Origin of the sequence: Nocardia sp. NPDC056611 (assembly GCF_042792755.1) — a bacterium.
Classification (GTDB): domain Bacteria; phylum Actinomycetota; class Actinomycetes; order Mycobacteriales; family Mycobacteriaceae; genus Nocardia.
In genome coordinates this window covers 1580386-1638056 of record NZ_JBHTVV010000002.1, presented here as the reverse complement: position 1 = coordinate 1638056, position 57671 = coordinate 1580386, and the positions used below count along the sequence as shown (strand labels likewise).

General features: G+C 70.1%; 49 protein-coding genes and 1 pseudogene (2 of these 50 only partly in view). 28 read left to right on the top strand and 22 right to left on the bottom strand.

What is annotated here, in order from left to right; all coding sequences use genetic code 11:
* The 6 genes from ACFRAQ_RS16195 to ACFRAQ_RS16170 all read left to right on the top strand — a co-directional run.
* A protein-coding gene (locus ACFRAQ_RS16195; protein ID WP_357085757.1) for an FxsA family protein crosses the window boundary here: on the top strand, positions 1 to 158 show its 3' portion. The gene continues 337 nt to the left of window position 1, outside the view; the window shows 158 of its 495 coding nt (coding positions 338-495); its start codon lies off the left edge, out of view; it ends in the stop codon at positions 156 to 158.
* A 146-nt stretch (positions 159 to 304) separates the two neighbouring features.
* Positions 305 to 1900, top strand: coding sequence for an amidohydrolase (locus ACFRAQ_RS16190; protein ID WP_379099976.1), 1596 nt, complete (start codon positions 305 to 307; stop codon positions 1898 to 1900).
* Positions 1901 to 2273: 373 nt separating this feature from the next.
* Entirely contained in the window at positions 2274 to 3926 is a 1653-nt protein-coding gene (gene lnt / locus ACFRAQ_RS16185) for an apolipoprotein N-acyltransferase (protein WP_379099974.1), read from the top strand.
* Between the two features lie 410 nt (positions 3927 to 4336).
* On the top strand, positions 4337 to 18034 hold the full coding sequence (locus ACFRAQ_RS16180) for an amino acid adenylation domain-containing protein (RefSeq protein WP_379099972.1): 13698 nt from the start codon (positions 4337 to 4339) through the stop codon (positions 18032 to 18034).
* Positions 18031 to 19023, top strand: a complete 993-nt coding sequence (locus ACFRAQ_RS16175) for an ATP-binding cassette domain-containing protein (RefSeq protein WP_379099970.1) — start codon at positions 18031 to 18033, stop codon at positions 19021 to 19023. The genes ACFRAQ_RS16180 and ACFRAQ_RS16175 overlap by 4 nt, the downstream gene beginning before the upstream one ends.
* Complete coding sequence (locus tag ACFRAQ_RS16170) at positions 19020 to 19916, top strand: ABC transporter permease (RefSeq protein WP_379099968.1); 897 nt, start codon at positions 19020 to 19022, stop codon at positions 19914 to 19916. Before ACFRAQ_RS16175 ends, ACFRAQ_RS16170 begins: the two co-directional genes overlap by 4 nt.
* Here the strand turns inward: ACFRAQ_RS16170 and ACFRAQ_RS16165 are convergent.
* Positions 19910 to 20329, bottom strand: a complete 420-nt coding sequence (locus ACFRAQ_RS16165) for an ester cyclase (protein ID WP_379099966.1) — start codon at positions 20327 to 20329, stop codon at positions 19910 to 19912. The two genes, ACFRAQ_RS16170 and ACFRAQ_RS16165, sit on opposite strands and share 7 nt — an antisense overlap.
* Before the next feature lie 128 nt (positions 20330 to 20457).
* Between ACFRAQ_RS16165 and ACFRAQ_RS16160 the strand changes: the two genes are divergently transcribed.
* Positions 20458 to 21546: a response regulator transcription factor gene (locus ACFRAQ_RS16160; RefSeq protein WP_379099964.1), complete on the top strand. Its 1089-nt coding sequence runs from the start codon at positions 20458 to 20460 to the stop codon at positions 21544 to 21546.
* A gap of 68 nt (positions 21547 to 21614) precedes the next feature.
* Here ACFRAQ_RS16160 and ACFRAQ_RS16155 read toward each other — a convergent pair whose 3' ends face one another.
* Positions 21615 to 21950, bottom strand: a complete 336-nt coding sequence (locus ACFRAQ_RS16155; RefSeq protein ID WP_213555785.1) for an RNA polymerase-binding protein RbpA — start codon at positions 21948 to 21950, stop codon at positions 21615 to 21617.
* A 196-nt stretch (positions 21951 to 22146) separates the two neighbouring features.
* Between ACFRAQ_RS16155 and ACFRAQ_RS16150 the strand changes: the two genes are divergently transcribed.
* Complete coding sequence (locus ACFRAQ_RS16150) at positions 22147 to 22473, top strand: hypothetical protein (RefSeq protein ID WP_033086730.1); 327 nt, start codon at positions 22147 to 22149, stop codon at positions 22471 to 22473.
* Here the strand turns inward: ACFRAQ_RS16150 and ACFRAQ_RS16145 are convergent.
* Together ACFRAQ_RS16145 and ACFRAQ_RS16140 are read right to left on the bottom strand one after the other, a co-directional pair.
* The gene (locus tag ACFRAQ_RS16145; protein ID WP_379099962.1) at positions 22424 to 23467 is read right to left on the bottom strand and encodes a hypothetical protein; all 1044 of its coding nucleotides are present in this window, start codon (positions 23465 to 23467) and stop codon (positions 22424 to 22426) included. The genes ACFRAQ_RS16150 and ACFRAQ_RS16145 overlap by 50 nt on opposite strands.
* A gap of 194 nt (positions 23468 to 23661) precedes the next feature.
* Positions 23662 to 24369 carry a M23 family metallopeptidase gene (locus ACFRAQ_RS16140; RefSeq protein WP_379099960.1) on the bottom strand — a complete coding sequence of 236 codons (708 nt, stop codon included), beginning with the start codon at positions 24367 to 24369 and terminating at the stop codon, positions 23662 to 23664.
* 182 nt (positions 24370 to 24551) lie between these two features.
* Between ACFRAQ_RS16140 and ACFRAQ_RS16135 the strand changes: the two genes are divergently transcribed.
* Positions 24552 to 24878, top strand: a complete 327-nt coding sequence (locus tag ACFRAQ_RS16135) for an ArsR/SmtB family transcription factor (RefSeq protein WP_379099958.1) — start codon at positions 24552 to 24554, stop codon at positions 24876 to 24878.
* Between the two features lie 113 nt (positions 24879 to 24991).
* Positions 24992 to 25903 (top strand): DMT family transporter, encoded by a 912-nt coding sequence (locus tag ACFRAQ_RS16130; RefSeq protein ID WP_379099956.1) that lies wholly within the window; start codon positions 24992 to 24994, stop codon positions 25901 to 25903.
* Here ACFRAQ_RS16130 and ACFRAQ_RS16125 read toward each other — a convergent pair.
* Positions 25900 to 26889 (bottom strand): glycosyltransferase family 9 protein, encoded by a 990-nt coding sequence (locus tag ACFRAQ_RS16125; RefSeq protein ID WP_379099953.1) that lies wholly within the window; start codon positions 26887 to 26889, stop codon positions 25900 to 25902. The genes ACFRAQ_RS16130 and ACFRAQ_RS16125 overlap by 4 nt on opposite strands.
* Positions 26890 to 27095: 206 nt before the next feature.
* Here ACFRAQ_RS16125 and ACFRAQ_RS16120 point away from each other — a divergent pair, with 206 nt between their 5' ends.
* Positions 27096 to 27446 carry a hypothetical protein gene (locus tag ACFRAQ_RS16120; RefSeq protein ID WP_213555781.1) on the top strand — a complete coding sequence of 117 codons (351 nt, stop codon included), beginning with the start codon at positions 27096 to 27098 and terminating at the stop codon, positions 27444 to 27446.
* Between the two features lie 96 nt (positions 27447 to 27542).
* On the opposite strand, the gene ACFRAQ_RS16115 is transcribed toward ACFRAQ_RS16120, so the two are convergent.
* Complete coding sequence (locus tag ACFRAQ_RS16115) at positions 27543 to 28229, bottom strand: SGNH/GDSL hydrolase family protein (RefSeq protein WP_379099948.1); 687 nt, start codon at positions 28227 to 28229, stop codon at positions 27543 to 27545.
* Positions 28226 to 29668: an MFS transporter gene (locus tag ACFRAQ_RS16110; protein WP_379099946.1), complete on the bottom strand. Its 1443-nt coding sequence runs from the start codon at positions 29666 to 29668 to the stop codon at positions 28226 to 28228. Before ACFRAQ_RS16110 ends, ACFRAQ_RS16115 begins: the two co-directional genes overlap by 4 nt.
* Positions 29669 to 29786: 118 nt before the next feature.
* On the opposite strand from ACFRAQ_RS16110, the gene ACFRAQ_RS16105 reads away from it, so the two are divergent.
* Positions 29787 to 30422 (top strand): TetR/AcrR family transcriptional regulator, encoded by a 636-nt coding sequence (locus tag ACFRAQ_RS16105; protein ID WP_379099943.1) that lies wholly within the window; start codon positions 29787 to 29789, stop codon positions 30420 to 30422.
* A 147-nt stretch (positions 30423 to 30569) separates the two neighbouring features.
* Here ACFRAQ_RS16105 and ACFRAQ_RS16100 read toward each other — a convergent pair whose 3' ends face one another.
* The 4 genes from ACFRAQ_RS16100 to ACFRAQ_RS16085 form a co-directional block, all read right to left on the bottom strand.
* The gene (locus ACFRAQ_RS16100) at positions 30570 to 30905 is read right to left on the bottom strand and encodes a YnfA family protein (protein WP_379099940.1); all 336 of its coding nucleotides are present in this window, start codon (positions 30903 to 30905) and stop codon (positions 30570 to 30572) included.
* 67 nt (positions 30906 to 30972) lie between these two features.
* Positions 30973 to 32202 (bottom strand): Dyp-type peroxidase, encoded by a 1230-nt coding sequence (locus ACFRAQ_RS16095; protein WP_379099937.1) that lies wholly within the window; start codon positions 32200 to 32202, stop codon positions 30973 to 30975.
* Entirely contained in the window at positions 32195 to 32764 is a 570-nt protein-coding gene (locus ACFRAQ_RS16090) for a copper chaperone PCu(A)C (protein WP_379099935.1), read from the bottom strand. Before ACFRAQ_RS16090 ends, ACFRAQ_RS16095 begins: the two co-directional genes overlap by 8 nt.
* 376 nt (positions 32765 to 33140) lie before the next feature.
* Positions 33141 to 33692, bottom strand: a complete 552-nt coding sequence (locus ACFRAQ_RS16085; protein WP_379099932.1) for a hypothetical protein — start codon at positions 33690 to 33692, stop codon at positions 33141 to 33143.
* A 119-nt stretch (positions 33693 to 33811) separates the two neighbouring features.
* On the opposite strand from ACFRAQ_RS16085, the gene ACFRAQ_RS16080 reads away from it, so the two are divergent.
* From ACFRAQ_RS16080 to ACFRAQ_RS16070, 3 genes are all read left to right on the top strand, one after another.
* Positions 33812 to 34489, top strand: a complete 678-nt coding sequence (locus tag ACFRAQ_RS16080) for a response regulator (RefSeq protein WP_379099929.1) — start codon at positions 33812 to 33814, stop codon at positions 34487 to 34489.
* A 116-nt stretch (positions 34490 to 34605) separates the two neighbouring features.
* Complete coding sequence (locus ACFRAQ_RS16075) at positions 34606 to 35535, top strand: ATP-binding protein (protein WP_379100288.1); 930 nt, start codon at positions 34606 to 34608, stop codon at positions 35533 to 35535.
* Between the two features lie 486 nt (positions 35536 to 36021).
* Positions 36022 to 37839 (top strand): DUF4153 domain-containing protein, encoded by a 1818-nt coding sequence (locus ACFRAQ_RS16070; protein WP_379099926.1) that lies wholly within the window; start codon positions 36022 to 36024, stop codon positions 37837 to 37839.
* Here the strand turns inward: ACFRAQ_RS16070 and ACFRAQ_RS16065 are convergent, their stop codons facing one another.
* The 3 genes from ACFRAQ_RS16065 to ACFRAQ_RS16055 all read right to left on the bottom strand — a co-directional run bounded on the left by ACFRAQ_RS16065 (position 37840) and on the right by ACFRAQ_RS16055 (position 40498).
* Positions 37840 to 39042, bottom strand: coding sequence for a WD40/YVTN/BNR-like repeat-containing protein (locus tag ACFRAQ_RS16065; protein ID WP_379099923.1), 1203 nt, complete (start codon positions 39040 to 39042; stop codon positions 37840 to 37842). It lies immediately after the preceding gene.
* Between the two features lie 117 nt (positions 39043 to 39159).
* A complete protein-coding gene (locus ACFRAQ_RS16060; RefSeq protein ID WP_379099920.1) occupies positions 39160 to 39513 on the bottom strand; it encodes an iron chaperone in 354 nt (117 codons plus the stop codon).
* Between the two features lie 91 nt (positions 39514 to 39604).
* Positions 39605 to 40498 carry a TIGR03619 family F420-dependent LLM class oxidoreductase gene (locus ACFRAQ_RS16055; protein ID WP_379099918.1) on the bottom strand — a complete coding sequence of 298 codons (894 nt, stop codon included), beginning with the start codon at positions 40496 to 40498 and terminating at the stop codon, positions 39605 to 39607.
* 30 nt (positions 40499 to 40528) lie between these two features.
* Here ACFRAQ_RS16055 and ACFRAQ_RS16050 point away from each other — a divergent pair, with 30 nt between their 5' ends.
* From ACFRAQ_RS16050 to ACFRAQ_RS16040, 3 genes are read left to right on the top strand one after another with little or no spacing between them, the layout of a single operon-like run.
* Positions 40529 to 41086 carry a sugar O-acetyltransferase gene (locus ACFRAQ_RS16050; RefSeq protein WP_379099915.1) on the top strand — a complete coding sequence of 186 codons (558 nt, stop codon included), beginning with the start codon at positions 40529 to 40531 and terminating at the stop codon, positions 41084 to 41086.
* A gap of 54 nt (positions 41087 to 41140) precedes the next feature.
* Positions 41141 to 41929, top strand: coding sequence for a helix-turn-helix domain-containing protein (locus tag ACFRAQ_RS16045; protein ID WP_379099912.1), 789 nt, complete (start codon positions 41141 to 41143; stop codon positions 41927 to 41929).
* A 41-nt stretch (positions 41930 to 41970) separates the two neighbouring features.
* The gene (locus ACFRAQ_RS16040; protein ID WP_379099909.1) at positions 41971 to 42828 is read left to right on the top strand and encodes a fructosamine kinase family protein; all 858 of its coding nucleotides are present in this window, start codon (positions 41971 to 41973) and stop codon (positions 42826 to 42828) included.
* 90 nt (positions 42829 to 42918) lie between these two features.
* On the opposite strand, the gene ACFRAQ_RS16035 is transcribed toward ACFRAQ_RS16040, so the two are convergent.
* Positions 42919 to 43812: an NAD(P)H-binding protein gene (locus ACFRAQ_RS16035; RefSeq protein ID WP_379099906.1), complete on the bottom strand. Its 894-nt coding sequence runs from the start codon at positions 43810 to 43812 to the stop codon at positions 42919 to 42921.
* 67 nt (positions 43813 to 43879) lie between these two features.
* Between ACFRAQ_RS16035 and ACFRAQ_RS16030 the strand changes: the two genes are divergently transcribed.
* The 3 genes from ACFRAQ_RS16030 to ACFRAQ_RS16020 all read left to right on the top strand — a co-directional run bounded on the left by ACFRAQ_RS16030 (position 43880) and on the right by ACFRAQ_RS16020 (position 45795).
* Positions 43880 to 44692, top strand: coding sequence for a LysR family transcriptional regulator (locus ACFRAQ_RS16030; RefSeq protein ID WP_379099904.1), 813 nt, complete (start codon positions 43880 to 43882; stop codon positions 44690 to 44692).
* A gap of 10 nt (positions 44693 to 44702) precedes the next feature.
* Positions 44703 to 45089, top strand: coding sequence for a VOC family protein (locus ACFRAQ_RS16025; RefSeq protein ID WP_379099901.1), 387 nt, complete (start codon positions 44703 to 44705; stop codon positions 45087 to 45089).
* 214 nt (positions 45090 to 45303) lie between these two features.
* Positions 45304 to 45795: a peptidylprolyl isomerase gene (locus tag ACFRAQ_RS16020; protein ID WP_357085817.1), complete on the top strand. Its 492-nt coding sequence runs from the start codon at positions 45304 to 45306 to the stop codon at positions 45793 to 45795.
* A 78-nt stretch (positions 45796 to 45873) separates the two neighbouring features.
* Here the strand turns inward: ACFRAQ_RS16020 and ACFRAQ_RS16015 are convergent, their stop codons facing one another.
* Positions 45874 to 46368: a phosphoribosyltransferase gene (locus tag ACFRAQ_RS16015; RefSeq protein ID WP_357085819.1), complete on the bottom strand. Its 495-nt coding sequence runs from the start codon at positions 46366 to 46368 to the stop codon at positions 45874 to 45876.
* 53 nt (positions 46369 to 46421) lie between these two features.
* Entirely contained in the window at positions 46422 to 47132 is a 711-nt protein-coding gene (locus tag ACFRAQ_RS16010; RefSeq protein ID WP_379099898.1) for a metal-dependent hydrolase, read from the bottom strand.
* Between the two features lie 159 nt (positions 47133 to 47291).
* On the opposite strand from ACFRAQ_RS16010, the gene ACFRAQ_RS16005 reads away from it, so the two are divergent.
* Positions 47292 to 48038: a hypothetical protein gene (locus ACFRAQ_RS16005; protein ID WP_379099895.1), complete on the top strand. Its 747-nt coding sequence runs from the start codon at positions 47292 to 47294 to the stop codon at positions 48036 to 48038.
* Positions 48039 to 48079: 41 nt separating this feature from the next.
* Here the strand turns inward: ACFRAQ_RS16005 and ACFRAQ_RS16000 are convergent, their stop codons facing one another.
* Positions 48080 to 48931: an alpha/beta fold hydrolase gene (locus ACFRAQ_RS16000; protein ID WP_379099892.1), complete on the bottom strand. Its 852-nt coding sequence runs from the start codon at positions 48929 to 48931 to the stop codon at positions 48080 to 48082.
* Between the two features lie 177 nt (positions 48932 to 49108).
* Between ACFRAQ_RS16000 and ACFRAQ_RS15995 the strand changes: the two genes are divergently transcribed.
* Positions 49109 to 49588 (top strand): hypothetical protein, encoded by a 480-nt coding sequence (locus ACFRAQ_RS15995; RefSeq protein ID WP_379099889.1) that lies wholly within the window; start codon positions 49109 to 49111, stop codon positions 49586 to 49588.
* 82 nt (positions 49589 to 49670) lie between these two features.
* Here ACFRAQ_RS15995 and katG read toward each other — a convergent pair whose 3' ends face one another.
* On the bottom strand, positions 49671 to 51896 hold the full coding sequence (katG, locus tag ACFRAQ_RS15990; protein WP_379099886.1) for a catalase/peroxidase HPI: 2226 nt from the start codon (positions 51894 to 51896) through the stop codon (positions 49671 to 49673).
* Positions 51897 to 51931: 35 nt separating this feature from the next.
* Positions 51932 to 52345, bottom strand: coding sequence for a Fur family transcriptional regulator (locus tag ACFRAQ_RS15985; protein ID WP_379100286.1), 414 nt, complete (start codon positions 52343 to 52345; stop codon positions 51932 to 51934).
* 469 nt (positions 52346 to 52814) lie between these two features.
* On the opposite strand from ACFRAQ_RS15985, the gene ACFRAQ_RS15980 reads away from it, so the two are divergent.
* Entirely contained in the window at positions 52815 to 53507 is a 693-nt protein-coding gene (locus ACFRAQ_RS15980) for a DUF4232 domain-containing protein (RefSeq protein ID WP_379099883.1), read from the top strand.
* A gap of 1023 nt (positions 53508 to 54530) precedes the next feature.
* On the opposite strand, the gene ACFRAQ_RS15975 is transcribed toward ACFRAQ_RS15980, so the two are convergent.
* The gene (locus tag ACFRAQ_RS15975; RefSeq protein WP_379099879.1) at positions 54531 to 54785 is read right to left on the bottom strand and encodes an IPT/TIG domain-containing protein; all 255 of its coding nucleotides are present in this window, start codon (positions 54783 to 54785) and stop codon (positions 54531 to 54533) included.
* Between the two features lie 237 nt (positions 54786 to 55022).
* Positions 55023 to 55250, bottom strand: a complete 228-nt coding sequence (locus ACFRAQ_RS15970; protein ID WP_379100284.1) for a helix-turn-helix domain-containing protein — start codon at positions 55248 to 55250, stop codon at positions 55023 to 55025.
* A 1-nt stretch (position 55251) separates the two neighbouring features.
* Between ACFRAQ_RS15970 and ACFRAQ_RS15965 the strand changes: the two are divergent.
* From ACFRAQ_RS15965 to ACFRAQ_RS15950, 4 genes and pseudogenes are all read left to right on the top strand, one after another.
* Positions 55252 to 55593 (top strand): annotated as a pseudogene (locus ACFRAQ_RS15965) (SDR family oxidoreductase); the annotation flags it as partial.
* A gap of 71 nt (positions 55594 to 55664) precedes the next feature.
* Positions 55665 to 56099, top strand: coding sequence for a hypothetical protein (locus tag ACFRAQ_RS15960; RefSeq protein WP_379099876.1), 435 nt, complete (start codon positions 55665 to 55667; stop codon positions 56097 to 56099).
* Complete coding sequence (locus ACFRAQ_RS15955; protein WP_379099873.1) at positions 56096 to 56275, top strand: hypothetical protein; 180 nt, start codon at positions 56096 to 56098, stop codon at positions 56273 to 56275. The genes ACFRAQ_RS15960 and ACFRAQ_RS15955 overlap by 4 nt, the downstream gene beginning before the upstream one ends.
* Before the next feature lie 554 nt (positions 56276 to 56829).
* Positions 56830 to 57671, top strand: the 5' portion of a protein-coding gene (locus ACFRAQ_RS15950) for a non-ribosomal peptide synthase/polyketide synthase (RefSeq protein ID WP_379099870.1). It continues 23605 nt past the right edge of the window; the window shows 842 of its 24447 coding nt (coding positions 1-842); its start codon is at positions 56830 to 56832; its stop codon lies beyond the right edge, outside the window.

Below are 57671 nucleotides of genomic sequence, written 5' to 3'. Positions count from 1 at the left end.
CGGCGCGCCGACTGAACCGGGTCGCTACCGCCGTCGGGCCCTACGGGTACCGCAACGTCGTGATCGATCCCGACGGCGAGGTCATCGACGCGACCGTGGTCACCGAGTACTACGACGACGGTCAGGGCAACGGATACAAGATGATCGATCCCCGCTGAGCGGGAACCCACACGTCGATCCCTACCGCCCGCGGGGCCGATCACCAGCACGGTGATCGGCCCCGCGGCCTTGCGGCAGGGGTCCTGGTCACAGTCGGCGAGTGCGATTGCCGGGACCGGCGGGCCGTGCGGCAGACTGAGCAGTCGTGAGTACCCAGTTGCTGGTCGGCGGCCGTATCTACAGTTCGAGCAATCCCGACGCGACGGCCATGGCCGTCACCGACGGGACCGTGGTGTGGGTCGGGCTGGACAAGCCGGGACGGGCGCTGCATCCGGACGCGGAGATCATCGACCTCGACGGGGCGTTCGTCGCGCCGGGATTCGTCGACCCGCACGTGCACGTCACCGCGCTCGGGTTGAAGCTGACGGGACTCGATCTGGCGCAAGCCGGTTCACTGCGGCAATGCCTGGAACTGGTGCGGGACTTCGCCTCCGGCCACCCTGACGGCGTGATCCTCGGCGAGGGCTGGGACGAGACCCGCTGGGCCGAGGGCCGGACCCCGACCCGCGAGGAACTCGACGCGGCCGCGCCGGCACGACAGGTGTATCTGGCTCGCGTGGACGCGCATTCGGCCGTCGCCTCGACCGCGCTGCTCGACGCCGTGGACGGAATCACCGAGGCCGACGGGTTCACCCGCGGCGAGCCGCTGCGCGGGGACGCCCACCACCGGGTGCGCGCGGCCGCGCTCGGCGCGCTGAGCCGGGCACAGCGCGACGCGGCCCGGCAGGCCGCACTGGACTCGGCCGCCGCCAACGGGGTTGTGGCCGTGCACGAATGCGCCGGACCCGAGATCTCCGGCGCCGACGACGTGCGCGAACTCCTCGACTACACCCACGGCGTCGAGGTCCGCGCCTACTGGGGACAGGCCGTCCGCACCGCCGACGAAGCCCGCACCCTGGTCAAGGAACTCGGCGTGCACGCCCTCGGCGGCGACCTGTTCGTCGACGGGGCCATCGGCTCGCACACCGCCTGGCTGCGCGAACCCTACGCCGACCGCGACAGCACCGGCACCGCCTACCTCGACGCCGAAGCCATCGCGGCCCACGTGCTCGCCTGCACCGAAGCCGGCATCCAGACCGGCTTCCACGTCATCGGCGACGCCGCCATGGACGCCGTCGTCACCGGATTCGAACGGGCCGTGGACGCCCTCGGCGGACCGGCCGTCGCCTCGCGCGGGCACCGGCTCGAACACGCCGAGATGATGACGACCGACCAGATCGACAAACTCGCCGCCTGGGGCGTGATCGCCAGCGTCCAACCGGGATTCGACGCCGCCTGGGGCGGCCCCGACGGCATGTACGCCACCCGCCTCGGCGCCGACCGGGCCGCCACCCTGAACCCGTTCGCCGCCATGGCCGCCGCCGGCATCTCCCTCGCCATCGGCTCCGACGCCCCGGTCACCGCACTGAACCCGTGGGAAGCGCTGCGCGCCGCGGTCAACCACCGCACCCCCGGCCACCAGATCTCCCCGCGCGCCGCCTTCGCCGCCGCCACCCGGGGCGCCTGGCGCGCGGGCGGCGTCCGCGACGGCGTCGCCGGCACCCTGGTCCCCGGCGCACCCGCCTCCTACGCGATCTGGGACTCCCGCGAACTGGTCGTCGCGGCCGCCGCCGACACCGTCCAGCGCTGGTCCACCGACCCCCGCTCCCGCGTCCCCGGCCTGCCGCCGCTCACCCCGGCCGCGACCCTGCCGCAGTGCCTGCGCACCGTGCACCGCGGGGTCACCATCCATGAAGCCTGACACCGATCCCGAGAACCACCTCCGCGCAGCGGATTCCGCCTCCGCCGCGGACAGCGCGGCCGAATCCGGCTCGCGCGCTGACGGTTCGGCACGCCTGGCCGGAGGAGAGGACGGCGGGTCCGGGTCTCGCGCCGTGAATCCGGAACACAGTTCCGCGAGCCCGGCCGGGGATACAGCCGCCGTCGGGGATGCGGCTGCCGCTGGGGGTTCGGCTGCCGCCGGGGGTTCGGCTGCCGCTGCCGGTCCGGACGACAGGGTGGCCGCCGTCGGTGCCGGCTCGGTTCCCGGATCTGCTCCGGCCGGTGCCCCCGCGGCTGATTCGGCTGCGGTCGAACTCCGTTCGGCCGGTGGCGCGGCGCCGCCGGGGTCCGGGGTGGGCAAGTCGATCGCCGCGATCGCGGCGGCTGCCGAGCGGTGGCCGCGGTCGGCGCGCCTGCTCGCGGCCGTCCTGGCCGGGCTGCTGCTGTATGCGAGCTTTCCGCCGCGGACCTTGTGGTTCCTCGCCCCGGTCGGGATCGCGATCCTGACGCTCGTGGTGCGTGGAACCGGCCGGGCGCGTGCGGGATTCGGGTACGGCTACGTGGCTGGGCTGGCGTTCTTCCTGCCGCTCCTGCCGTGGACCGGGATCTATGTCGGGCCCGCGCCGTGGCTCGCGCTGTCGGCGGTATGTGCCGTCTACGTCGGGCTTTTCGGGCTCCTGGCCCGCTGGGTGGCGACTCTGCCGGGCTGGCCGCTGTGGGTGGCGGCGGTGTGGTCGCTCACCGAATGGGCGCGCGCCAGTTTCCCGTTCGGCGGGTTTCCCTGGGGCAAGCTGGCTTTCGGGCAGGCCGACGGCTGGTACCTGCCGTACGCGATGGCGGGCGGCGCGCCGCTGGTGAGTTTCGCGGTGGCGCTCACCGGCACCGGACTCGCCGCGCTCGCCGCGGGATTGCCGGGCCGTCTCACCGCCCGTGCCGGCGGTAGCGGAGGAGTGGCCGGCGCCACATCGGATTATCCCAGATGGGGAGCATTGCATCTCACATCGTGGAACCGGATTGTTGCTGCGGCAATGCTTGTGGCTATAGTTCCCCTCGCCGGAGTGATCCTCCGGACCGCGCTGCCCGGCCCGGAGGACGGCAACCGGCCGATCACGGTCGCCGCCATCCAGGGCAGCGTGCCGCGCCTGGGCCTGGACTTCAATGCCCAGCGCCGCGCGGTTCTCGACAATCACGTCAAGCGCACCGAGGAACTCGCCCGCGACATCGCGGCCGGGAAGGCCCCGCAGCCCGACGTGGTGATCTGGCCGGAGAACTCCTCCGATATCGATCCGCTGCGCAACGCCGATGCGGCGCAGGAGATCTCGCAGGCGTCGATCGCGGTGAAGGCCCCCATCCTGGTGGGCGCGGTGCTCGTGAACGCCGATCGCACCACCACCAACTCGGTCATCGTGTGGAACGGCGATTCCGGCCCGGCCGAGCGGCACGACAAGAAGATCATCCAGCCCTTCGGCGAATACCTGCCCTACCGGGAGTTCTTCCGCCACTTCTCCGAATACGCCGACCGCGCGGGCTATTTCGTGCCCGGTCACGGTGACGGCGTGGTGCACGTGCGGCCCGCCGGCGGCGGCGCGCCGGTCGCCATCGGCGTGGCCACCTGTTACGAGGTCGCCTTCGACCGCGCCTTCGAGCAGTCGGTGCGCGCGGGCGCGCAGCTGCTCACCGTGCCGTCGAACAACGCCACCTTCGGCCGCAGCGAGATGACCTATCAGCAGCTGGCCATGTCGCGGGTGCGCGCGGTCGAGCACGGCCGCGCGGTCGTGGTGTCGGTGACGACCGGCGTCAGCGCCATGATCACCGCCGACGGCGTGATCCGGCAGCAGACGCCGCAGTTCGAGCCCGCGGCGCTGGTCGCGACGCTGCCGCTGCGGGACAACACGACACTCGCGTCCCGTTTGGGCCCCACGCCCGAGACGGTTGTGTGTATTCTGGCCGCGGCTGCTATAGCGGCCGCGCTGATCCGGAGGCGTTACCGCACCCCGCGAGGGTGATATCTGAATCGGTCATAACCAACCGGACGGCCGGAGAATTCATCCGGCGTGGTACCGCGGGCACGTGTGTGAGGGCCGTACCCGTCTCGGCGACTGAGATTCGCCAGTTCGTTGCCAGGGCTTGTTGAATTTTCCGATAGGTCCGAATTGTAACCGTTCCCTTATGCGAGTTGGGCGCATATTGTGAGGTTTGCTGATAGGTAACTGAACTACAGCCGCGTTCCGCCAACGCTGTTCGTTGCGGCAACTCGAGATCACCACCGATCCACTCGGCGGGATGCTCCGAATCATAGGACGTGGATCACGTCCTAGGGCTCGCGCGTGCGCGCGCACGCCGGGCATCCAGGACCTTGTGATCACTCTTTCGGGGCTCGGGGAGTTGCGTCTACAGCGTCAGAACGGAGTGTTTGATGAGTTCATTGGCCACCGACCGTGTCGACCAATGTTCTTCGGGTGAATTCTCGGCCCAACCATTCGTGCTCTCCCCGGCGCAGACAGCCCTCTGGTACGCCCAGCGGATCAGGCCAGACATTCCCCTCACCATCGCGCAGTTCGTCGAGATCCACGGCGACCTCGATGTCGGCCGCCTGCTCTACGCCATCGAACGCTTCGGCGCCGAGAGCGAGGTCGGCCACGTCCGCCTGCTCGAGATCGACGGCGTCCCGCACCAGGTGGTCGACCTCAATCGCCGCCCCGGCTGGGCCCGCGTCGACCTGCGCGGCGAGGCGGACCCGCGCGCCGCGGCCCACGCCTGGATGCACGAGCACGCCAGCTCACCCATCGACATCGAGCGCGACCCGCTCACCACCAATGTGGTGATCCAGATCGGCGACGCCGACTGGATCTGGTACACCCGCGGCCACCACATCGTGATCGACGGCTACGGTGCCATGAACGCCACCACCCGCGCCGCCGAGATCTACACCGCGCTCGAGGACCACACCGAACCGACGGTCTCCCGCGCCACGCCGCTGGCCACCATCTACGGCGACGAGAACCGCTACCGCGACACCACCCGCTTCGTCTCCGACAGCGACTATTGGCGCGCCCAGCTCGCCGGCGTCGGCGAACCGCTCACGCTGTCGGCCAACGGCACCGTCGCGCCGATCTCCGACGCCGGGCGCCGCAGCGCCACCGCGGTGCTCGCCCCCGAGGTCGAGGCCGCCATCGAGGCCACCGCCACCGCGTTCGGCTCCAATACCTCCGCGCTGTTCGTCGCCGCCCTGGCCGGCTATGTGCGCGCGGTCACCGGCACCCAGGACGTGGTGCTCAGCCTGCCCGTCTCCGCACGCACCACGGTGGCGCTGCGGCGTTCGGCGGGTGTGGTGTCGAACGTGGTGCCCATCCGCGTGCAGTTCACCGGCGCCGAGACCGTCGCCGACACCGTGCGCGCGGTCGAACTGCAGATCACCGGCGCGCTGCGCCACCAGCGCTACCGCAGCGACGACATCCGCCGCGACTGCGGCTACTCGCGCGATTCGCGCGGCTTCTTCGGGCCCATGGTCAACCTCATGCTCTTCCACAGCGAGCTGAAGTTCGGCAGCCTGATGGGCTCGATCAACGTGCTGTCCACCGGGCCGGTCGAGGACCTCTCGATCAACCTCTACAACGGCCTGGGCGACCGCACCCACATCGATTTCGAGGCCAACCCGCGCCTCTACGGCGACGCCGAACTGTCCATGCACCACGGCCGGTTCCTGGACTACCTGGGCCGATTCGTCTCCGCCGCACCCGAATCCGTGGTCGTGGACATGCCGGTGCTCACCGACGCCGAACGCGAACGCGTCCTGCGCGAATGGAATTCGACCGAGGTCGCCCGCCAGGAGGGCACCCTGGCCGGGCTGTTCGCCGACCGGGCGGCCATGTCCGCCAACCGGATCGCGCTGGACTTCGAGGGCGAGACCCTCACCTACGGCGAGCTCGACGAGCGCGCCAACCGCCTCGCGCGCGAACTCGTCGCGCGCGGCGCGGGCCCCGACACCCTGGTCGGCCTGGCCATGCGCCGCAGCCTCGACCTGCTGGTCGGCATGTACGCCGTCGTCAAGGCGGGCGCGGCCTACCTGCCCATCGATTCCGACCACCCGGCCGACCGCATCGCCGCCGTCCTCGAACAGGGACGGCCGCTGTGCGTGCTCACCACCGCCGCCGACGGCATCGAACTGCCCGATCGCGCACCGCGATTCGACATCGACACCGCCGACCTGTCCGCGCACTCCGGCCGACCGGTCACCGACGCCGACCGCACCGCCCCGCTGCGCGCCGACCACCTGGCGTACGTCATCTTCACCTCCGGCTCCACCGGCAAGCCCAAGGGAGTCGGCGTCAGCCACGCCGCCATCGTGAACCGGCTGCGCTGGATGCAGCACGCCTACCCGCTCGACCCCTCCGACGTCGTGCTGCAGAAGACCCCCGCCACCTTCGACGTGTCGGTGTGGGAGTTCTTCTGGCCCTTGCAGATCGGCGCCCGCCTGGTCATCGCCGCCCCCGACGGCCACCGCGATCCGGCCTACCTGGCCCGCGTCATCGCCGAGAAGGGCGTCACCACGGCCCACTTCGTGCCGTCCATGCTGTCGGTGTTCCTCACCGACACCGAGGTGAGCGGCTGCACCGGCCTGACACGGGTGTTCTGCAGCGGTGAGTCGCTGCCCGCCGCCACCGTCGCCGAATTCCACGCCGCCCTGGGCGCCGGACCCGAAGCGCCGCAACTGCACAACCTCTACGGGCCCACCGAGGCCGCCGTCGACGTCACCGCCTGGCACTGCACACCCGGCAGCACCGACGTGCCGATCGGCGCGCCCGTCTGGAACACCCACACCTACGTCCTCGACGCACGGCTGCAGCCCGTCGCCCCCGGCGTGGTCGGCGAGCTGTACCTGGCGGGCGTGCAGCTGGCCCGCGGCTACGTGGGCCGCGCCGCCCTCACCGGCGACCGGTTCGTGGCCAACCCGTTCACCCCGGGCGCCCGCATGTACCGCACCGGCGACCTGGTGCGCTGGCGCGGCAGCGGCCGCTCCGGCGTACTGGAGTACCTGGGCCGCAGCGACTTCCAGGTCAAGGTTCGCGGCCTGCGCATCGAACTCGGCGAAATCGAGGCCGCCCTGCTCGCCGACCCCCGGGTCGCGCGCGCGGTGTGCGTGGCCCGCCGCGGCCGCGGCGGCGACGAACTGGTCGGCTACGCGGTCGCGGGCCCCGGCGTCGAGACGCTGGACCCCATCGAGCTCACCGCCGGGCTGCGCCGCACCCTGCCCGGTTACATGGTGCCCTCGATCGTGGTGGTCCTCGACGAACTACCGTTGAGCGCCAACGGCAAGGTGGATCGCAAGGCGCTGCCCGAACCGGACGCGGCGGCCCGACGCCCCGACCGGCCCGCGGCCGAGCCGAGCACCGATATGGAACGCCGGCTCCTCGGCATCTTCGCCGAGGTGCTCGGCACCGACGAATTCGACGTCCAGGACAGCTTCTTCGACCTGGGCGGCAACTCGCTGACCGCGGCCCGCGCCATGGCGCGCGTCAATGCCGCGCTCGGCGTCTCGCTCACCATTCGCGACCTGTTCGAAACCTCCACCGTGGCCGCACTCGCCGCCCGGCTCTCCGCCGCGCAGCTCGACGGGACCGCGCACCCCGAGCCGCTGCTGACGGCCGGGCCACGGCCGCAGCAGATTCCGCTGTCCCTGGCCCAGCAGCGGCTGTGGATCCTCAACCGGTTCGCCGAGCATGCGGCCGCCTACAATATGCCGTTCGCGGTGAAACTGGCCGGGCCGCTGGACATTCCGGCCCTGCGCGCCGGACTCGTGGACGTGCTGGAACGGCACGAGAGCCTGCGCACCACCTTCCCCGACACCCCCGACGGGCCCTGCCAGCTCGTCCACCCGGCGGCCGAGATCCCGCTCACCCTCGACCCCATCGACGCCGCCGCGGACGCCGACGCGGTCGCGCTGGCCACCGAATTCGCCGGGTACGGTTTCGATCTGCGCAGTCAGGCCCCCGTGCGGGTGGCGTTGTACCGCACCGGCCCCGACACCCACCTGCTGCTGGTGGTGCTGCACCACATCAGCGGTGACGGCTGGTCGATCGACCCGCTCACCCGCGACCTGATGTCCGCGGTCGCCGCCCGCGCCCAGGGCGAGGCCCCGGTGTGGACGCCGCTGCCGGTGCAGTACGCCGATTTCGCGCTGTGGCAACGGGAACTGCTCGGCGACGAAGCCGACCCGGCCAGCGCCCTGGCCCGGCAGCTGGCCTACTGGCGTGCCGCCCTCGCCGACCTGCCCGACCAGCTGGACCTGCCCCTGGACCGCCCGCGTCCGCGGCAGCGGTCCACCGACGGCGGAACCGTCGAATTCACCATCCCCGCCGAGGTCCGCCGCGCCCTGGCCACCGTCGCCCACGACCGCGGAGTCAGCACCTTCATGGTGTTGCACGCCGCGCTGGCCGTGGTGCTCTCGCGCCTGTGCAACACCGCCGACATCGCCATCGGCACGCCGATCGCCGGGCGCAGCGATCCCGCGCTCGACGACCTGGTCGGCATGTTCGTCAACACCCTGGTGCTGCGCACCCGGGTGGATCCGGCCGCCGGATTCGACCGCATGCTCACCGAGGTCCGCGACACCGACCTCAACGCCTTCGCCAATGCCGACGTGCCGTTCGAGCGGCTCGTCGAGGTGGTCAACCCGGAGCGGTCCGCGTCCCGGCACCCGCTGTTCCAGGTCATGCTGTCCTACGACAACGGGCCCGAGACGCGCGTCGACCTGCCCGGCGTGGACAGCGAAGTGGTGCCGATGGCCACCGACGTCGCCAAGTTCGACCTGCAGCTGACCGTGCACGAGCCGTCCGGGACCCCGGCCGAGGATGCCGGGCTGTCGGCCGAATTCGGTTACGCCGCCGATGTTTTCGACCACGCCACGGTCGCGGCCATCGCCCGCCGCTTCGGTGCCCTGCTGGCCGCCGCGGTCACCGAACCCGCGCTGCCGGTCGGCGATCTCCCGCTGCTGGACGTGCGCGAAACCGCGAAACTGGTGCCCATCATGGGTGCGCCCGGCGAACCCGCAACCACCCTGGCCCGGCTGCTCACCGACACCGCCGAACGCGTCCCCGACACGGTGGCCGTGCGCTACCTGGGCGAGGACACCACCTACCGCGAACTCGACGAACGCTCGAACCGCTTGGCGCGGGTACTGATCGAGCACGGCGCCGGGCCCGAGGTGGTCGTCGCCGTCGCGCTGCCGCGCAGCCTCGACAGCATCCTCGCGGTGTGGTCGGTCGCCAAGACCGGCGCCGCCTACGTGCCGATCGACCCCGACTACCCGTCGGACCGCATCGCCCACATGCTCGCCGACTCCGGGGCCATGCTCGGCATCACCAATGCCGAACGGCGCCCGGACATGCCGACCACCTGGCCCGGCAATCGGGGGCGGCACCGCAAGAGCTACGTGGACTGGCTGCTGCTCGGCGCCGAACAGCTCGGCGCGGAATGCGCGCAGTTCCCCGACACCGCGGTCACCGACATCGAACGGCACCACCCGCTGCGCACCGGCGGCCCGGCCTACCTCATCTACACCTCCGGCTCCACCGGCAAGCCCAAGGCCGTGGTGGTCACCAACGCGGGCATCGCCTCGCTGGCGCACGAGCAGATGCATCTGTTCAAGGTCACCGATTCGGCTCGCACCCTGCACTTCTCGTCGCCGAGCTTCGACGCCTCGGTGCTGGAGCTGCTGCTCGGCTTCGCGGCCGGCGCCACCATCGTGGTCGTGCCCGCGGGCGTCTTCGGCGGTGAGGAGCTCGCGCGCATCCTGCGCGAGGAGCACGTGACGCACGCGTTCGTCACCCCCGCCGCCCTGGGCACCGTGCCCGCCGACGACCTGCCCGAACTCGAAGCCGTCATCGTCGGCGGCGAGGCCTGCCCCGAGGACCTGGTGACGGTGTGGACCGCACCGGAATCGCGGCCCGGGAAGCCCGCCCGGCGCATGCACAACATGTACGGCCCGTCCGAGGCCACCGTCGCCGCCACCGCCACCGGACCCATGGTGGCCGGGCAGCCGGTGCCGATCGGCCTGCCCGTGCGCGGCATGCGGCTGTTCGTGCTCGACAGCCGCCTGCACCCGGTGCCGCCGGGCGTGGCGGGGGAGCTGTACCTGTCCGGCCCCGGCCTGGCGCGCGGCTACCTGGGCCGGCACGCCCTGACCGCGCAACGCTTCCCGGCCAACCCGCACGGCCGTCGCGGCGAACGCATGTACCGCACCGGCGATCTGGTGGTCGCCGACGGCGCCGGGCAGCTGCGCTTCCTGGGCCGCGCCGACGATCAGATCAAGATCCGCGGCTTCCGCATCGAACTCGCCGAGATCGACCACGTGCTGGCCGCGCACCCGGGCGTCACGTTCGCGCTCACCCTGGTCCACCACGACGAGCGCGGAATCCCGCGCCTGGTCTCCTATCTCACCGCCGACACCGCCGTCGACGCGGCCCGGGTGCTCGAGACCGCGCGCGGACGGCTGCCCGGCTACATGGTGCCCTCGGCGCTGACCGTGCTCGACGCCATGCCCGTCACCCCCTCGGGGAAGCTGGACCGCAAGGCGCTGCCCGCGCCCGAGTTCGTGGCCGCCGCGTCCTCCCGCGCTCCGGAAACCGAACTGGAACAGCAGGTCGCACTCGTGTTCGGCTCGATCCTGGGCGGGATCGCGCCCGGCGCGGACGACAACTTCTTCGAGATCGGCGGCAACTCGCTGCTGGCGACCCGCCTCACCGCGGCCCTGTACGCCGAATTCGGGGTGGAGCTGCCGGTGCGTGACATCTTCGAGACGCCCACCGTGGCCGGGGTGGCCGTACGCCTGGCGGCGGTCAACACCTCCGGCTCCACGGGGGCGCCCCGGGCGCAGCGTATCGCGCTGGCTGTGCACTCGCCGCGCCCGGAACGCGTACCACTGTCGCTGCCGCAACAGCGACTGTGGTTCCTCAACAGATATTCCCCCGAATCCAGTGCTTACAACATCGCATTCGTGCTGCGGATCGATGGCGATCCGGACATCGACGCCCTGCGGGCCGCTCTGGCCGACGTGGTGGAACGCCACGAGGTGCTGCGCACCGTCTTCCCCGAGGACGAGCAGGGCGCCTACCAGGTCGTCCTCGACACCGCGGGCTGCCTTCCGGTGCCCGAGGTCGTCGAGACCGACGACATCGGCGCCCACAAGGCGCTGCGCTCGCTGGCCCGGCGCGGCTTCGACCTGGCGCACGAGATCCCGCTGCGCATCGCGTTGCTGCGCACCGGAACCCGTCGGCACCTACTCGGCATCGCGCTGCACCACATCGCCGCCGACGGCTGGTCACTGGGCCCGCTGACCCAGGACCTGGCCATCGCCTACGCCGCCCGCCACGGCGGCGTGGCCCCCGCGTGGACGCCGCTGCCGGTGCAGTACGCCGACTTCAGCCTGTGGCAGCGCGACATCCTCGGCGCCGACACCGACGCCGAGAGCGCCGCCGCCGCGCAGCTCGCCTACTGGCGCGCCGCCCTGGCCGACCTGCCCGAGGAACTGCCGCTGCCCTACGACCGGCCCCGTCCGGCCGAACCCACCGGGCGGGCCGGGACCGTGCGGTTCGAGGTGCCGGAAGCCTTGCAGCGCAGGCTCACCGAGGTCGCGCGGGCGCACGGCGTCAGCCTGTTCATGGTGCTGCACTCCACCCTGGCCGTCATGCTGCGGGCGGTCACCGGTGGCCGCGACATCGTCATCGGCACCCCGGTCGCCGGACGCTCCGACACCCGCCTCGACGACCTGGTCGGCATGTTCGTCAATACGCTGATCCTGCGTTCGGACGTGGACCCCGATCGCACCTTCGCCCAACTGCTGCAGGCCGACCGCGACACCGAACTGGCCGCCATGGCCAACGCCGAGGTGCCCTACGAGCGGGTCGTGGAGGAACTGCGGTCCGGCGAGGACCGGCACCGCCCGTTCGGCGCGAGCCCGCTGCTGCAGGTGGCGCTGAGCGTGCAGGACACCCCGACGCCCGTGCTGCGGCTGCCCGGACTGTCGCTGCACGCCGAGGAGCTCGACATCGCGCTGGCCAAGTTCGACTTGGAACTGCGGGTGCTGCCCGGCCTCGCCGCCGACGAACGCGTCTTCGAATTCGTCTACGCGGCAGAGCTGTTCGAGCAGCAGACGGTGACCATCCTCGCCGAACGCCTGGTCCAGGTGTTCGAAGCCGTCACCGGTGACGCGCAGGTGCGGGTCCGCGACATCGACGCGCGCACCGAGCTCGAGCGCGAGATGTTCACCCCCGCCTGGGGTCCGGTGCCCGAACCGCAGTGCAGCCTGGCCGCCTATTTCGCGGCCACCGCGCACCTCAACGCGGACCGGGTGTTCCTGCGTTTCGACGAGACCGAACTGACCTACCTCGAAGCCGACATCTACTCGAACCGCCTGGCGCGGGCCCTGATCGATCGCGGCCTGGGCCCCGGCGACCGGGTCGCGCTCGGCCTGACCCGCTCGGTGGAATCGGTGCTGGCGGCCCTGTCCGTCGCCAAGTGCGGCGCCGCGTTCGTGCCGGTGGACCCGAACTATCCGGCGGATCGGGTGCGGCACATGCTCGCCGACTCCGGCTGCCGGGTCGGCATCAGCATGACCGAGTCCGCGGACGCGCTGCACACCGCCGCCGGAAAGCACCCGGTGGACTGGCTGCTGCTCGATGACCCCGAGCTGCTCGAAGTGCTCGAGGTGCTCGACGAGACCGCGATCACCGACGCCGACCGCACCGCCACCCTGTGGACGGGGGACCTCGCCTACATCGTCTACACCTCCGGTTCGACCGGAAAACCCAAGGGTGTGGCCGTCACCCACGGCGGCCTGTCCAACTTCGCCGACGAGATCCGCGAGCGCATGCGGGTCGAACGGGACTCGCGGGCCATGCATTTCGCGTCCCCGAGCTTCGACGCCGCCATTCTCGACCTGCTACTGGCGATCGGGGCCGGCGCGACCATGATCATCGTCCCGCCCGACGTGTACGGCGGCGACGAACTGGCCTCGCTCATGGACCGCGAACAGATCAGCCACACCTTCATGACCCCGGGCGCGCTGGCCACCATCGACCGTGAGCGCTGGCCGCTGCCGCACCTGCGGTCGGTCATGATCGGCGGCGAGGCCTGCGGTCCGGAACTGGTGGCGCGCTGGGCTCCCGGCCGCATGATGTTCAACGGCTACGGGCCCACCGAGACCACCGTCGTCGCCACCATCGCCGGACCGCTGGCGGTCGGGGAGCCGATCACCATCGGCAAGCTGGTGCGCGGCGCGCGGGCCCTGGTCCTCGACGAACGCCTGCGGGCGGTCCCGGTCGGGGTCCCCGGCGAGCTGTACCTGGGCGGACAGGGTTGCGCGCGTGGCTATCTCGAACGGTTCGAGCTGACCGCGGCCCGCTTCGTGGCCGACCCGTACGGCCCGCCCGGATCACGGGTCTACCGCACCGGTGACGTGGTGCGCTGGAGCGCCGACGGCGACATCGTCTACCTGGGTCGCACGGACCACCAGGTGAAGGTGCGCGGCTTCCGCATCGAGCTCGGCGAGATCGACGGCGTGCTCACCGCGCATCCCGCGATCCGCTTCGCGCACACCGAGGTCCGCGAGATCGCGGGCGTGCGGCGCATCGTGTCGTTCGTGCTGCCCGCCGACGGCGGCACGCCCGACCTCGAGCAGCTGCGCGGCCACTGCGCCGGACACCTGCCCGCGCACATGGTTCCGAGTTCGCTCACCGTGCTCGACCACATTCCGCTCACTCCGGTCGGCAAGCTGGACCGCGACGCGCTGCCGCCGCCCGCGGCGCTGCTCGCCTCGGTCTCGCGCGCACCGCGGACCGACACCGAGCGCCTGGTCGCCGGGGTGATCGGGGAACTGGTCGGCGCGCCGGGGATCGGCGCGGACGACAGCTTCTTCGAGGTCGGCGGAAACTCGCTGCTGGCCACCCAATTGGTGGCCCGGCTGGCCACCGCCACCGGGGTGCGGCTCGAGGTGCGGGCCGTGTTCGTCGCCCCGACCGTGGCCGGGCTCGCGGCCGCGCTGGACGCCGGCTCCGCCTCGGACGACCTGCGCCCGGAACCGCGCCGGCGCACCCGACCCGAGCGGATCCCGCTCTCGGCGGCGCAGCGACGGCTGTGGTTCCTGGAGAAGTTCAACGCCTCCGGTGAGAACGGGGAAGCGCTGGGCGCCTACAACGTTCCGGTCGCCCTGCGCCTGCACGGTGAACTGAACGTGGCGGCGCTGCGCGCGGCCCTGCACGAGGTGCAGGAACGGCACGAGACGCTGCGCACCGTGTTCCCCGAGATCGACGGCGAACCGTGCCAGCAGATCCTGGAACCGGGCGAGGCCACCGTCGGGCTGCCGATCCGGACCGTGACCGAGGCCGAGGTGCCGGGCGAGATCCGCCGCGTCACCGCCGGCGGCTTCGACCTGGCCACCAGCGTGCCGCTGCGCGCGGCCCTGCTGCGGCTGCCGGGCGACCAGACCGAGCACGTGCTGGTGCTGGTCGTGCACCACATCGCCATGGACGGCTGGTCGCTGCAACCGCTCGCGGCCGACGTGGCCGCCGCCTACCGGGCGCACGTCGCCAAGCAGGCCCCCGAATGGCCCGAACTGCCCATCCAGTACGCCGATTACACGCTGTGGCAGCAGGATGTGCTGGGCCGCGAGGACGATCCGGAATCGGTGATCAGCGGCCAGCTCGGTTACTGGCGGCGCGCCCTGGACGGTCTGCCCGAGCTGATCGCGGTGCCATCGGACCGGCCGCGCCCGCCCGCCCCGACCTATCGCGGCGGCACGGTGGAATGCGGGCTGGACCCGTTCACCCACCGCGAATTGCAGGCGCTGGCCGCCGAACACGGCGTCACCATGTTCATGGTGCTGCACGCCGCACTGGCGGCACTGTTGCATCGATTGACCGCGGGCGACGATATCGCCGTGGGTACACCCATCGCCGGGCGCGGCCACCCCGCGCTGGACCGGCTGGTCGGCATGTTCGTCGGAACCCTGGTGCTGCGCACCAGCATCGACGGCGGCGCCAGCTTCGCCGATCTGCTGCGCACGGTCCGCGACACCGACCTGGAGGCGTTCGCGCACGCCGACGTGCCATTCGAGCGACTGGTCGAGGTGCTCAACCCGGTCCGCTCGCAGGCGCATCACCCGATGTTCCAGGTGATGCTGTCGGTGCAGAACCAGCCGGTGCGGGTGCTCGAACTGCCGGGCCTGCGGATCGAGGCCGGCGACGCCGACCCCGGCATCGCCAAGTTCGACCTGCAGTTCACCCTCACCGAATCCTGGACCGCGGCACGCGAACCCGACGGCATCACCGTCTCGGTCAACTACGCCGCCGACCTCTTCGACGAGGACACCGCCCAGGGACTGGCCCAGCGGTTCGTGCGGCTGCTCGGCGCGGCCGCCGGGCACCCGGGCACCGCGATCGGTGATCTCGACCTGCTCGACGCCGCCGAGTGGACGGCCCTCGCGCCGGTGCGCGGCGCGGAACCCGGTCTGCCGATCACCTTCCCGGAGGTGTTCGAGGCCGCCGCCAACCTGAACCGGGCCGCCATCGCGGTCCGCTCGGCGGGCACCCAGATCTCCTACGACGCCCTCGACCGCTGGACCAACCGGCTCGCCCGGGTCCTGATCGGCTACGGCGTCGGACCGGAAACCCTGGTCGCCATGGGCATTCCGCGGTCGGCCGAATCGGTGGCGGTGACCCTCGCCATCGCCAAGGCCGGCGCCGCCTTCGTGCCTGTCGACCCCGGGTACCCGGAGCAGCGGATCAGCCACATGCTGCTGGATTCCGGTGCGGCCGTGGGCATCACCCTGTCCGCGCACCGCGGGCGCATGCCCGACGGCGCCAACTGGACCGTGCTGGACGCGCCGTCGTTCCGGCGTCGCGTGCTGGCCACCTCCGACGCGCCCATCCGCGACAGCGAGCGGACCTCGCCGCTGCGCATGGACAACCCGGCGTACGTCATCTACACCTCCGGGTCCACGGGCATCCCGAAGGGCGTCGTCGTCACCCACGGCGGCCTGTCCAACTTCGCCGCCGAGACCGCGCAGCGGTTCGACGTCGGACCCGGCTGCCGCGTGCTGCACTTCGCCACACCGAGTTTCGACGCCGCCATGCTCGACCTGCTGTTCGCACTCGGCGGCGCCGCCACCCTCGTCATCACCCCGCCCGGCGTGGTCGGCGGCGAGGAGCTGGGGAAGGTGTTCGTCGACGAGGGCATCACCCACGCCTTCATCACCACCTCGGCGCTGGGCACCGTCGACGCGTCGGCCGTGACCGCGATGCGCCACGTGCTCGTCGGCGGTGAGGCGCTGCCGCCGGACCTGGTCGCCCGGTGGGCGCCCGGCCGCAAGCTCTACAACGTGTACGGGCCGACGGAAACCACCATCGTGACGGTGATCTCGCAGCCCCTGACCCCCGGTGGGCAGATCACCATCGGCGGACCCATCCGCGGTGTCGGCGCTACTGTCCTGGACGCGCGCCTGCACCCGGCACCGGCCGGGGTCACCGGTGAACTGCACCTGGCTGGCGCGGCCCTGGCCCGCGGCTACCTGCGCCGCCCGGGCCTGACCGCGCAGCGGTTCGTGGCCAACCCGTTCGGCAAGCCGGGCGCCCGGATGTACCGGACCGGCGACCTGGTCCGCTGGCTCGAACGCGACGGCAGCGCACGGGATCTGGACTACGTGGGCCGCACCGACCATCAGGTCAAGATCCGCGGCTTCCGCATCGAGCTCGGCGAGATCGACGCGGCGCTGGCCAAGCACCCGGCGGTGGAGTTCGCGACCACCATCGGCCACCGCACCCCGGCCGGGTCCACCGCGCTGGTGGCGTACGTGAAGCCGCGCACCGGGACCGCGCCCACCCCGGCCGAACTCACCGCGCACATGGCGGCCCTGGTGCCCAACTACATGGTGCCGCAGTCGATCATGCTGCTGGACCGGGTGCCGCTGTCGCCGGTCGGCAAACTCGACCGGAAGGCGTTGCCGGAACCGGTGTTCGCGGCCCGTGAGGGCTACCGGGCGCCGACCGGCCCGATCGAGGAGGCCCTGTGCGCGGCCTTCGCGGACGTGCTCGGCCTCGGCGCGGACCGCCCGGTCGGCGTGGACGACGGGTTCTTCGAACTGGGCGGCAACTCGCTGCTGGCCACCAAGGTGGTCGCGCAGCTGCGGGCCGCCGGGATCGACCTGCCCGTGCAGGCCATGTTCGGCGAATCCACGCCGGCCGCCATCGCCGCCCGCCTGTCCTCGGCCGAGGGCGACGTCGGGGCGGCGCTGACCGCGGCGCTCGGCGCGGTGCTGCCGCTGCGCCCGAGCACGGATTCGACGGTGCCGCCGCTGTTCTGCGTGCATCCGGCGATCGGCCTGTCCTGGTGCTTCGCCGGGCTGCTGTCGCACCTGCCGCCGGAACGGCCGGTGTACGGCCTGCAGGCGCCGCACGTGGCGGGCGAGGAGAGTCACCGGACCATCGCCGAGGCCGCGAAATACTATGTGGCACACATGAAGTCGGTACAGCCGGAGGGGCCCTACCATGTGCTGGGCTGGTCGCTGGGCGGGCTCATCGCCCACGAGGTGGCGGTGCAGCTCCAGGAGGGCGGCGACGAGGTGGCGCTGCTCGGCATGATGGACAGCTACCAGCTCTCCGACCAGTGGCTCGAGGAGGCGGTACCCTCGGTGGCCTCGATCATCGCCGAATTCGGATCCGATCTGCTCGGCGGTGACGCCGACATCGATCCGCGCCTGACCCTGCAGGAGGCGGCCGAACTGCTGCGCGGCCGCTCCGGGCCGTTCGCGGCGCTCACGATCGAACACCTGGAACGGCTCTACACCGGATACGAGAACGGCGCGGCCCAGGCGCACGGGTTCCGGCCGCGGGTCTTCGACGGCGACCTGGTGTTCTTCACCGCCGCCGACGACGAGATCAACCGAGCAGACCCGGCGCGCTGCGCCGCGGCCTGGCAGCCCCACGTCACCGGCGTGGTGCACGACCAGCTGGTGCGCTGCACGCACGCCGGCATGACCACGCCGGAATCCCTCGCCGTCATCGGGCCGGTGCTGCGGGATCAGCTGGCGGAGATCCAAGCCCGGCGGGAGGGTACGCGATGAGTCTGGCGGTGGAAGTCCAAGGGCTGGTGAAGTATTACGGCAAGGTCCGGGTGCTGGACGGGATCGATCTGGAGATCCCGAGCGGCACCGTGATGGGACTGCTCGGGCCCAACGGTGCGGGTAAGACCACCACCGTGCGCATCGTCACCACGCTGCTCCGCCCGAGCTCCGGCTCGGTGCACGTGGCGGGCGTGGACGTGCTGAAGCATCCGGCACGGGCCCGCACCCGGATCGGTCTGTCGGGCCAGTACGCGGCCATCGACGCCAATCTGTCCGGCTTCGAGAACCTGCGCATGGTGGCCCGGCTGTACGGCATGAACCACAAGAAGGCCACCGACCGCGCCACCGAGCTCTTATCGGCGCTGGGCCTCGACCACGCGGCCGGGCGCCGGGCGGGCACCTACTCCGGCGGTATGGCGCGGCGTCTCGACCTCGCCGGGGCGCTGGTGTGCAGACCCCCGGTGGTGGTGCTCGACGAGCCGACCACCGGGCTGGATCCCCGTGGGCGACTGGACATGTGGCGCGTCATCGGCGAACTCGTCGACGACGGCACCACCGTGCTGCTCACCACCCAGTACCTGGAAGAGGCCGACCTGCTGGCCGACCGCATCACCGTCATCGACCGCGGGCGCGTCATCGCCCGCGGCTCGGCCGACGAACTCAAGACCTCCATCGGCGGCGACAAACTCACCGTCACCCTCGCCGCCGGACAGGATCCCGCCCCCGCCCGCCGCGTGCTGGCCGGGGTCGGCATCGGCGAACCCGAGTACGACGAGTCGACCGACGGGCTGACCGTGGTCGTGAGCGACGGCACCCGCACCATGGTCGAAGCGCTGCGCCGCCTCGACGACGTCGGCGTGCACGTGCTCGACGCGACCGTGCACCGGCCCAGTCTCGACGACGTATTCCTGTCTCTCACCGGCAAATCCGCCGACCGCACGATCGATGTGCCCGACACCGAGTCAGTTCAAGAGGAGATCCTGTCGTGACGACCCTGCCCGCCGACCCGGAAGCGCCTCCGGGCGACGAGACAGCGGCCAACGCCGAGGAGCAGCACGTCCGCCCGGCCGGTGAGGGGCCCGCCATCCTGTTACCGCGGGTGGTGCGCGACAGCGCCATCGTCGCCTACCGCAACCTGATCACCATCCTGCGCGTGCCCACCCTGCTGGTGACCGCCACCATCCAGCCGCTGATGTTCGTGTTCCTGTTCGCCTACATCTTCGGCGCGTCCCTGGGCGGCAGCCAGTACCGCGAGTTCCTGCTCGCCGGAATCTTCACGCAGACAGTCGCTTTCAATGCGGCGTTCACCACCGTCGGCCTGGCGAACGACCTGCACAAGGGCATCATCGACCGGATGCGGACACTGCCCATGTCGCGGCTGGCGGTGCTGATGGGCCGCACCCTGTCCGACACGGTGGTCAATATCCTGGCGCTCGCGGTCATGGTGGCGTGCGGGTACGTGGTCGGCTGGCGGATCAACGGGGCGATCATGGACGCGGTGCTGGCGTTCGCCGTCATCCTGTTGTTCGCCTTCGCCATGTCGTGGGTGGGCGCGATCACCGGGCTCATGTCGCCGAGTGTCGAGGTGGCCCAGAGTGCCGGGCTCATCTGGCTTTTCCCGCTGACCTTCATCTCCTCGGCGTTCATCTCCGGGGAGACGCTGCCCGGTCCGCTGCGCACGGTGGCCGCCTGGAATCCGATCACCGCGGTGTCGGCGGCCGGGCGCAAACTGTTCGGCAACGGGTCACCGCCCTCGTTCACCCCGGCCACCGGCTGGGCCGCCGACCACTGTGTGGAGTACTCGATCCTGTGCTCGGTGGGCATTCTGGCGATCGCGGTGCCGCTGGCCCTGGTCCAGTACCGCAAGGTCGCCAGTCACTGAGCGGGCTGGGCCTGCGGCAGTGCGCCGAGCTGGCCCAGCAGGCCGAACATGTCGAAGGAGCCACGGAATTCGGTGATCCGGCCGTCGCGCACGCGGTAGAACACGACACCGGGCACCGTCACCGTGCGGCCGGTCGCCGGAATTCCCTGGAACTCGCCGAGCTGGGTGCCGCGGCCGGTCCAGCGTTCGGCCACCCGATCACCTTCCGCCACCACCTCTTCCAGCGTCGAATGCCAGTCGGGGAAGGCGGTGCGCAGGGTGGTGTTGAACGCTTTGAGGCCCTCGATCCCGCCGACCGCGGGGGCGTGGATGACGACATCGGGGGCCATCAGCTCGTCGGCCGCCGCCAGCCGGCCCGCACTCCAGAATTCGTTCACGAAGCGCTCGATCAGCGCCTTGTTCGACTCGGACATGATCACTCCTCGATCGGTGGTCGGGGCTCGCGGTGAGCCCTCGTATCGACTGTGCGCTTTCGCGGCCGCCGGGAACATTCCAGAAAACTGGTATCCCGCCGGTGCGGGCGCGGCCGTAGCCTGAGATGGTGGGGCAGCGCCGATCGACGGATCGGGCACGGCGTGAGATCGTCCGCCTGTGCCACTCCGGGCTGGACTCGGGCACCGTGCTCACCGAATCGCTGACCGCGTTGCGTGCGGCCGTTCCGATCGCCGCCTACTGGGCGGCCACCACCGACCCGGCCACCGTCCTGTTCACCGGGTCGGTCATCGACGAGATCCCCGCCGCGGCCACGCCCCTGTTCCTGGCCAACGAGTTCCTCGACGACGACGTGAATCATTTCCGGGCGCTGGCCACCGCCGCCGACCCGGTCCGCACCCTGTTCGACGCCACCCGGGGCGCGCCCGAGGCCAGCGCCCGCTATCGCGACATCCTCGCCCCGCTCGGCATGGGCGACGAACTGCGCGCCGCGTTGCGGACCGGGGCGAGTTGCTGGGGTGTGCTGTGCCTGCACCGGGAGCCCTCGCCGGAGGGCTTCCGCGCCGACGAGGTCGGGTTCGTGCACGCCATGACCGCGCATCTGGCCGAGGGCCTGCGCGCGGCGGTCCTGCTGTCGGAGGTGGAGACGGGTGCCGACGGGCAGCCCCCGCCCGGCCTGCTGCTGCTCGACGACGCCGGGACCGTGCTGGCCCGCACCCCCGAGGCGAGCGTTCTGCTGGCCGAGCTCGCCGACCAACCCGCGCGCGAGACGCTGCCGCAGGCGATCGTGGCGGTCGCCATGCGCCTGCGCAGTCTGGAACTGGATCCGAATTCGCCTGCGGTGCCCCGGGTTCGCCTACGCACCTGTTCGGGCCGCTGGCTGGTGGCCCACGCCTCCCGGCTGCACACCGATCCGGGCGCGGACCCCGAGGGCCCCATCGCGGTCATCCTCGAACCGGCCCGCGCCCCGGAGATCGCGCCCCTGAAACTGGCCGCCTACCCGCTGACCCCGCGCGAACACCAGATCGCGGCCTTGGTCCTGGCGGGCAGTTCGACCCGGCAGATCGCCGACACGTTGGTGGTCTCACCGCTGACGGTGCAGCAGCACCTGAAGTCGATCTTCGAGAAGTCCGGGGTGCGCAGCCGCCGCGATCTGGTCGCCAATCTGCTTGCCGCCCAGTACGGCTCACCGCGCTGACCCCCGGCACAGAACGGGTCCCCCGCACCGATGGTGCGGGGGACCCGTGTCGTCGTGTCGCTGTGCGGCTAGCCGCGGCGGCGGGACTTGATCAAGTCCATGCGCTCCTGCAGCAGCTCCTCGAGCTCTTCCTTGCTGCGACGCTCGAGCAGCATGTCCCAGTGGGTGCGGGGCGGCTTGACCTTCTTGGGCTCCTGGGTGGTGCCCTCCATCAGCGTGCCCTCCTGGCCGTTGCGGCACAGCCAGGTCGGGGGGATTTCGGCGTCGTCGGCGAACGGGACGTCGAATTCCTCGCCGTTGTCGGTGCGGTACCGCGCCATCCGACGCGGCGCCAGGTCGTGGTCGCGGTCGGTCTCGTAGCTCACCGCTCCGAGCCGAGACCCCCGGAGTACGCGATCTGCCATGAGTGCGGTCCCTTCTCGCCTGTCGGCAATGTTCTACTTCAGTGTTTCTGCAGCTGCGGTACGTAGTGTCAACGCAGCCGCGCACGTTTCGGTTCCCGTGGGGAGAACCCTGCCATCCTACCCGTGCGGGTCGCCCGGTTTGCTGCGGCGTGCCACTGCACCCGGTCGGGGCCGGAAACCGCTATTGTCTCGGACCATGTCTCGACGCGTGCTGTCCTGCTGCCAGTGGTGCGGGCGGGAGATCGCCGAATCGGAGATCGGACGCCGCCGCCGGTACTGCCGGCAATCGTGTCGCCAGCGGGCGTACGAGCATCGGAACAGTGTGAAGGGCACCGGTATTCCCGAGGATTCGGTGGTCCTGAGCGCCCAGGAGGTGTCGGATCTGTCCGACCGCTGGTTCGCCGCCCGCTGTGCCGCCGAGGATGTGGCCACCGCGGTCTCCGAGGGCGCGGAGATGATCGAACTCGCCGATCTCACCGCGACATTGGTGGCGTTGACCCGCGAGGCCGAACGGCTGCGCTGACCTCGCCGGTGCGCCCGCTCAGCGCGTACACGATCGCGATCCCCGCGGCCGTGACGGCGGCGACAAGACCGAGCGCGGTGAGGGTTTCGGCATCGGGCGAGGTCACCGGCTGCCCGCGCAGCGCCTGCCACAGCAGCGTCGCCACCAGGCCGGTGTAGCCGAGCGCCAGCACCCCGATCAGCCGGGCGCGGGTGCGTTCGGCGCGCAGCCACCCCACGGTGGGGGCGAGGCGGGTCAGCACGATGGCGGCGATGATGAGCAGCTGGATGCCGTGCAGGCCCGCGAAGTGCGCGATCCGCACGTCACCGCCGTTGGTGCTCCAATGAGTGATCGGCATGGTCGCGACACCGTCGCGGACCGCGTCGGACTGCCCGTGCCCGACGGTATGGCCCGCGACCAGGGTGACCGGGCGGCCGGAGGCGTCGGTGGTCTGCTGTTTGCCGGTGTAGCCCATCAGGTAGCCCAGCGCCATCCCGAACACCGCGATCCCAAGGCCGGTGCGGATGGCCATGGACGTGGGCCGGTCGGTGACGCGCTGCCACGAAAGGGTCACCGCGATCACCAGATTCGCCAGGAACAGTCCCGGCACCCCGGTCATGAACACCTTCTGGCCGATCGTGTTGAACGCGTCGGTCTCGGTATTGAAGTGGCTGAAGGTGCCGCGCGCGGCCTGCACGACGACGAAGCCGACATCGGCGACCGCTGTGATGGCGAAGACGGTGCCCATCCACCAGGTCAGGCGCTGCCCGCGGTGCGGGAAGGACACCAGCCAGGCCAGGGTGCCGCAGTACAGGACCATGGCTATGGCGAACTTGAGGGGTTTGAGCCACACCGTCTCACCGAGCAGCACGCGGTCGTCGAAGACCATGGCGCACAGGGAGAACAGGGCCAGGGCGGCCATGGCGGCGGTGGTGGCGAGCAGGGCCCGGTGCAGTCGGCGGGCGGGGGCGAGGTCGGTGAGCGGCGCGAGCGTCGGACGATCGAGCGTGGTCATGCGGCTGACGGTAGGTTCGCCATCCGCTGGTTCACGTCCCCCGGCGGTGGTGTGGCCACCCCGTACCCGGGTATGAGAAACGGCCCCGGCGGTAGCGCCGGGGCCGTTCTCCATCGTGCGGACTCCGTTGTCGCACAAACCGATCCGTGCACCCCCCATCGATGCTCGGAGTGGGCCGAGGGGTTGGGGTGGGTCTAGTCCGCGGGGGCGACACCGAAGTCGACGCCGCGGCCGGCCAGCCAGCCGATCGGGTCGATGGGCGCGCCGGGGGCGGTGTGCACCTCGTAGTGCAGGTGCGGGCCGGTGGAGTAGCCGCGGCTGCCGACGGTGGCGAGCACGTCGCCGGCGCGCAGCTGCTGGCCGACGCCGACCAGGATGTCCTGCATGTGGCCGTAGACGCCGATGGTGCCGTCGTCCTGCTGCACGCGCACCCACAGGCCGAAGCCGGAGGCGGGGCCGGCCTCGATCACGGTACCGTCGGTGACGGCGCGGATCGGGGTGCCGAAGCCGTCGCCGAAGTCGATGCCGGCGTGCATGGCGCCCCAGCGCATGCCGAAGCCGGAAGTCAGCGGGCCGTCGACGGGCCGCACGGTGGCCGGGCGCGGGGCCGGGATGCCGGGCAGCGGCGGCAGCGGGATGTTGAGGCCGTTGAGGTAGTCCAGCACCTCCTGCGGCACGATCTGCGGCTCCTGGGCCTCGCGCGGGGTGAAGGCGGTGAACTGGATGTCACCGGCGGCGGAGGCGTTGGCGATGGCCACGGGGTCGTGGGCGGCATCGGGGCCGGTGGCGGCGAGGGCGGCCATGGACGCGCCGACGAGGGCGGTCACGGCTGCGGCGCGGGTCGCGGCTGCTCGGTATCGGCCGGTTCCCCAGAGGCGGGATAACGAATCGGTTACGGGCATGTCTCGAAGCTACGAGATCTCAGCGCACGTTCAGAAACCCTGTTGCTACCGTCACATTGGTACAAAAGCCCAGTTCGACTATTACGAGTTGATAACGACACGCAGGTAATTCTGTGATGACGTTGGCTTGTGTCGATAATGCGTGTATTGACCCGTGATCGGTTTGACGGCACTCTATGTAAGTGCCTACTAATGGAGTGAAGGTGCTCAGCGCGCTCGCCGACGACACCCGGCGCGCGGTCTTCGAGTCCCTGCCGCAGGGCCCGAAGGCGGTCGGGGAGATCGCCGAGGCCCTGGGCGTGACCAGCTCGGCGGTCTCGCAGCATCTGAAGGTGCTGCGCGAGGCCCGCCTGGTGATGATGCGCCCGCAGGGCAACCGCCGCCTGTACTCCCTGGACCCGCGCGGCCTGGCCGACGCCCGCGACTATCTCGAACAGTTCTGGCCCAGCGCCATCGCCGCCTACTCGGCCGCCCTGTCGGAGGCGAAGGCCGCGCCGGAAGGGGAGTAGCCGGAAGGGGAGTGGCAGAGCTGGGTCCGCGCAGCGGCGCGATGGCGCCCCCAGGCCGGGACCATGCGGCCGTGCCGCGGCCCGCCCGCTCGAGCGGGCGATACGGTGTCGAGGTGGGTACGTCGGTCGGAGTGCAGCGGCAACGCCGCGTGGGTCTGCCCGGCTGGTCGGTCCCGCTGGTCTTCATCGTCAGCGGGGTGTCGCTGTACGCGGGCGCGGCGATCGGCGTGCGATTGTTCGACACCGTCGAGCCCGCGACGGTGGCCTGGTTGCGCGCCGCGGCGGCCGGGGTGGCGCTGCTGATCTGGCGGCGTCCGTGGCGCTCGCGCTGGACGCGGCGCGCGGTGCTGGTGGCCTCCGGGTTCGGGGTGGTCACCCTCGGCATGAACATCGCCTTCTATGAGGCGATCGCGCGGATTCCGCTCGGTACCGCGGTGGCCATCGAGTTCCTGGGTCCGATCGCGGTGGCGGCGCTGGGTTCACGCCGGGCCCGGGATCTGCTGGCCGTCGTGCTCGTGGCGGCCGGTGTCTTCCTGCTGGCGGGCGTGTCGTCGGAAGCCGGGCCCGGCGGTGTCGGGTTCGCGGTGCTGGCGGGTGTGTTGTGGGCGGGCTACATCCTGCTGGGTAAGCGGGTGGCCGATACGGGTGCGGGGATGGACGCGCTGGCGATCGGGACGACGGTGTCGGCGATCGTGCTGGCCCCGATCCTGGTGACCCGCCAATGTGTGCTCGCCCCGGCCGTTTTCGCCGATCCGCGGACCTGGCTGCTGGGCGTGGGCGTCGGGGTGTTGTCGAGCGCGGTGCCCTATGCCCTGGATCAGGTGGTGTTGCGCCGGGTGGGTCGGGCCCGGTTCGCGCTGTTGCTGGCCTTGCTGCCCGCGACGGCGGCGGTGATCGGGGCGGTGGCGCTGGCCCAGCGCCCCGGTGCGGCGGAGCTGGCCGGGATCGGGTTGGTGATGGCGGCGTTGAGTATCAGTGCCGGGCAACGGGATCCGCGGGTGCCGGCCACCGATTCGGGGGTCTAGCCGACGCGCCGGTAGGCCTGCTGGGTGCGGCGGTCGAGGCCGGTGCCGGGCCAGGGGCGTTTGCGTAGTTGCTTGTCGACGGCGTTGATCACCTCGGGGACGCCGATCTTCAGCAGTCCGGGGTCGATGGCGTCGGCGTCCGGGTCGCCGGATTGCCCGGCCCACAGCACGGCGTGGCGGCCGAGCAGGTGCGGGGGCGGGCCGCTGCGGCTGGGCGGGTTGGGTCCGAACAGCTGCACGGTGCGGGTGCCGAAGGCGGCGGCCAGGTGCGCGACGCCGGTGTCGCCGCACACCACGAGCGCGGCTTCGGCAACGGTGGCGGCCAGTTCGATGAGGTTCTGCTGTCCCGCGAGGACGCGCGCCGGTGAGAGTCCCGCGCGGGTGGCGACGCCGAAGGCGGTCTCGCGTTCGGATTCGTCACCGGTCAGCACGACTTCGCGGTCCTGCACCAGCAGGTGCCGGACCACCGCGGCGAACCGGTCGGGTGGCCAGCGGCGGGCGGGTGTGCCGGCGCCGATGTGGACGACCACGGCGTCGCGGTGGCTGGTGGTGGCGACCGGCGGCACCAGGCCGAGGTTGCGGCGGTCGGCGGCCATGCCGTCGTGTTCGAGCAGATGGCACCAGCGGTCCACGTCGTGCATGTCGGGTTCCCAGGCGGGGCCGGCGAGGTCGGGGAAGGCCGGATTGCGGTAGGACAGAATGCGTTCGGGGCGGGTGCGCGAGAGTTCCACGATGCCGTCGGCGCCGGGGCCGTTGAGGTTGACCGCGAGCGCCGGTGCGGGACCGTCCCAGCGCAGCCCGACGGGGTCGCTGACCGGGATCATCTCGTCGACGCAGGCGATGAGGTCGACGATCGGTTTGAGGCGGTGGGGTGCGGCGAGTGCGATGTGGTCACCGGGCCGGGCCCGGCGCAATGCGCGCAACGCGGGAACCGCGGTGAGCAGGTCACCGAGTCCACGTGCTCGCAGCACTAGTACAACCGCCACTGAACCTCTCCTAGCCGGCCACGCTGCCCACGACGCCCTGATCCACCACGTGCGGGGACCATCGGGTGAGGACTACCCGGCCTGTCCGAGGGTGAAACCCTCGGACCGGTCCGCGCGGACAGTTGGTGCCTCCGTGTCCGATTCGCGAAAAATCACGGGTACTACCGGCTGTCGTTGCAGGGCTCGGATCGACTACCGTGACACCCATGACCTTCGTCTACAACCTCATGGTGACGGCTCATCTGCTGGGTATGGCAGCCGTGGTCGGCGGGTACGCCGCCGCGCAGCCGCGAGTGTCGGAACTGATGGTGTGGGGTGCGCGCGTGCAGGTCCTCACCGGCGTGATCCTGGTGGGCATGGCCGAGTCGATCGACTCGCTGCACAAGGACCCGAACATGGCGAAGATCATCACCAAGCTGGTGGTGGCGGTGGCGGTGGCCGCGTTCGCCGAGATGGGCCGTGCGGATGCCAAGCGCGGCAAGGAGGTGGCGTGGATGACCCACGCCGCGGGTGGCCTGGCGATCCTGAACGTCCTGATCGCCGCTCTGTGGAAGTGACCTCCGCGCGAGGGCCGGCTGGACAGAACAGGGGATGACGGCGATGCCGCATCGGGTGCGTAGTCGCATCCGGTGCGGCATCGGTGCGTTGCGGGGTCAGGATCGCCCGATGAGCTCCGGCGGCACTTCCCGGGCGTGGTGACGGGCCAGGCTCTTGGCGAGTTCGGCGGCGACCACGGCGTGCCCGGCCATGGTGAGGTGGATCCGGTCCGCGGAGAGCCAGTCCTCGCGCAGCCGCGCGGGGTGGTCCCAGAACTCGGTGAGGATGGCGTCGCGGCGGTGGGCGATGCGGCGGACCGACCGCGCGAACTCGGCGAAGCGCGGCCGCAGCGGGGCCAGCCGCCCGACGTGGGCGTCGGCGAGGGTGAACAGTGCGAGCCGGGCGCCGGTGGCGGCGACGCTCGCGCACAGGTCGTCGAGGTCGCCTTCCACGGTCAGCGGAGTGGCATCGCGCAGGAACAGGTCGTTGCCGCCGCAGGTGACGACCACCAGATCCGGCTCGAACTCCTCGAGCGCGGCGAGCTGCCCGGCGCGCACGTCGGCGATGACCGCTCCGACCACGCCGGTGTTGAGGTAGGCGGCGTCGGGGTGCGCGGCCTCCAGCCAGCGGCCCAATCGGTCTGCCCAGGGCACGGTTTCGTAGCCGGGCCACGGGTCACCGGTGCCCGCGGCGGTCGAGTCGCCGATGACGGCGAGGCGGCGGAACGGCACCGCGCGCAGCATGGCGGCGGCCGCCGAATCGGACAGCGTGTAGGGATCGGTGTTCTCGGTGCGGTCGGTCATGAGGTGGTCTCCTCGGTGCGGACGGGCAGCGCCGCGAGCACGGCCGTGACGACGGCGATGGCGGCACAGCACGCGAACAGGGTGTGGAAGGCGGTCAGCGGCTGCCCGGGATGGGCGGCGAACACCGCGGCCAGCAGGGCGACCCCGAGCGCGCCGCCGGATTGGCGGGCGGTGATGTTCATGCCGACCCCGGCCGCGAACCGCTGCGGCGGCAGCGCCCGCGCGGCGGCGGTGCCCAGCACCGTGACGAGGATGCCGATGCCGCCGCCGCCCAGGATTCCGGCGGGCACCCACCCGGACCAGAGCGCGGGCTCGGTGTCGAAGACCCCGGTGCTCATGTAGAAGGTGGACGCGGCGAACATCGACGCGCCCAGCACCGCGAGCCATCGCTGCCACGGCACGGGGGCGCGTCCGGCGGCGACCGCGGTGACCATGGAGGCGACCGCGCCGATGCTCATGGCCGCCGCGGACTCCAGCACCGAGTACTGCCAGATGGCGTCGAGCCACAGCGGTCCGGCCAGCAGCCACGCGAACATGGTGGCGCCGAAGACGAACGAGACGGCATTGACGAGGGCGTAGGGGCGGCTGCGCCACAGTCCGATGGCGATGGCCGGGCGCGGATGCCGCCGCGAGCGCCACAACGCCAGGGCCAGCAGGACGACCCCGATCAGCGCGCTGCCCAAGGTGCGGGCGTCGGTCCAACCCCATTGCCGCCCTTGGGTGACCGCGGCGACGATGGTGCCGATACCGAGTCCGGTGGCGGCGGCCCCGAGGAGATCGGGCAGTCCGTGCGGTTGCCGGTGTTCGCCACGGGCCAGTCGCCATCCGGCGGCGATGAGCGCGGCCGCGATGGGCACGTTGATGACGAAGACCGACCGCCACCCGAACCAGTCCACGAGCGCCCCGCCCACGGCCGGGCCGACGGTCGCGGCGAATCCGCCCGCCGCGGTCCAGGCGGCCATGGCCATGCCGACGCGTTCGGGCGGGCTGCTGCTCAGGACGAGCGCGAGTCCGGCGGGAATGAGGAAGGCCGCGGTGCCGCCTTGCAGGAACCGTCCGGCGATGAGCCATTCGGCGCCGGGTGCGAGGGCGCACAGCAGGGAGGTGAGGGCGAATCCGGCCAGGGCGGTGAGGAATACGCGGCCGCGGCCGAGGGTGTCGGCGAGTTGCCCGGCGGGGGTGAGCAGGGCGGCGAAGGCGACGGCGTAGCCGCTGACCACCCAGGTGAGGGTGCCGGCGGTGGTGTCGGGGTAGTCGCGGGTGATCTCGGGGAAGGCGATATTGACCACGGACAGGTCGAGGAAGGACATGAAGGCCGCGCCGGAGGCGACGAGCAGGGCGAGTTTCGCCGCGCGGCCGGAGTCGACGGGGGTGGTCGTGGTGGTGGCCGGTTCGGGTGGGGAGGTGTCGGCGCTGGGACGGTGGGTGGTGTCGGTCATGACGGGCTCTCTGCGTGAGGGTCGGGAGCGGGATCAAAACTGTACGCACGATCGTTCGTATTGTTGAAAAGTACGACCGATCGTGCGTTTACGCAACAGGTGATGCGAGGATGGATCCATGGACGAACCGGTGCGCGCCTCCGACCAGGAGATTTCCGATCAGCGTCGGCTCAAGGGCGCGCGGGCCCGCGCGAGCATCGCCCGCCACGCCGCCGACGTCGCCTCCGTCGAGGGATTGACGGGATTGAGTCTCGGGCGGCTGGCCGAGGACCTCGGGGTCAGCAAGTCCGGGGTGGCGACGCTGTTCGGCAACAAGGAGAACCTGCAACTGGCCGCGGTGGCCGCGGCGCGCGAGGTGTTCATCGACAATGTCGTGCGCCCGGCCCTCACCGCGGACCCGGGCCTGCCGCGTCTGCGCGCGCTGATGGACCGATGGTTCGACTACATCGGCGAGCCGGTGCTGCCCGGCGGCTGCTTCCGGGGTGCGTGCCAGCCGGAGTTCGACAGCCGTCCCGGCCCGGTGCGCGACGCGCTGGCCGCCGACCGCGAGGACTGGTTCACGATGCTGGCCGCGGAGATCGGCCGCGCCCAGCGGCAGGGCGCGATGACCGGACTGGATCCGCGGGCGGTCGCGTTCCAGTTCGACGCGGTGGTGTCGGCCGCGAACACCGCGACCCGTCTGGGTGATGAGGCGGCACTGCCGACGGCGCGCGCGATCATCGACGGCCTGCTCGGTTCAGCGCCTCAACCGTGATCGTGACCTGCGGGAATTCGTCATCGGTTCGCGCAGTGCGTCTGTGCACTCGATGCACCGATCGTCAGCCCTCGACCTGAATGCGCGGAATGCGTGAATGCAGTTCGGGCGCAGCCGGTTTCACGTGGAGCAATGCATCGGTGTGTCTCACGCCGAGCGTGGCGCGTACATGATGAGCGCGACCCCCAGCACGCACACCAGGGCCCCGATCACATCCCAGCGGTCGGGCCGGAACCCGTCGAATACCATGCCCCACAGCAGCGATCCCGCCACGAACACGCCACCGTAGGCGGCGAGGATCCGGCCGAAATGGGCGTCGGGCTGCAGGGTGGCGACGAACCCGTAGCAGCCGAGCGCGACCACGCCCGCGCCCATCCACGCCCAGCCGCGGTGCTCACGGACTCCCTGCCAGATCAGCCAGGCGCCACCGATTTCGGCGACGGCGGCCAGCCCGAACAACACGATCGAACGCAACACGGTCATGGGGTCACCCTAGGTCCCGTGCCCGGCGACCGACCGGACCGCCCGGGAGCGGTCCGGCCGGTCGCGATCAGGGTTGCGCCGGGGCGCTGTCGAACAACTGCTGACCGAGATAGCCGCCCGGTCCGGGCACCCCGGGCGGGATGGCGAACACCGCCGACCCGACCGGCGTCGTCCACTGGTTGAGCGCGTCGAAGTCGGCCAGCCGCTGCTGCACGGGCAGATACTGGGCGTCGACGTCGCGCTGGAACGAGGCGAACAGCAGCCCCGAGTTCGACACGTGCCCGGGGGCGGGCGCGTCGTCGTAGTTGTAGCCGCGGCGCAGGAACCGTTCCCCGTCGTGGGCGTGGTGGGCGCGCGCGATGTGGGAGGACGGCGGGATCTTCGGGATGCCGTACCGGTCGGTGGCCGCGAAGTCGGCTTCGTCGAATTCGCGGGTGCCCGACAATGGCGCCCCGGTGTCGACGGTGCGCCCGACGGTGATCGCGCGGCCGTCGGCGTCGAGTTCGTCCCAGGTGTCGAGGTTCATCGCGATGCGCCGCAACACCATCGAGGTGCCCCCGGCCAGCCACGGCCGGACCGCGCCGTCGTCCCACACCAGGCGGTCGAAATCCGGTGTGGCCGGGGCGATGTTGACCGTCCCGTCGACCGAGCCCATCAGATTGCGCATGGTCTGGCCGCGCGGCGCGTCCCGGAAGCCGCGTTGCACCCACTTCACCGAGACCAGCGATTTCACGTGCTTGGACAGCACGCGCACCGCGTGCGCGACGGTGGTCGCCTCCTCGCCGCACACCTGCAACAGCAGATCGCCCCCGCACCAGGCGGGATCGAGCCGGTCGATGGTGAACGGCGGCAACGGTTTCAGCCAGTGCGGGCGCTGGGCTTCGAGTCCGGCGGCGGTGAACATCCCGGGACCGAACCCGGCGGTCACGGTGAGCCGGGCGGGCCGGGCGGCCAGCTCCGGTTCGGTGTCGGCGAGCGCGGGCTTGCCCTGGGTGAGGCGCGCGGCGTCGTCGGTCCAGATCTTCAACAGCCCGATGACGTCCTCGCGCCCCAGGCCCGGTTTCAGGTCGAAGGCCGCGAACGCCGCGTGCCGGGGCGGTTCGGTGGCGATTCCCGCCTGGTGGGGGCCGTAGAACGCGACCGTGTCCGATCCGGGGTCGCGATCGTGCTCGCGGTGGGTGCGGGTGGCCGCGCCCCAGCCGATGCCGGCGGCCCCGGCCGCGCCCGCCGCGACCGCGCCGCCGCCGAGCAGCCGTCGCCGCGACAGCCGGGCGGGCCGCGGTGCCGGATCAGCCACCGTGGGCGGCGTTGTCGCCGGAGGGCTGGTAGTTCTCCTTGCCGCCGGCGAAGTCACGCACCCGCGCGGTGACGGTTGTGGTGGAGCCGTCGGAGAAGGTGAGGGTGAGCGCGGCCTCCGAGCCGGTGCGCAGCGGGCCCTTCAGATCCATGAACATCAGGTGTTCCGCGCCGGGCTTGAGGGTCGCGGTGCCGTGGGCGGGGATGACGAGGCCGCCGGCCTTGGGGCGCATCGCCTTGTCGCCCGAGGCGTCGGCGACGACTTCGTGGATCTCCACCCGCGCCGAGGCCGGGCTGCTGGCCGCGACCAGGTTCACCGGCTGATCGGAGGCGTTGGCCAGGGTGCCGAACGCGGCGGACATCCCGCTGTCGGCGGCCTTGACCCACTGATCGGTCAGGGTGATCGCCGCCGCCGCGGTGGCGGGGGACGAGGAGGCGGTCTGCGAGGACGAGCAGGCCACGGGCAGCAGCGCCAGCGTCGTCACCGCCGCGGCCGCGCCCACCCGGCGCGCGAATCCGCCGGTGCGCAGACGGAAGCCGTGGCTGAAGGGCATCTGGGACATGTGAGAACTCCGTAGGTAGAAGAAGTGAAAGCCACCCCGGCGGGAACGGCCGAACCCGGATCGATGCCGGATGCGTTCGGCCGCAACGCAACGCGTCGGCGACGGCGCGGGGCCGTCCGGCGTCAGCGCGGCACGCGTGCGGCATGCGCTCGCCGCCTTCGGTCACAGCGCGGCGTCGCTCTGCTCGGCTGCTGCGCTGCGTATCCGTCGGGCACTGTGCGCGGCGTGTTGGGCGCTGCGCGTGCGTGTCCGTCGGTCGCCGTGCTCGGCCTCAGCGCGGGGTGTGTCATCGGTTGGTGGGCATCGGTCACCGAGCGCGTCGCATCCGGCTATGGCGCGGTGCACGATTCGGGTGTCAGCGCCGGATCGAGGGGTGTCAGGCCGGAACGAGGTCGGTGTGCCGTGCGGCGGCCGGCGGCGGTCCGCGGCGTCCGATCCCGGGGCTCACCAGCAGCCGTCGCGCGACGGCGCGGTCATCGGCCGGCCTCGGCCGCATCCGGCGCACCGGCGGCGCGAGGATCGCGCTCAACGCGAGCAGGAACCTGCGCACACCGGTGACTGCCCGCCGCAGGCCCGCCTCGGCGGCGCGAATCAGCAACGCGCCCACCGGAATCGCCACCAGGTGGGCGATCAGCATGGCCGCGGACGACGAATGATGGTGGTGCCCCGGCGACATCGACAGTGCGGCGTGCCCGATCGCCTGCCCGGCCGCCAGCATCGCGATGGTTCCGGCCAGCCCGTAGCGTGGCCGCGTCGACGCCACCACGACCCCAATCACGGTGCACGCCGCCAGGAGCAGGGCCAGCGCCGAACCGTCGGCCAGGGACGCGCCGCCGCCGAGTCCGTGGGCGAGGATCGCGACCGCTCCCGAGGACGCGCCGACGGCAGCGCCGCGCAGGCGCGCGGTGTGATCCGTCGGTGAGCGCACCCCGTCATGCTACGACGTCGCGTCGTTGAAGACGTTTCCAGGTGGTATGACCGGCGTCTCCACAACATCTCCACACGCGAGGCGAACGATCTCCACTCCGGTTGCCTAGTGTCGGCTGCATGGAAACCAGTGCGCGCCGGATCCTGGTGGTCGAGGACGAGCCGACCATCGCCGAATCGATCGCCGCCCGCTTGCGCGCCGAGGGGTACATCGTCGACATCGCCCACGACGGTCCCGCCGGTGTGGCGGCCGAGGCGGCGGGGGACCCGGACCTGGTGGTGCTGGATGTGATGCTGCCCGGTTTCGACGGTCTCGAGGTGTGCCGCCGCATCCAGGCCCGCCGCCCCGTGCCGGTGCTCATGCTGACCGCCCGCACCGACGAGACCGACATGCTCGTCGGGCTCGGCGTCGGCGCGGACGACTATCTGACCAAACCGTTCTCCATGCGGGTGCTCGCCGCCCGCGTCCACGCCCTGCTGCGCCGGGTGGAACGCACCGCCGCGCCGGTGGCCACCATCCTCGTCGGTGACCTGCGGATCGACACCGATCAGCGGCGGGTGTGGCGCGCGGACAGTGAAACCCAGCTCACGCCACTGGAATTCGAACTGCTCGTGCATCTGGCGCGGCGGCCGCGCACGGTGCTGGCGCGGGAACGACTACTGAGCGAGGTGTGGGGGTGGGCCGACGCGTCGGGCACTCGCGCCGTCGACAGCCACATCAAGGCGTTGCGCCGCAAGCTGGGCGCGGACCTGATCCGCACCGTGCACGGTGTCGGGTACAGCCTGGAGGCGCGATGATCGTCGATGCCGAGGCTCCGGTGACCGGGGTGCGGGCGTTCGCGAACGGGGTGGCGGCACGTCTGCCGCGGCCCCTGGACCGGGTGCCGTCGATCAAGGCGAAGCTGGCGATCCTCATGGTCGGCTCCGGTGCGGGCGCGTTCGGCTACTTCGCGATCCGCATCGGTGTGCTGCCGCCGCGCGCCACCGTCGTCGCCATGGTGTTCGCGCTGCTGATCTCCCAGGTGCTGGCCCACGGGATGACGATGCCGTTGCGGGAGATGACCGCCGCGGCCAAACACATGGCGCAGGGCGACTATTCGCGCCGTGTGCGCGCCACCTCCCGCGACGAGGTCGGGCAGCTGGCGGTGGCGTTCAATCAGATGGCCGCCGACCTGGCCGCCGCCGATCAGCAGCGGCGCGAGTTCATCGCCAATGTGTCCCACGAACTGCGCACCCCGATCACCGCCCTGGGCGCGGTGCTGGAGAACCTGGTCGACGGTGTCGCCCAACCGGATCCGGCGACCTTGCGCACCGCCCACGCCCAGACCCAGCGGCTGAGCCTGCTGGTGTCGGAACTGCTGGCCTTGTCGAGCATCGAGGAGGGTGCGGTGCGCCTGGACCGCGAACCGGTGGACCTCGAGCCGCTGCTGAGCGAGGTGGTCGCCGAGGCGGAGGTGATGGCCGCCGCCGTGGACCGTCCCGTCCGCTTCACCATCGCCGTCGCCGCGGGCCTGACCGTGCACGCCGACCCCGCCCGCCTGCACCAGGTGCTGCTCAACCTCCTCGACAACGCCACCCGCCACGGTCCCGCCCACGGCGAGGTCCGCGTCCACGCCCACACCGCCCACGGCCACACCGTCATCGAGGTCTCCGACGACGGCCCCGGCATCCCCGCCGCCGAACGCGCCCGCGTCTTCGAACGCTTCACCCGCGGCGGCCGCGCCACCGGCGGCGGCACCGGCCTGGGCCTGGCCATCGCCCGCTGGATCGTGGACCTGCACGGCGGCACCATCGCCGTCGCCGACCCGGGCTCGCGCATCCGCATCACCCTGCCCCCGCCCTGACCCGCGGTCTCTTCTCACCCAATTCCCGACCGTGTCCCGGCTGCGCACCGCGCTCCCCGGGCCGGTCCCGCTCACCCGATGGAGGAACCTATGCCCGACACACCCACACCACCTCCGGATCCGAAACCGGATGCGGCGAGCACCCCTGCTCCCGCCCTCGCGACACCGGCCGAACCATCCGTCACGCCTCCTGCCGAGTCGGCACCATCGACCGAAGGATCCGACGCGCACGCGCACACTGCCGCATCGGCGACCGGAGGGTCTGCGGCGGATGTTCTTGATCCGGCTGCTGAACTGGCCATGGCCACTGTGAGTTCCGCGCCTGTGCGGGAACCGGCGAGGGCCGCGTTCGTCCCCGGCGGTGCGCCGCCCCTCGTGCCGGCTGCGGCGGCACCGGCGTTCGCCCCGGCGATGGCGGGTGCCGCGCCGACGGGTGGCGGGGGACCCGCGCCGTGGCCCGCCGCGTGGCCGCCCTATCCCACCCCGGTGTCGCAATCCGGTGTGGCCGGGATCTATCGTGTTGCACCGCAACGGATTCCGTCGCGCTCGGCGCGGGTTCCGGTGCCGAACGGGTTGCTTGCCGCCACGGCCGCTGCGGGGTGTGCGGCCGCGGTACTGGTACCCCTGGACCGTCCCGGCATCGGATGGCTGCTCACCGGACTGGCCATCACCGGCACGGTGTACGCGGTCGATCGCGCGGCGCGGAACGCGGAGTGGGACGAGGACGACTCGGACCGGGGTGACGCCGACCGCGCGGCCGAGGAACCGGAGAAGGGCCTGAGCGGAGCGGGCGAACACGGTGACGCCCGGGACGACGTCGCCAGTGACAGCGCATCCCGCCCCGGCAGCCCGGCCCGCGATGGCGTCGGGGGCAGCGTTGACGGTCACGGTGTCGGCGCTGACGCCGCACGCGACGAGGACGCCGGTCGCTCCGGTGGCGCCGATCGCGACGATGCGGCCGCGGCACACCCAGTCGCCGCATCCGGCACCGATCAGGCAGCGGCCGAAACGCATTCGTCGGCCGGGACGGGTCCGGTCGGGGGTATCGCCGGCCTGCTGCCCGCTGGTCTCGCGGAGGTGCCCTGGAGTCGTGTCTGGTGGACCGGTGTGGCGTTGGCGCTGCTGTCGGTGGGTGCCTTCCGGGCCGCGCCGTGGCTTTTCGTGCTGTGCCTGGCGGGTGCGGCGGTGGCCGGGTCGCTGGCGGTGGTGCCGCGTTCGGCGTACGGCATGTGGTTCGACGTGCTCGCGGTGCCGTTCGCGGGGCTGAATTCGTGGCCGTGGCTGTATCGGGCCATGACTCGCACCCGGGAGCGGGCGGGGACGGGCACGCAGCGGGTGTGGTGGTCGATCGGTGCGGCGGCGGCGCTGCTGCTGATCATGGTGCCGTTGCTGGCGGGGGCCGACGCGGTGTTCGCGGGTCTGGTGGACGGGCTGATCCCGGCCGTCGACGTCCCGGCGGTGCTGCGATGGGTGGCGGTGTTCGTGGTCGCCGGGTCCGGTGTGGCCGGGGCGTTGTACCTGCTGGCCGGTCCGCCCCCGCCCGCGGCGGACGATGACTCGTTCTCCGGCGGGAGCCGGGGCGGGCACCGGTTCTCGCCGCTGGAGTGGGGAATCCCGGTGGGCGCGTTGACGATCGTGTTCGCGGCGTTCGTCGCCACCCAGGTGGCGGTGCTGTTCGGTGGCGACGGCTACGTGCAGCGCACCGCGAGCCTCACCTACGCCGAGTACGCGCGCAGCGGCTTCTGGCAGTTGTCGATCGTGAGCCTGCTGACTCTCGCGGTGATCGGGGTCGTGCTGCGTTTCGCCGCGCAGGACGGCGCCGCCGAGCGCCGCTGGCTGCGCATCGCGATCGCCGTGGTGATCGGTCTGGCGCTGGTGATCGTGGCGTCGGCGCTACACCGCATGTGGACCTATCAGCAGGCCTACGGCTTCACCCTGCTGCGACTGCTGGTGGAGGTGTTCGAAGGCTGGATCGCGCTGGTGTACCTGCTGCTGCTCGCCAGCCTGGTACGCCTGCGCCGGCACTGGGTGCCGCGCCTGGCCGTCGGCGCCGCCCTGACGACCCTGCTCGCCTTGTCGGTCCTGAACCCGGAAGGTTTCGTCGCCGACCGCAATATCGCGCGCTGGCAGTCGGGCAAGTCCCTCGACACCGACTACCTGTCGAACCTGTCCCCGGACGCGCTGCCCGCCACCGACCGGCTGCCCGACCCCCAGCGCACGGCCGTCGCGAACGCCATCCGCGAACGCCTGACGGACGATTCCTGGCAGGGCTGGAACTACTCGCGCGCGAGCGCGACCCGCTGATCAGCCGAAGCTGACCGGTGTCCAGCTCTGACCCGCGTCGCGGGTGGCGAGCATCATGGTGGGCACCGGTCCGCTTCCGGGGTGGCCCAGCACCACGAAACCCGTTGTCTCGGTGACGAACTCACCCGACAACGGCTGCCAGCCGCGATCGGGCGCGGTGTAGGCGGTGGTCCAGGTCTCGCCGCCGTCGATGGATGTCAGCAGCCGTTCGTCGACAGCGGCGACCAGATGGGTGGCATCGGCGGCCAGCAACACGGCCTTGGCCGGCCGTGACGGGGACAGCTGCCCGGTCTCGGTGAACGTGACGCCACCGTCGACCGAGGTCACCACACGGGTCGCGCCGCCGTCGCCGGACGCCGGGAGACCGCACAGCGCCACGAGCCGCTTCTCCGAGACCGCGTGCCAGTCGGCCGGCCCGTTGCCGCCGCACGGCAGCTGCCACGGCGTCCACGTGCCGTCGACCATGCGGGCGCCGCTCCTGCCGCGCCCGGTGACCACCATCCAGGCACGGCTTCCGGTCGCCGACACCTCGGGGACCGGGTAGGGGCCGCCGGCGCCGGGCACCGCGATCTCGACGGGCCCGGTCCACGCGTCGCGGGTGATCGGGCTGGTGAACAACGCGGTCCGCTCGTCGGCCCGCGCGGCCGCCACCCAGACGGTGTCCTCGGACACGGTGAGCGACCATGCCGGTTCGGCCGTCTTGATGTCGATATCGGTCTCGCGCCAGGTGGTTCCGCCGTCGTGGGTGGCGAACAGTGCGTCGCGGGTCCCGATCCAGCCGTTGCGGGCGTCGGCGAACTTCACCCATCCACCGTGGTGCCCGGCATCGCGCAGCGAGGCCGGGAGCGGCGTCTCCCGCCAGGTGCGCCCGCCATCGGTGGTGTGTCGCAACGACTGGCACAGCAGGGCCGGGCACGGATAGCTGCGGCCCAGCACCCAGCCCTCGTCCACGGAGACGAAGTTGATCGAATCGGGTTGGAAGCCCACCGGATCCGGGTCGGCGGCGAACGTGGCCGCGGGGGTCGCGGCCGGGGTGGGACGAGGAGTCGCCACCGCGTCCGGTGCGGCCGTGGCTCCGGTCGCCGAATCCGGCCCGCTGTCACCGTCGCCGATGGTGAGCCCCGCGATCACCCCCGCGGCGAGTACCGGCATTCCGACCCCGATGACTCCGGCCAGAACGACCGGATTCGCCCGCAACCGCACCGGCCGGGACTCCCTTCGACACGAACCCGGGCCCCGTTCCCGGGCGGTCGCCCGGCGGCCCTGCGGCACAACGGGATCGAGTATGCCCGGTGACGGCCGGTTACGCCCATCCCGTGGTCAGCGGCCTCCGCGCTGCGCGGCCAGCCGGACCGCGACATCGCCGATGAGGTCGTAGGGGATGGGGTCGCGCAGCGGGAACTTCAACGTGCCCTTGCCCTTCAGGTAGGGCGCGATCGCCTGCTGGAACCCGTCGTCGCCGGTGGGCACCGGATACACCGACACGAAGGTCGTCCAGCCCGCGAAATACATGACGGCCTTGCCGTTCACCTGGACCGCGGGGATCTGGTAGCTGATGGTCTCCGACGCGTCGGGCAGGGCGGCGTGGATGGTGGCGCGAATCTTCTCGAGGGCGGCGCGGGCCGGGGCGGGCTGGGCGGCCAGGTAGTCGTCGACGGTCTCGGGCTCTGTCATGTACGGCCACCCTTCCGTGGCTCGGGGAGAGAGCTTCGTCCGATTCGACGGTACCGGGCCGTCCGCCCGCGCCGGACCGATGCCACACCGCTCAGCCGTTCAGCCGCTCCAACAGCCGCAACGCCGCGTCCCGCATGCCGTCGACGGAGTCGGTGACGTAGAGCAGGTCGATGAAGAAATCGTCGAATCCGGTGTCGGCCGCGACCGTTTCGACGGTCCGCGCCACCTGCTCGAGGTCGGTGCCCGCGGCCACGTTCACCCGCAGCACCGTCCCGATGGCGGCGGGATCACGACCCGCCGCGACCGCCGCGTCGTCGATGAACCCCCGCAAGGCCAGCAGCTGCTTGCCCCACCCGGGCGGGCCCGGCACCGGCACCACCGGCAGCCACCCGTCCCCACGCCGCCCGATGCGCGCCAGCGCCGCCGGGTTGAACGCGCCCAGGTGAATCGGAGGCCGCCGCACCGGCTTCAACTCGCTGCGATGCTCGGGCACCGACACGAACCGGCCCTCGTACCCGGCCGGGTCGCTGGACCAGATGGCCTCGAGCGCGTCGAGGGTCTCGTCCAGCCGGGCCCCGCGCTGCGCGAACGGCACGCCCGCGGCCGCGTACTCCTCCGGCGACCACCCGATCCCGAACCCCGGAATCAGCCGCCCCTGGCTCACCACGTCGATCGTGGTCAGCGACCGCGCCAGCAGCGCGGGCCGATACATCGGCGCGATCAGCACATTCGCGCCCAACCGCACCCGCTCGGTGACCGCCGCCGCGATCCCCAGCACCAGGAACGGATCCAGCACCGCGTTGAACTCATCGGGAATCCGGTCGGTCCCGCCGTACCCGACCGACGGGTTGGTGGCCGCGATGAGCCGGTCACCCACCCACAGACTGTCGGCTCCCGCCTCCTCCAACGCGGCCGCGTACTGCGCGATCCGCGCGCCCTCACGGGCCTGGGCACCGAACTGTGGAAGCGAGAAGCCAATTTTCACTCTTCCGGTGATACCAGACAGGATGGCAGCGTGGGTGAACACAAGGACCGCATGCTCGCCGGTGAGCTCTACCGCGACAACGACCCCGAACTCGTCGCCGAACGCCGCCGCTGCCAAGAACTGCTCGACACCTTCAACGCCACGCGCGCGGGCGAGGACACCCAACGGCGCGCCGTGCTCGAACAACTGCTCGGCGCCATCGGCGAGGGCTCCTGGATCATGCCGCGCTTCCAATGCGACTACGGCCACCTGATCCGGCTGGGCCGCAACAGCTTCCTCAACTACGACGCCATCATCCTCGACTGCGCCCCGGTCACCATCGGCGACGACGTCTCCATCGGCCCGCGCGCCCAACTGCTCACCGCCCTGCACCCGATGGGCGACCACGAACTGCGCCGCGCCCGCTGGGAGACCGCCGCACCCATCAGCATCGGCGACAACGTATGGCTCGGCGGCGGCGTCATCGTGTGCCCGGGGGTGAGCATCGGCGCGAACACCGTGGTCGGCGCGGGCAGCGTCGTCACCCGCGACCTGCCCGCCCAGGTGTTCGCCGCCGGCAACCCGGCCCGCGTCATCCGCGAACTGTGAGCCTTACCCGCGGGGTAATGGCTTGGCGTGGTTGATCGTTCGTAGGATCAGAGGATGGCGACACCCACCGCCGGCGACCTGCTGCGACACTGGCGCACCGCGCGCCGGCTCAGCCAGCTCGAACTCGCCGGCCGCGCGGACACCTCCACCCGGCACCTGAGCTTCATCGAAACCGGCCGCGCCACCCCCAGCCGCCACATGCTGCTGCACCTGTCCGACGAACTCGACATCCCGCTGCGCGAACGCAACCGGATGCTGCTCGCCGCCGGATACGCCCCCGTGTACGCCGAACCCGAACTCGACACCCCCGCCATGCGCCCCATCCGCGACGCCGTCCGCCAGATCCTCACCGGCCTCGAACCCCACCCCGCCCTCGCCATCGACGCCGCCTGGACCATGATCGACGCCAATGCCGGGATCGCCCTGTTCCTCGACGGACTCGACCCCGCCCTGCTGCGCCCGCCGGTCAACGCGCTGCGACTGACCCTGCACCCCGACGGCCTCGCGGGCAGCATCATCAACCTCGCCGAATGGCGCGGGCACCTGTTCGAACGGCTGCAACGCCAGATCGACGTCACCGGATCACCCGAGCTCACCGACCTGCTCGACGAAATGCGCACCTACCCCGGCGGCGAGGACGGTCCCGGCCTGCCCGAACCCGACCAGGCCGTGGTGCCGCTGCGGATGCGGCTCGACCGACACGAACTCGCCTTCCTCAGCGCCACCACGGTTTTCGGCACACCCATGAACGTGACCGTCGCCGAGCTGGCGATCGAAGCGTTCCTGCCCGCCGACGTCGCCACCGCGGCCCTGCTCCGGGAACGGCTCACTCCATCCGACTAGTCGGTCCGCGCGCGGGGTCCGATACCGCACAATGAGGATCCATGGACGTGCCCGCGCACCTCGCCCACCTCACCGGCACCCCCGTCGCGCACCTGCACCCCCTCGGCCACAGCCACGCCTGGGCCCTCCACCGCGCCGACATGACCGACGGACGAGAACTGTTCGTCAAAGCCGTCGACGACAATGACCCGGACATCGACGGAGTCCTGACCGCCGAAGCCGCCGGACTGCGCTGGCTCGCGACCGGCCACCCGGACCTCGTCCCATCCGTCGTCGCCGCCGACGAACGCATGCTCGTCCTGCCCTGGCGGCCACCACAACCCGCGGACCCGGCAGCCGCCGAACACCTCGGACACGACCTCGCCACCCTGCACGCCACCCACCCCGACACCTTCGGCGCACCCTGGCCCGGATACATCGCCACCCTGCCCCTGGACAACACTCCCGACACAGGGGAGTGGGGAACCTGGTACGCCGAACACCGCCTCGCCCCCTACCTCCCCGCCGCCGCACCCGAACTCGGCCGCGACGGCGTCCGACTGGTCGAACGCGTCATCGACCGCATCACCGACCTCGCCGGACCACCCGAACCACCCGCCCGCCTGCACGGAGACCTCTGGTCCGGCAACATCCTCTGGTCCGGCGGCCGCGCACTCCTCATCGACCCGGCCGCACACGGCGGACACCGGGAGACCGACCTGGCCATGCTGGCACTGTTCGGCGCGCCCTACCTCGACCGCATCCTCGGCGCCTACCAGAACGCCACGCCCCTGAGTTCGGGATGGCGGCAACGGGTCCCACTGCACCAGCTGCATCCCCTGCTGGTGCACGTCGTGCTCTTCGGCGGGTCCTACCGCGGGATGCTGCTCGCCGCCGCGGCCTCCGCCCTCGCGAATTAGCGTCTCCGCCCTCGCTGGGGCAGTGGCCTCCTCGCGTGTGGACGAGCGGACTCGCCTTCACAGGCCAGTGGTCCCGCCCTCACGGATCGCTCAGGCGCCAACCGCGGGAGCCAGGACCTGCTCGCACCACGCACGGAACGCCGTCGGGCTCGCGGCCGCCGCCACGCGCGGCACACCATCATCGAGACCCTCGTTCTTGGCCCGCATCATGTCGACGAACGCGGTCGCCATCACATCACTCACCCCACGCGCGATCTGCGCGGCGTGAGCCCGCTCCAGAGACAGACGCTCGTACCGCACCGGCCGGCCGAGCACCTCGGACACGATGCGCGCCATGTCGTTCGGCGACAGATCCTCCGGCCCCAGCAACGCCACCTCCCCGGCGCCCGACCAGGAACGGTCCAGCAGCAGACGCGCGGCCGCCGCGGCGATATCACGCGTCGCCACCGTCGCGGCCTTGCGATCGGCCGGAACCGTGCCCGTGAACACCCCGTCCTCGCGGATCGAGTTCGCCTGCCACACCAGGTTGTCCATGAACGACGGGTTGGCCAGCGCCCGATACGCCACACCCGAACCCGCGATGAGGTCGTCCATCGCCAGCGACGCCGTCACATGCCCGGCACGATCCGCGACCGCCGTACCGCGCCCGAGCGCGGACACACCCACCACATGCCCGACCCCGTGCGCGGTGAACGCCTTCGCCGCCGCCTGGGTGAACCCGGAGAACGCGGCATCCAGACTCGCCCCGCCAGGATCCGGCGGAACCAGCCAGAAGACCGCGTCCGCACCGGCGAACGCCCGATCCACCACATCCGGATCGCCGTGCGACCCGGCGACGACATCGACCCGGGACCGGACCGACTCCGGCAACTTCGCCGGATCACGCACGACGACACGCAATTCATCGGTGCGAGTAGAGGTTTCGAGGAGCATCTGCAACAACTGGCCACCGATATGCCCGGTGGGAGCGGTAAGAACGATCATGCTTCGAGTCTGGTGACGAGCCGTCGCGACGTCCAAGACCCTTTCCAACAATTGATACCGTGAGGGTATGGATCTGGACCTGCGCAAGCTCCGCTACTTCGCCGCCGTAGCCGAGCACCGCAACTTCGGCCGTGCCGCGCAACAGCTCTACATCGCCCAACCCGTCCTCAGCCGCCAGATCAAAGCCTTCGAACGCGAACTCGACTGCACCCTGCTCCTCCGCACCACCCGCACCGTCGAACTCACCGCCGCCGGACACCAGCTCTACGAGGAAGCACAAGGCATCCTCGCCGCCGTCGACGCCGCCCTCCGCCGCGTCCACAACGCCGACCGCGGCGTCCGCCGCCTGGTCGTCGCCTTCTCCGTGGGACTCCACGTCTCCGAGATCCTCCGCGAATTCTCCACCCGCCACCCCGACGTCGAAACCGACGTCGTCCCCGCCCGCTGGTGGGAACGCGACGCACCCCTGCGCGACGGCCGCGCCCAGATCGCCTACCTCCGGCGGCCTTTCGACGAAACCGGCCTCCGCGTCATCCCCATCGGCCACGACCCCGGCGTGGCCTGCCTCCCCGCCACCCACCCCCTCGCCGCCCGCCCCGAACTCACCCTCGCCGACCTCGACAGCGAACGCATGCTCGACGTCGCGGCCCGCCGAACCCCCTCCCTCGAAGAGAAATTCGAACTCATAGCCTCCGGCCACGGCCTCCTCATCGTGCCCCGCAGCGTCGCCCGCGCCTACGTCCGCCCCGACCTCGTCCACCGCCCCGTCACCGACGCACCCGGCTCCGAAACCTGCCTGGCTGCCGCCGCCGACCCCGGCACACTCGTCCGCGAATTCCTCGACCTCGCCATCCCCGCCCTGCGAAATGGTGTGCGTTAGCGTTGCCGAGATGCGGCTGCTGCGAATTCACCACATTGCGATCATCGCGTCGGATTACGAGAAGTCGAAGTCCTTCTACACCGAAATCCTCGGCCTGCGGGTCCTCGCCGAGAACTATCGGGCCGAAAGGCGCTCGTACAAGCTGGATCTCGCCCTGCCCGACGGCGGGCAGCTGGAGCTGTTCTCGTTTCCGGAGCCGCCGCCACGCCCCTCGCGGCCCGAGGCGGCCGGCCTGCGGCACCTGGCGTTCGTGGTGCCGAATGTGGGGGAGGCCCTGGCCGAGCTGCGGGGGAGGGGAGTGGTCGTGGAGGAGGAGCGGGTCGACGAGTACACGGGGAAGCGGTTCGCGTTCTTCGCCGATCCCGACGGACTGCCGCTCGAACTGTACGAAGCCTGAGGTTGGGTCCCGGGCTCGCCGGGGCCATCTGAATCGACCATTAGGAAATGGAACTATGCGCATCTAAACATGTGACTCCGTCTCGAACAATCTCCGGCACTCACGACCGCACACACCTTCCTGACCACACCCATCACCAATGAACCTCGAAGAGGGGAGCGGGTATTCGGTGCCGCTCGGTCGCTGGATTGGGCGCTCCCATACGATGGGCAACATGACCAAAGTGCTCCTGAAGACCTCCGCCGGGGACATCACCCTGGAACTGGACGACGCCAAGGCACCGAAGACCGTTGCCAACTTCGTCGACTACGTGAAGTCGGGCCACTACGCGGACACCGTGTTCCACCGCGTGATCCCGAACTTCATGATTCAGGGTGGCGGCCTGACTGCGAACATGCAGCAGAAGCCGGCCCCGCAGACGGTCGAGAACGAGGCCGCGAACGGTCTCAAGAACGACAAGTACACCGTCGCCATGGCGCGCACCTCGGCCCCGCATTCGGCCAGCGCGCAGTTCTTCATCAACACCAGCAACAACGGTTTCCTGAACTACCCGGGCCAGGACGGCTTCGGGTACGCGGTGTTCGGCAAGGTCGTCGACGGCGAGGCCGTCGTGGACGCCATCGAGGGTGTGCAGACCGGTAACAAGTCCGGCCATCAGGATGTGCCGGTCGAGGCCATCACCATCCTGTCCGCCGAGCTGGTCTGACCTACTCGCGACAATTCAACGAACGGCCCGGAACCTGGTGGTTCCGGGCCGTTGTCTTTGCCGCGTACAGGGTTTGGCTCAGGCGTCCAGGACGCGGGGTTTGCGTTCCACCACCGGGGGCTGCACCGACCAGGGGAAGTTGATCCATTTGTCGGTGCGTTTCCACACGTATTCGCAGTCCACTTCGGAATGCGGCTTCTGGTAGATGACCGCGCAGCGGACCTCGGCGACGTGGTCGGAGCAGAAGTCGCGCACCAGTTTCAGCGTCTTGCCGGTGTCGGCGACGTCGTCGGCGACCAGCACGGTGGCGCCGGTCAGGTCGACGGCGCTGGGCACGGGCGGCAGCATGACCGGCAGGTCCAGGCGCTGGTCGACTCCGGTGTAGAACTCGACGTTCATGACGTGGAGGTTCTTGACGTCGAGGGCGTAGCCGAGGGAGCCCGCGACGAAGAGCCCGCCGCGGGCGATGGAGAGGATGAGGTCGGGTTCGAAGCCGTCGTCGGCGATGAGCTGGGCCAGTTCCCGGCCGGCGTTTCCGAACAGTTCCCAGCTCAGTTCTTCGCGATCGCTCATGCCCGACTCCGTTCTGGCCGCTGCGGTGGTCTTCGTGATCATACGAGCCGGGGTCAGGGCTGGTGGGTGATCGTGTACCAGAGCAGGGCGAGGGTGGCGAGGGCGAACAGCGGTACCAGCACCATGGTTTCGACCTTGTTGCCGGTGCGGTCGATGATCGGGACGCGGGTGCGGAGTTTGAGCGGCCACAGCAGCCGGCAGCCGCGGTCGGTGAGGCAGTCGCCGATGAGGTGGGCGAGGGCGCCGAGGCCGACGGAGAACGGCAGCCAGAGCGGTTTGTCGCTGATCCAGTGGTCGATGGCGAAGGTGCCGCAGACTGCGAGGATGACGACGGTGCCCCAGGATTTGAGGCCGTCGCCGCTGGGGGCCAGGCCCAGTGCCTTGACCGCGAGGGCGAGCAGGAAGAACACGAGGGCGAGGGTGAAGTTGCGGCCGAGCAGGTGTTCCCCGGCCCAGGTGCCGTAGGTGACGGCGGCGACGAAGGCGAAGGAGTGGGTGCCGTGGCGGTGCCCGCCGGAGATCCACGAGATGAACTTGCACGCGTAGTGCGAGACCGGCCCGAGCACATGGGAAATGGTTCCCGAGGGGTGGTCGGCGTCGGGGAGCAGCGCCGCGCCCGCGGTGAGGAAGGTGCCCATCACCAGATCGACGGAGCCGATGGCCCCGGATTGCACTGCGGGATAGGTCAAGACGGTGAGCGGCAGCGCCGCGGCAGCCGCCGACCAGGCGAGCGCGCCGCTGGTCGCATGTGAATGTCCTAGCACCACTTGAAGGTTAACGTACGGATTCGAATCCCTTTTCAGGGCAGCCGGTTTGGTTTTCGGGGTGTGTTCCGGATCGCTTTCGGGTGACCCGGGTGCATGGGGTGGCGGGCCTCCAATAGTCTCGGATCGATTGCGCTTTCCGTTCAGAGAGGATCGGACATGTCGGTAGCGTCCGCGGTGAAGGATCAGATTCAGCAGATCGGCGGGGGATTCATGTTCTCCCGAGAGGCCCGATCCTTCGCCGAGAGCACCGGTGTCCCCGGCTTCCTGCCGGGCTATACGCGTGGCCGTGGCGGCGTGCTGGGTGACGTGGACGCGGATGTGGTGACCGCGGCGTTCGGGTTCTTCCGTCCCGATGCCATCCGGCAGGCGTGGGAGTCGACCGCGGGGATGTCGGCGGAGGCGGGCGCGGCCGGCTATTTGACGGCGTGCCAGGACTTCGGCCGCCGCAAACTGGCGGACTTCGACGATTCGGGCCGGTTGGCGGAGCTCCTGCTACCGGTGGTGGCCGCGGCGAATCCGGTCGGTGTGCCGTTGTTCGCGGGCTGGCGGGCGCTGCCGCTGGCGGAGGACGCGCCGGGCCTGGTGTTGCAGCTGATCCACATTCTGCGGGAGCTGCGCGGCGGCCTGCATCTGATCGGTGTGCTGGGTAGTGGTCTGACGCCGTTGCAGGCGGTGCTGATCGCGGGGTCGCCGTTGAAGCCGGGGCCGGATCAGGCGCGCAATTTCGGCTGGCCGGAGCCGTTCGACGAGATCACCGCGGAGTTGAAGGGCCGCTGGATGCAGGCCGAGCAGATCACCGAGGATCTGATCGCGCCCGCGTTCGCGGTGCTGGACGACAAGCAGGGGGACGAGCTGGCGGCGTTGCTCACCTCGTGTCACGCGACGGTGTTCGGCGGTCGCTGAGCGTGGTCCGGGTGGGCTGGTCGCGGCCCACCCGGTGGTCCTCAGCGATGCAGGAATTCGAGGGTGACGCGTTCGAAGGCTTCCTTGGCCTCGTACATCACCCAGTGCCCGCATTTGGGGAAGATGTGCAGTTCGGCGTTGGGGATCTGCCGTAGCGGGATGAGGGCCATGTCGGTGGGGCATTGGCGGTCGTCGCCGCCCCAGGTCATGAGCACCGGGCTCTTGATCTTGTGCAGCATGGACCAGTAGGGCGGGGTGGGGGAGTTCTCCAGGAACTGCTGTTGCAGCGCAAGCGCTTCCGACCCGTACATGGCTTTGAGGCTGGCCTGCGCGGCGGGATCGGTGGCGGCGGCCCAGCGTTCCTCGACGAGATCGTCGGTGATCATCTTGGGGTCGTAGATCATGCAGCGCAGCCACCGCATGAGGCCTTCGCGCGAGGGTGCGTCGGCGAATTCGGACAGCAGCCGGGTGCCTTCGCTGGGGGTCATGGCGAGCAGGCTCTGCCCGACCCCGCCGATGGCGATGATCTTCTCGACCCGCTGCGGGTGTGCCATGGCGACATTGAAGGCGACGACGCCGCCCATGGAGTTGCCGATCATGGCCGCGGAGTCGAGTCCGAGAGCGTCCATGAACCGGATGACGGAGTCGACGGCGGTGAGCACGGGGTGTCCGGGGACCGGGTCGCTGACGCCGAATCCGGGGAATTCCAGGACGTAGCAATGGAAGTGGTCGGCATAGAAGCCCAGGTTGTTGCGGAAGTTCCGCCACCCGTTGACGCCGATCCCGGATCCGTGGAGCAGCAGTAGGGGAGGGCCGTCCCCGGCTTCGTGGTAGCGCAGAACGCCTTTGTCCGTGGCGATTTCGCGTCGAGTGTTCTCGTATGTGACATCCACTCAACCACAATAGAACAGGTTTCACTTTTATGTCACCGATATGTCGGCAAAATACCTATAGTCGCATGCGGACATGCGTATGCATCACTGTCCACTCGAAGAATCGTGGCCGACAACCCCGGCCACGACAGAGCAGGGCGCTGGCATGATCAAGGTGCTACGGCGAAAGGGGAGGGCATGCCCACGGGAACGATCGGCCGAATCCAGCGGCTGCGCAGTCTGATCGAGCATCCGCGCACCGGGGCGGCCGAACGCGCGGCCGCACAACGCATGCTCGATCGGATACTGACCAAAACCAGTCGGTCGGCCGCGCGCCCGGGGGAGCGCAGTTACGGTGCACGCCACGCGCGTCCGGGTCGGCACGCGAGCCTGTCGCGCATCGCGGAGATGATCGCCGAGGACATCGCCGTGCTGAGCGCGGTACATGATGCTCCGGACCTGCTCACCTACTCGGTGGAAGCCCCCGCCGAGGCGGGCATTCTGATCACGGTCGGCGCCATTCCCCGCGAGTGGGCCACCGACGCCGACGGTGTCGACTCCCCGGCCTTGCGGGCGCTGGTCGATGAACTCACCGACCTGATGAACGCCTACAACCACGAGGGCACCGATGTCGCGCGCCGTTTCATCGGCCGCGTCCGCACCCGGATCGTCGACTGACCGATCCCCGAGACGCGCGATGCCCCCGAACCGAACGGGTTCGGGGGCATCGTCTCAACCGGTCACACCGGCCGGATCAACCTCAGACGAGGTCGAAGCGGTCCAGTTCCATGACCTTCGTCCAGGCCTCGACGAAGTCCTTGACGAACTTCTCCTTGGAGTCGTCCTCGGCGTACACCTCGGCCAGGGCCCGCAGCTGCGAGTTGGAGCCGAAGACGAGGTCGACGCGGGAGGCGGTCCACACGGTCTTGCCGGTGGCGCGGTCGGTGCCGACGTAGCTGCTGTCCTCGGAGTCGGCCGGAGCCCACTTGGTGGACATGTCGAGCAGGTTCACGAAGAAGTCGGTGCTCAGCACACCGGGCTTGTCGGTGAACACACCCAGCTGCGAACCCTGGTAGTTGGCGCCGAGCACGCGCAGGCCGCCGACGAGGACGGTCATCTCGGGCGCGGACAGGGTCAGCAGGTTGGCCTTGTCGAGCAGCAGGTACTCCGCGGGGACGCGGGTGCCCTTGCCGACGTAGTTGCGGAAGCCGTCGGCGGCGGTCTCGAGCATCGCGAACGACTCCACGTCGGTCTGCTCCTGGGTGGCGTCGGCGCGGCCCGCGTGGAACGGCACCTCGACGGCGAAACCGGCTGCCTCGGCGGCCTTCTCGACGCCGGCGTTACCGGCCAGCACGACCAGGTCGGCGAAGGAGACCGGCTTGCCGAAGTCGGCCTGGACGCCTTCGAGGACCCGGATCACCTGGGCGAGCTCGTCGGGCTGGTTGACCTCCCAGCCGGCCTGCGGCTGCAGGCGGATGCGGCCGCCGTTGACGCCACCGCGCATGTCCGAGCCGCGGTAGGACGAGGCCGCGGCCCACGCGGTGGAGACCAGCTGCGCCACGGTCAGGCCCGAGTCGAGGATCTTGGCCTTGAGGGCCTTGGCGTCGGCGTCGGAGATGAGCTCGTGGTCGACGGCCGGGATCGGGTCCTGCCACAGCAGGGTCTCCTCGGGCACCTCGGGGCCGAGGTAGCGGACCTTGGGGCCCATGTCGCGGTGGGTGAGCTTGTACCAGGCCTTGGCGAAGGCTTCGGCCAGCTCTTCGGGGTGGTCGAGCCAGCGGCGGGTGATCCGCTCGTAGATCGGGTCCAGCCGCATGGACAGGTCGGTGGTCAGCATGGTGGGCAGCCACCGCTTGGTGTTGTCGAACGCGTCGGGGATGATCGCCTGCCCGTCCTTGGCGACCCACTGGTGGGCGCCGGCGGGGGACTTGGTGAGTTCCCACTCGTTGCCGTAGAGGGTCTCGAGGAAGGTGTTGTCCCACGTGGTCGGGGTGGGGGTCCAGGTGACCTCGAGGCCGGAGGTGATGGCGTAGCGGCCGACGCCGGTGCCGAAGTCGGAGCGCCAGCCCAGGCCCTGCTCTTCGAGCGGGGCGGCTTCGGGCTCGGGGCCGACGTGATCGGCCGGGCCCGCGCCGTGGGTCTTGCCGAAGGTGTGGCCGCCGACGATCAGGGCGGCGGTCTCCTCGTCGTTCATCGCCATGCGCGCGAAGGTCTCGCGGATGTCGATGGCGGCGAGGACCGGGTCGGGGTTGGCGTTGGGGCCTTCGGGGTTGACGTAGATCAGACCCATCTGGACCGCGGCCAGCGGGTTGTCCAGGTCGCGCTTGCCGCTGTAGCGGGCGTCGCCGAGCCATTCGGTCTCGGGACCCCAGTACACGTCCTCCTCGGGCTCCCACTGGTCGACGCGGCCGCCGCCGAAGCCGAAGGTGTCGAAGCCCATGTCCTCGAGGGCGACGTTGCCGGCGTAGACGATGAGGTCGGCCCACGACAGCTTCTTGCCGTACTTCTTCTTGACCGGCCACAGCAGGCGGCGGGCCTTGTCGAGGGAGGCGTTGTCGGGCCAGGAGTTCAGGGGCGCGAAGCGCTGCATGCCGGCTCCGGCGCCGCCGCGGCCGTCCTGGACGCGGTAGGTGCCGGCGGCGTGCCAGGACATGCGGATGAAGAAGGGGCCGTAGTGACCGAAGTCGGCGGGCCACCAGTCCTGGGAGGTGCGCATGACCTCGACGATGTCGGCCTTGACGGCGGCCAGGTCGAGGGTCTTGAACTCGGCGGCGTAGTCGAAGCCCTCGTCCATGGGGTTGGCGACGGCCGGGTTCTTCTGCAGGATCTTCAGGTTGAGCTGGTTGGGCCACCACTGACGGTTGGCGTTACCGCCCTCGGCCGGGTCGGAATTCCGGTCGTGCAAGACGGGGCAGCCACCGGCGGCGGGTTCGGTATTGGCTTCACCGATGGGCGGGTGTTCAGGCACGGTGTGTCGTCCTTCCATGGATGTGATCTTGTTGTCGACCACGAGTGTGGCCGCTACTTGTTTTGTGTGGCAGCGGTTTTGGAGCATTCGGGGCACAAACCCCAATAGATGACCTCGGCTTCGTCGAGCGCGAAGCCGTTGGTGTCGGAGGCGGTGAGGCAGGGGGCCTCGCCGACGGCGCAGTCCACGTCCGCGATGACGCCGCAGGTGCGGCACACGACGTGGTGGTGGTTGTCACCGACGCGGGTTTCGTAGAGCGCGACCGATCCCATGGGTTGGATTCGGCGGATCAGCCCCGCGGTGGTCAGGGCTTTGAGTACGTCGTACACGGCCTGGTGGGACACGCCGCCCAGGGTTTCGCGAACGAAGCCGAGGATCGTATCGGTGTCGGAGTGGGGGTGGTCGTGCACAGCGGTCAGTACCGCGAGCCGCGGTGCGGTCACGCGCAGAGCGGCCCCGCGCAACATGCGCTCGAAATCGGTAGGCGTGGGCACACCACGAAGTCTGCCCCTTTTTCTGGAATCAATCAAGTATTGGTTCGGTGTGTGGGGAGAATTCCCGGGGAGAGGCCGACCAGGCGACCTGCTCCAGACAGTAGGCGATATTGCCGCCCGGGAGTGCGAACGACATCCACGCGTCGCTCGGACCCAGGCGGTCCATCAGGCCCGCCGATCGGTGATCCGGGCGCTGACCTCGCGGCGGGGGAGAAGCGCCTCGTTCGGCCCCATCTTTTGGGGGCACAAAGAATTCCGGTAGCTGTTAACGCTTTCGCCAAGCGCACCCGGATCAGGGGTTTTCGCGGCAGTCTACGACGAACTACCTTGACCCACAGTCGATTCCACGGATTTCCTGCCTGGAGGGCCGTAACAGCCGCTCCGACCCCTCTGATGTGCACCATGCATGTCTTTGGTCGGGTTTCGCATCTGGAGGTTTCTCATGGGAATCAAGTCACTGGTTGTCGCCGCACTCGCCGCGGGGGTCGTTCTCGGCACCACCGCCTGCGACCCGTCCGACACACCCAAGCCACTGCCCACCACGGCCCCCGCCGGCCAGACGACCCAGCCCACCGCCCAACCCACTCGACCGGGCGAGCCCACTCAACCGGGTCAGCCCAACCAGCCCGGCGGCAGCACCCCCGGAACCACCGACGCCCCGGTCCCGACGATCGGCGCCCCGGCAGGGGACCCCACCACCACCAAGGCCCCCGCCGGCACCGCGAAATGCACAACGTCCCAACTGATCCTGGACAAGGGTCACGGCGGCCAGATCGGCGGAACCTGGTTCCTGAAGTTCATCAACAAGAGCTCCACCGCCTGCACCCTCGAAGGCTTCCCGGGCGTCTCCCAAACCAACGGACCCCAGGGCGACCCGGTCGGCGAACCCGCCGAACGAGACAAGGGCCCCCAAGCCCCGCAGGTCAGCCAGGTAACCCTGTCCGCCAACGGCGGCGCCGCCCAATTCGAATTCATCAGCTACCCCAAGCAGGTGAACGACTGCGCTGCCCTGCGCACCAGCACCCTGCGCGTCTACCCGCCCGACAACACCGAATCCCTGTCCCTGCCCTGGGACAACCTGATCTGCCCGAGCCCCCAGCGCATGCTCGTCGTCCGTGCGATCACGCCGATGTAGGGGAGAGGCATCTCTTCCAGCTCGAGGCCGCCCTCGCGGGGGCGGCCGCCGACCTTCCAGGGTCAGGTCGACAGCAGCGAGAGTGCGACGGTGACCAAGAGCAGGAAGCCGCGGCTTGCCGGGGTTCATCGGCAGACCCGGCATACCCAGAATCGGAGGCGGCAGTTCAACGATCCGTGCGCGGGCGGACATAGGGATACCGGGCCCCACCAGCCGAGCCACACGCTCTCGATCGTCATCCGGCGACCGCAGTCACGGCAGAATGTGCCCGGCATCCGCACGAACTCCATCCAAACGAGGAATCCGCGATGGCTGTGGATAGGGGCTTGGGTCACTGCCGACGGGTGTGAGCCATCAACTTGACATAATGTTGATTATCGGCGCTGTTACGGCGGTGGTGTTGATCTTGAAAGATATTGTGTGCGTTGCGTGTTCGTGTGTATGTGGCGCTGCCGGCTCGACTTGGCGGCGCCTTGTGTGCATGTACTTCCCTGCGCGAAAACGCTGGCGCGCGCAGGCGTACATCGGCTCGGATGAATATTTCTGGCCCACATGCCATTTGGTGGAAAATTTCCTGTTCGGCATGGATTGGCTGGATGTGGCCCCGGGTTTGGCTTCGGCGACCTCCTTTGGGTCGCTCCCCTAGGCTCGCGGGATCCCATCAATACGTCACTGTGACGTATTGGGGTGGGCTGGCTCAAATAGCCTGGTCTATCGCGGCTGCACTAGGGTGCTGACCGCGAACGGCGTTCAGCCACTGCGCCCCGAATCCAGGTGATGGTGATGACTCACCAGCCCAACCCTGCTCTGCTGACCACCTCGATCACGACCACCCTCGACGACATCCACGTCTGCACCATCAGGCGCGCTGCGTGAGGTCACCCGGCATCTGGGCATCGACCTACGGTGTTTCTCGCACACGTCACGATCGGACCCGCGGTATCTACTGCCCCTACCGTGACCGCAACGCGGATTGGTCCGTCGGCAGGCAATTGCCCACCGACGGCCCAGCCGCACCCGCCGTCAGACAAAGGTGAAGGGCAGTCCGTTGCTGGTGCCGTCCAGTTCCACCTTGACGGTGACGTTCACCGTGCCTGTCCCCGTCGGGGAGATGGCCGTGATCTGGGTGTCGGAGTCGATGGTGAATGTGGTTGCCGTGGTACCGAACCGCACGGTCAAGGGGCCGACATTAGCGAACCCGGAGCCGGTGATCACCACAGAGCTGAAAGTCGTCGCAGGGCCGGAAGTGGGTGTCAGGGAAGTGAGAACAGGTGCCATGGTCGGACTCCAAGCCGAAAATGAATGAAAAGGGTTGCCTTGCAACGGATGCCGATCTTGCTGCGGCAACCGTTGCATATTCAGTAAGCCTCCGGCGCTGGCACTTCGGCAACGGGATCCACAGTTCGTTACCCTTCCGGTTTTATCCGGTTTCGACCTGGTGATTTGCGGCAACAGGGTCAGGACAACTCACCCCCACACCCAGCCGGTGCGCGAGGTCGCAGCATGAACTGAGTGCTACGCCTCGGCTGCTCGGCGAGACGGCAGCAACTCGTCGTACTTGCTGACGTTGGGCATCAGTCGGTCCTCTCCGGCGATGAGTTGCCTTGGGCTGCCCTGGGTCAGCTCGGGTACGTACTTGTAGATCGTGGACCGGGAGACGCCGAGCAGCCGGGCGATCGAGGACACCGATTCGTCGGGGCGGGTCAGCAGGGCGCGGGCCTGGCGGATCTGTTCGTCGGTCATGGCCGGCGGATCGATCATCGCGAGCTCCTCGGTCAACTCCGATATGCCCTCCCCCACTCTGGCTCCCTACGCGGCAACGAAGGCCGCGATCGCGAATCTCTGCGCCAGCCTCGCGCAGCTGTTGGGCCCCAGGGGTATTCGTGTGAACAGCGTTGCACCGGGACCGATTTGGACTCCGTTGATCCCGTCGACCATGCCGCCGGAGAAGGTCGCTTCCTTCGGTGACGACAAGCCACTGGGCCGCGCCGGGCAGCCCGCCGAGCTAGCGTCGGCCTACGTTCTTCTCGCCAGCTACATCTCGAGAGCCCGCTTGGCCGTCACCGGCGGCCGCCCCATCCTGTGAGGCCACCGCCTGATACGGGCGGGACTGGTGTTTGGTCATCTGGTGCCCGGGTAGGCCGTGAGCGGGCCGCGTTGGCCGCGGCCGTTGATCGGTATTCGAACTGGGAGGTGAGCCATATATCGACCCAGCAGGATGATGTCATCGCATTGCTGCAGCAACAGCACACGCAGATCAAGGACTTGTTGCACCAGGTAGAAACGGCCTCGTTCGCGGCCAAGTTCCACGACTTCGCCGAATCGGTGATCGAACACGCCGAGATGGAGGAAAAAGAGAGGAAAAAGAGGAGTTCGCTCCATTACACGCAAGCCTGTCCGGGCAAGAGCGCGCCCGCGGTTCGTGTCGCCGAAGCCGTCGCGCCGACGCGTCCGCATCCGCACGCCGGCGAATCCGCGACCGCAAACGTGGTATTCGGGCCGCCGCTGGCGTTGTTCGACCGCGTACGTGATGCAGTGCGCGATTGGCGCACCCAATCCGAGAAGCCCCCAGTGGATCGGGAGGAACGATGACCCACCGCGATGGCACCGTAGGTGAGAACAAGAAGTCTCACACCCCTCGTGAGGATCGTGACCCGGACTTCGCCGAGGAACACCAGTCGATAACCACCGACCCTGATGCAGGCACTGAATCCGAATCGCCTGACGGATACGGCGGAATGGACCCCGATCCCGGATTCGCGGTCTGAGCGGCTCATGATCGGTTGTGTGAGTAGTAATCGCGCTGGAGCCAGGAAGCCGGATGCGACGCCTCCTGTTGCCGATGACGTCCGCCCGTGCCGTGAACGCTGAGACAACGCCCGCTATTGAGATGCTCCCGACCGGCGTTCGGATGACTCGGCGCGAGTGTGCCGCCCGGAGAAAGTCCCGCGCGTTGCGGGCTCCAGGCCGAGAACCATGTGCCAATGTTGCTCGATCCGGATCGAGGCATGTTAAGCTCGTGCTCGCCAGATCGTTGAACCTTGTTCTGACCGATTTCCCTGGGTGGTAGTGGATTTCGCGACTTGATCGGCATTCCCTCCTGTGGTCGGTGACCGCATAGCAGCATGCCGTTCGGAAACGCGGCTCGAAAGCTGTACGCCGGGTATGTTGTGAGCCCGCATTCTTTGCCAGATGTCGGAAATATTCGACTCTTCAGGCTTTGAGATACCAAGAAACGTTGACGTACGGGTGCGGGGGCGTTGTCGCACTGCGGCGCGGAGTCCGAGTTGGATTCCAAAGGCCGACCGGTGAAGGGGTCCAGATGAATCTGAGGTCAACCGAACCTGCAGACCGCCAGGCGGATTTGATTCCGCTATCGAGGGCGCAATACGGGATGTGGCTGGCGGATAACCTGCCCGGCGGGCAGGCGATGAACATCGCACAGTACGTCGAGATCGAGGGCCCGATCGACGTCGAAGCCTTCATCGAGGCGGTGAACGTTGCCGGCCACGAATCCGAATCTCTGGTCGTCCGGGTGGTCGAGTTCGACGGCGTTCCCTATCAATTCGTCGATCGCAATATGACTTACGACGAGTCTGTGCTGGACGTCAGCGGGGAGAGTGACCCGTTCGCGGCGGCAATGCAATGGATGCGGCACGATTTCGAAGCCAGAGCCGAGGATATGAGCCGTGACCGGCTCGCCGAGACACGGTTGATCCGAATCGCCGAAGATCGGTATCTGTGGTACGCGCGTGCCCATCATCTCGTCATCGATGGCTACGGTGCATTCAACGTGTTGACCCGGCTGGCCGAGCACTACAACGCATTGCTCGAGGGTCGGCCGCCGGCGCCTCGGGAAGCGGACACGTTGCGCGACATCATCGAGGCGGAGCAAGCGTATCGGGCGAGCTCTCGGTTCGAGAACGACAGGCAATACTGGCTCGGCAGGATTGCCGACCTTCCGACGCCGACGAGTCTGTCCGGTCGTGCTGCCCGCCCGAGCAAGGTCGATCGTGTTTCCGGCGTCGAGCTTCCGCCGCAGTTGTCCGACCTGCTCGACCGTTTCTCCGGCAACCTGCAAGCATCGCCTGCGCAGGTCGTCGTGGCGGCATTCGCCGCATTCCTCGCACGGATGACCGGTGGCAACGATGTGGTGTTGTCGAT

Bases quoted from the DNA above. Each gene is read 5' to 3' on its own strand.
- ACFRAQ_RS16180 (WP_379099972.1), top strand. From the start codon at position 4,337: ATGAGTTCATTGGCCACCGACCGTGTCGACCAATGTTCTTCGGGTGAA.
- ACFRAQ_RS16175 (WP_379099970.1), top strand. From the start codon at position 18,031: ATGAGTCTGGCGGTGGAAGTCCAAGGGCTGGTGAAGTATTACGGCAAG.
- ACFRAQ_RS16165 (WP_379099966.1), bottom strand. From the start codon at position 20,329: ATGTCCGAGTCGAACAAGGCGCTGATCGAGCGCTTCGTGAACGAATTC.
- ACFRAQ_RS16155 (WP_213555785.1), bottom strand. From the start codon at position 21,950: ATGGCAGATCGCGTACTCCGGGGGTCTCGGCTCGGAGCGGTGAGCTAC.
- ACFRAQ_RS16150 (WP_033086730.1), top strand. From the start codon at position 22,147: ATGTCTCGACGCGTGCTGTCCTGCTGCCAGTGGTGCGGGCGGGAGATC.
- ACFRAQ_RS16145 (WP_379099962.1), bottom strand. From the start codon at position 23,467: ATGACCACGCTCGATCGTCCGACGCTCGCGCCGCTCACCGACCTCGCC.
- ACFRAQ_RS16140 (WP_379099960.1), bottom strand. From the start codon at position 24,369: ATGCCCGTAACCGATTCGTTATCCCGCCTCTGGGGAACCGGCCGATAC.
- ACFRAQ_RS16120 (WP_213555781.1), top strand. From the start codon at position 27,096: ATGACCTTCGTCTACAACCTCATGGTGACGGCTCATCTGCTGGGTATG.
- ACFRAQ_RS16115 (WP_379099948.1), bottom strand. From the start codon at position 28,229: ATGACCGACCGCACCGAGAACACCGATCCCTACACGCTGTCCGATTCG.
- ACFRAQ_RS16110 (WP_379099946.1), bottom strand. From the start codon at position 29,668: ATGACCGACACCACCCACCGTCCCAGCGCCGACACCTCCCCACCCGAA.
- ACFRAQ_RS16105 (WP_379099943.1), top strand. From the start codon at position 29,787: ATGGACGAACCGGTGCGCGCCTCCGACCAGGAGATTTCCGATCAGCGT.
- ACFRAQ_RS16100 (WP_379099940.1), bottom strand. From the start codon at position 30,905: ATGACCGTGTTGCGTTCGATCGTGTTGTTCGGGCTGGCCGCCGTCGCC.
- ACFRAQ_RS16090 (WP_379099935.1), bottom strand. From the start codon at position 32,764: ATGTCCCAGATGCCCTTCAGCCACGGCTTCCGTCTGCGCACCGGCGGA.
- ACFRAQ_RS16080 (WP_379099929.1), top strand. From the start codon at position 33,812: ATGGAAACCAGTGCGCGCCGGATCCTGGTGGTCGAGGACGAGCCGACC.
- ACFRAQ_RS16075 (WP_379100288.1), top strand. From the start codon at position 34,606: ATGGTCGGCTCCGGTGCGGGCGCGTTCGGCTACTTCGCGATCCGCATC.
- ACFRAQ_RS16060 (WP_379099920.1), bottom strand. From the start codon at position 39,513: ATGACAGAGCCCGAGACCGTCGACGACTACCTGGCCGCCCAGCCCGCC.
- ACFRAQ_RS16045 (WP_379099912.1), top strand. From the start codon at position 41,141: ATGGCGACACCCACCGCCGGCGACCTGCTGCGACACTGGCGCACCGCG.
- ACFRAQ_RS16040 (WP_379099909.1), top strand. From the start codon at position 41,971: ATGGACGTGCCCGCGCACCTCGCCCACCTCACCGGCACCCCCGTCGCG.
- ACFRAQ_RS16035 (WP_379099906.1), bottom strand. From the start codon at position 43,812: ATGATCGTTCTTACCGCTCCCACCGGGCATATCGGTGGCCAGTTGTTG.
- ACFRAQ_RS16030 (WP_379099904.1), top strand. From the start codon at position 43,880: ATGGATCTGGACCTGCGCAAGCTCCGCTACTTCGCCGCCGTAGCCGAG.
- ACFRAQ_RS16025 (WP_379099901.1), top strand. From the start codon at position 44,703: ATGCGGCTGCTGCGAATTCACCACATTGCGATCATCGCGTCGGATTAC.
- ACFRAQ_RS16020 (WP_357085817.1), top strand. From the start codon at position 45,304: ATGACCAAAGTGCTCCTGAAGACCTCCGCCGGGGACATCACCCTGGAA.
- ACFRAQ_RS16015 (WP_357085819.1), bottom strand. From the start codon at position 46,368: ATGAGCGATCGCGAAGAACTGAGCTGGGAACTGTTCGGAAACGCCGGC.
- ACFRAQ_RS16005 (WP_379099895.1), top strand. From the start codon at position 47,292: ATGTCGGTAGCGTCCGCGGTGAAGGATCAGATTCAGCAGATCGGCGGG.
- ACFRAQ_RS15995 (WP_379099889.1), top strand. From the start codon at position 49,109: ATGCCCACGGGAACGATCGGCCGAATCCAGCGGCTGCGCAGTCTGATC.
- katG (WP_379099886.1), bottom strand. From the start codon at position 51,896: ATGGAAGGACGACACACCGTGCCTGAACACCCGCCCATCGGTGAAGCC.
- ACFRAQ_RS15985 (WP_379100286.1), bottom strand. From the start codon at position 52,345: ATGTTGCGCGGGGCCGCTCTGCGCGTGACCGCACCGCGGCTCGCGGTA.
- ACFRAQ_RS15980 (WP_379099883.1), top strand. From the start codon at position 52,815: ATGGGAATCAAGTCACTGGTTGTCGCCGCACTCGCCGCGGGGGTCGTT.
- ACFRAQ_RS15975 (WP_379099879.1), bottom strand. From the start codon at position 54,785: ATGGCACCTGTTCTCACTTCCCTGACACCCACTTCCGGCCCTGCGACG.
- ACFRAQ_RS15970 (WP_379100284.1), bottom strand. From the start codon at position 55,250: ATGACCGACGAACAGATCCGCCAGGCCCGCGCCCTGCTGACCCGCCCC.
- ACFRAQ_RS15955 (WP_379099873.1), top strand. From the start codon at position 56,096: ATGACCCACCGCGATGGCACCGTAGGTGAGAACAAGAAGTCTCACACC.